Raw genomic sequence first — 44,803 nt, 5'->3', positions numbered from 1 at the left:
GCCGGTGGGTGTACCGGCTTATGCAGCCTCAAGGCGTAAGTTGTCGTGGGTATGTGAGGTTTGTACCGATTGGTACACAGATGTGTTCTCAGGTGCGGGGCAAACGGATGATTGCCGTCAGGCCGCCACCCGGTGTTTCTTCCAGGTTCAATTGCCCGCCCAAACGCTGCGCTGCCTCGCGGGCGATGGTCATGCCCAAGCCCACGCCACCGGAATTGCGGTTGCGCGAACCTTCCAGGCGATAGAACGGTTCGAACACCGCCTCGCGCTTGTCCTCGGCAATCCCCGGCCCGTGGTCGATCACGCGGATCAGCAGTTGCTCGCGCTGATCCTGCAATTCGATGCGCGCCTGCCCGGCATAGCGCAGGGCATTGTCCATCAGGTTGTTGATACACGAACGCAGCGCCATCGGCTGCACCTGCATCGGTGCGCAATGGCCGCTGACTTGCACGTCAGCGCCTTGATCCTGAGCGTTTTCGCACAACGATTCGACCAGCGCCTGCACGTCCATCAGTTGCAGCGCTTCGCTGGTACGTTGTTCGTGCAGGTAGGTGAGGGTGGCGTCGAGCATGCCGATCATGTCGTTCAGATCCTGACGCATCTGGCTTTGCAACTTGTCGTCGCTGATGTTTTCCAGACGCAGTTTCAGGCGTGACAGCGGTGTGCGCAGATCGTGGGAGACGGCGCCGAGCATGCGTGCGCGCTGTTGAACCTGTTCGCGAATGCGATGCTGCATCAGGTTGAAGGTGTGCGCCGCTTGCCTGGCTTCGCGCGGCCCGGATTCGTCGAGCGGTGGGCTGTCGAGGTCTTCGCTGAGGCGTTCGGCCGCGTCGCTCAGGCGCTGGATCGGCCGACTCAGCAGTTTGGCGCCGTACCACGCGGCAATTATCAGCGAGACAAACTGAAACGTCAGCGGCACGATCGGCCCGCCAAACCACGGGCGAGGCAGGCGTGGCGGGTATCGCGGTTCCTGGGGCGGACGTTGCCCCTCGGCTTTCTGGGAAAATTCCGGTGGCGGCGGAGGCGGTGGCGGGCCGTAGAGGCGAAACCAGGTGAACGCCAACAGGTGCGCCAGGACGATCGCCGCGAACAGCATGCCAAACAGGCGGCCGAACAGCGTGTCGAAGCGCGCCCGCATCAGCCGATGTCCCTGGCGTCGAACAGGTAGCCCTCACCGCGAACGGTCTTGATCAACTGCGGGGCTTTTGGATCGTCGCCGAGTTTTTGCCGCAGGCGCGAGACCAGCAGGTCGATACTGCGGTCGAACGCTTCGATCGAGCGCCCGCGGGCGGCGTCAAGCAATTGTTCGCGGCTGAGCACTCGGCGCGGGCGTTCGATGAAAACCCAAAGCAAACGGAATTCGGCGTTGGACAGGGGCACCACAAGGCCGTTGTCGGCGATCAGTTGGCGCAGGACGCTGTTCAGGCGCCAGTTGTCGAAGCGGATGTTCGCTCGCTGTTCGGTGCGATCATCGCGTACGCGGCGCAGAATGGTCTGGATCCGCGCCACCAGTTCGCGCGGTTCAAACGGTTTGGCCATGTAGTCATCAGCGCCCAATTCCAGGCCGATGATGCGGTCAGTGGGCTCGCAGCGGGCGGTGAGCATCAGGATCGGGATGTCCGATTCGGCGCGCAGCCAGCGGCACAGCGACAAGCCGTCTTCGCCTGGCAGCATCAGATCCAGCACCACCACATCGAAATGCTCGGCCTGCATCGCCTGGCGCATCGCCGCGCCGTCGGTGACGCCGCTGGCGTGAATGTTGAAACGGGCGAGGTAGTCGATCATCAACTCGCGGATCGGCACGTCATCGTCGACGATCAGGGCCCGGATGCTCCAGCGCTTGTCGTCTTTTTGCTCATCATTCACGGTGGTTTGGTTGTTGTGCATGGGGCTGTTTATCTGCCAGTAGGCCGCCAACCACAAAGATGGGCTGCGAGGTGGTGGTTTCAGCATAGGCGTCCGGCCGTGGGGCGGGAAGTGCTGATGTAAGGACGTGTTGCGGCTGGCGAGGCTAGCGCGGGTGCTTGTTGGTGGCGTGTCGGCTGTGTATCGGAGTCGACACAATAGCAGCGAGCGCTATGCTGATCACGGTTGGCGCGACGATTTACCGATCATCGGGTGCCGCGCCGCCGCCGGTTCCGCTACAATGCGCGCCGATTTCGACCTGCCTGAGAGCCCATCCATGTCCGTCTGCCAGACTCCTATCATCGTCGCCCTGGATTTCCCCACCCGTGACGCCGCACTGAAGCTGGCCGACCAGTTGGACCCGAAACTGTGCCGGGTCAAAGTGGGCAAGGAACTGTTCACCAGTTGCGCCGCGGAAATCGTCGGCACCCTGCGTGACAAGGGTTTTGAAGTGTTTCTTGACCTGAAATTCCACGACATCCCAAACACCACTGCGATGGCCGTCAAAGCCGCTGCCGAGATGGGCGTGTGGATGGTCAACGTGCATTGCTCCGGTGGCATGCGCATGATGGCAGCCTGCCGTGAAGAGCTGGACAAGCGCAGTGGCCCACAACCGCTGCTGATCGGCGTGACGGTGCTGACCAGCATGGAGCGCGAGGATCTGGCCGGTATCGGTCTGGATATCGAACCGCAGGAGCAGGTATTGCGTCTGGCGGCACTGGCCGAGAAGGCCGGGATGGACGGACTGGTGTGCTCGGCACTGGAAGCCCAGGCCCTGAAAACCGCACATCCTTCGCTGCAACTGGTGACCCCGGGGATTCGTCCGGCGGGCAGCGCGCAGGACGACCAGCGTCGCATTCTGACCCCGCGTCAGGCGCTGGATGCCGGTTCCGATTACCTGGTGATCGGCCGCCCGATCAGCCAGGCGGCGGATCCGGCCAAGGCGTTGGCCTCCGTAGTGGCCGAAATCGCCTGAAAGCCCGAACGCAAAACCCTGTAGGAGCTGGCGCAGCCTGCGATCTTTTGATCTTGCCCGTGTTTTTTGAATAGGCCGGTATCGCCAAAAGATCGCAGCCTTCGGCAGCTCCTACAGTGGTTGTGAGTTAGACCTTCAACACCAACTTGCCAAAGTTCTCACCGCTGAACAGTTTCATCAGCGTCTCCGGGAATGTCTCCAGTCCTTCGACGATGTCTTCCTTGCTCTTGAGCTGCCCCTTGGCCATCCACCCGGCCATTTCCTGCGCGGCACTCGCGTACTGCGCCGCATAGTCCATCACCACAAAACCTTCCATGCGCGCACGATTGACCAACAACGACAAATAGTTGGCCGGGCCTTTTACCGCCTCTTTATTGTTGTACTGGCTGATGGCGCCGCAGATCACCACCCGCGCTTTCGGGGCTAGGCGACTCAGCACCGCATCGAGAATGTCGCCGCCGACGTTATCGAAATACACGTCCACACCTTTCGGACATTCACGCTTGAGCCCGGCCAGCACGTCTTCGTTTTTGTAATCGATGGCGCCGTCAAAGCCCAGTTCATCTATCAGGTATTTGCTCTTGTCGGCACCGCCGGCAATGCCGATCACCCGGCAGCCTTTGATCTTGGCGATCTGTCCGGCAATGCTGCCCACCGCACCGGCCGCGCCGGAAAGCACCACGGTGTCACCAGCCTTCGGTGCACCGACGTCGAGTAAGGCGAAGTACGCGGTCATGCCGGTCATGCCCAGCGCAGATAAATACACCGGTAACGGTGCCAGTTTCGGATCGACCTTGTAGAAACCTCGCGGCTCGCCGAGGAAATAATCCTGCACGCCGATCGCGCCGTTGACGTAGTCCCCGACCGCGAACCCCGGATTGTTCGAAGCGATGACTTTGCCGACGCCCAAGGCGCGCATGACTTCACCGATGCCGACCGGCGGGATGTAGGACTTGCCCTCATTCATCCAGCCACGCATGGCCGGGTCGAGGGACAGGTATTCGTTCTTCACCAGTATCTGTCCCGCCGCCGGTTCGCCCACCGGTACTTCCTGATAAGTGAAAGTCTCGCGAGTCGCAGCGCCCACCGGGCGTTTGGCGAGCAGGAACTGGCGATTGGTCTGGTTGGTCATGGCAGGCACTCGAGCTGAATGAAGCCTTGTTGATAGACCTTCAGCGGCGATGTCGCAAGGTTGGCTGATGCGGCGAATGCATTCCAATCCAGTGCAGTGATAGTTATTGGTGGGGTTCTATCACTGCGGCGCATGGGGGCATAAACAGCCTTCTGATAGTACTGACGTCCGTCCACCCCCAATGGCTATGCTGCAAATCTCAAACTCTCTCCCTGCATCATACCCTTCGAGGACATAACAATGAGCATGACGTTTTCCGGTCAGGTTGCTGTAGTCACCGGAGCCGGCAACGGCATCGGCCGAGCGACCGCCCAGGCATTCGCCGCCGAAGGCTTGAAAGTGGTGGTGGCCGATCTGGACGCGGCCGGGGGCGAGGGCACGGTTGCGCTGATTCGTACAGCCGGTGGCGAAGCGACTTTCGTGCGTTGCAACGTTACCGTCGAAAGCGAAGTAAAAAATCTGATGGACGAGGTGATCAATACCTACGGCCGTCTCGACTATGCCTTCAATAATGCCGGTATCGAAATCGAGAAAGGCAAACTGGCCGACAGCTCGATGGATGAGTTCGACGCCATCATGGGCGTCAATGTCAAAGGCGTCTGGCTGTGCATGAAGTATCAATTGCCGCTGTTGCTGGCGCAGGGCGGCGGAGCGATCGTCAACACCGCATCGGTGGCGGGGCTCGGGGCGGCGCCGAAGATGAGCATTTACGCGGCGTCGAAACACGCGGTGATCGGTCTGACCAAGTCGGCCGCCATCGAGTACGCGAAAAAGAAAATCCGCGTCAATGCGGTGTGCCCGGCGGTAATCGACACTGACATGTTTCGCCGTGCCTACGAGGCCGATCCGAAGAAGGGCGAGTTCGCCAACGCGATGCACCCGGTAGGCCGCATCGGCAAGGTCGAGGAAATTGCCAGTGCAGTGTTGTACCTGTGCAGCGACGGCGCGGCATTCACCACCGGACATTCGCTGGCCGTGGATGGCGGCGTGACCGCGTTCTGAAAGGTTGCTGCTGAACAAAGCCCGCATTCGTGCGGGCTTTTTTTTGCGCCACTTTCAGTTCCCTTAAACGGCTAAACAATGTGTATCAAAGGATTAGATCGGTCGCTTTTGGCGGCGTTGTCGCACAGCCTGTGCGACGTGGCTGTGATTTACTGCCGCCAGCAAAACGGACAGGAGTTTGCTTGCTCATGGAATTGAGAATTGATCGACAGGCAATGGTGCCGGTCGTGCAGCAGATTGTTGACGGACTGACTGACTGGATACTGCAAAGCGGAGTACCACCGGCCACCCGTTTGCCCTCCGTTCGGCAAATCGCCCGGGGCAATCTGCTCAGCCAGTCGTGTGTTGTCGAGGCTTGTGAGCGGTTGGTGTCGCAGGGCGTTCTGAGCACGCGTCAGGGTGCTGGCTTTATCGTGGCAGCGTCGCCTTCCAGGGAGGGCGCGGAGGACGAGTTGCTGTCAATCGAGGGACGATATGCCTGGTGCGATGCTGTGTGCGGCGCAACAAGCGGCTTGAAACTCGGCGGTGGTGGTTTGCCGGAGAGCTGGCGCGAGCCCGACGATCTCAGCTACGCATTGCGTGAAGTGGCGCGTACCGACATGGCCAGTCTGTTCAACTACAGCACGCCACTGGGCCTCGCGGCGTTGCGCGAGCAGATCGTCAAACGCCTCAAACTATTCAGTATCGAGGCCCGCAGCACGCAGTTGTTGAGCACATGTGGTGCCAGCCACGCGCTGGATCTGATCGTCCGTACGTTGTTCAAGGCCGGCGACTGCGTGGTGGTCGAGACGCCCGGTTATGCGCCGCTGTTCGACCTTTTGCGCCTGCATGGCGTGCGCATGCTCGAGGTGCGTCGCACGCCCAGCGGGCCGGATCTCGAGGCGCTCGAGGTTTTGCTGCAACAGTTTCAGCCCGGCGCATTCTTCATCAACAGCCATCATCACAATCCCACCGGCAGTTGCCTGACGCCGGCGGTGGCTCAGCGGGTCATGCAACTGAGCAAACTCTACGATGTGCGCCTGATCGAAGACGATGTCTACGCTGACTTGCACACGGGTAACGGTGCGCGTCTGGCCGCACTGGATGACGATGGGCGTGTCATCTATGTGGGCAGTTTTTCCAAGACACTGAGTAGTTCGTTGCGGGTCGGTTTTGTGAAGGCCGACAGTAAGCTGATTGAGCGGCTGGCTCAGGTGAAGATGATCAGTGGCCTGGGAGGCTCGAGGTTTTCCGAGGCGGTGTTGACCAGCCTGTTGGCGACGGGTGCTTACCGCAAACTCGTAAACCGTCAGCGGCAGCGCCTGAATGCCGATCGCGCCGCCGCGCTGCAGGCGCTGGAGGACGCCGACTGGGAAGTATTCGGCAAGCCGACTGGCGGGTTGTTCATCTGGGCTCGTTCACGAATGACCGATCAGGCACAGGTGTATCAGCTGGCTCAACGTTGCGGCGTATTGCTGTCGACCCCTGATGCCTTCAGTCCCAATGGCGAGGCCGGCGATTGGCTGCGCATCAACGTGGCTTACGCCTGCGATCCGCGTGCCCGACAGTTTTTTCGCAATGCCCGTTCGGATCGACCTCAAGTGTTCTGAAAACGACGCAGGCGTAGCTTTTTGCCATTATTCCGACGCCAGAGACTTGTGCTGGTTCATGGCCATTGCGACTCTTCGTCAACAGACTTTGGCAGGGGACTACGCGCAATGATTTCAGCCGTGCAAGGACGTTTTGCCAACCTCGGTATGGCGAAAAAACTGGGTATCGGGTTTGTGCTGGTTTTGCTGCTGACCGCGCTGGTGGCGGCCATTGGCGTCTGGTCCCTGCAAACCATCAGTCTGCGCTTCGACGGGCTGAAACAGATGTCCTCGCTCAATAGCAGCCTGCTCAAGGTTCGCCTGCTTGAGCAGGAATACGCCTTGCGCGGTAACCCGAAAACGGCCGATGCCTTGCGCGAAGGCGTGGATGGTTTGATGGCTCAGGCCAACGCGCTCAAGGCGCAATCGCCGGCCAACGTGCCGGTAATGACCGATGTCGAGCAATCGCTGGGGGCCTATCGCAAGTCGTTCGATGAGTTCGTCTCGTTGACCCAGGCCAAGGATCTGGCTTTGGAAATGGCCAGTTGGTCGGTCTCCAGTGTGGCCAACAACCTCGACGTGTTGCAGGCCGGGTTGGCCGATGACGGTGCGTATACCTTGAAGGACAGCGAGGGTAAGGACGGTGCGCAGTTCATCGAGCAGGCCAATCAGGTCAGTCAGGTGTCGAGGCTGATGCTGCAAGCAATGAATGAGGCGCGGATTCGTCTGGATCAAAGCCGCAAGGGCGATACCGACAGTGCGGGCAAGGGCAATATCGAACAGGCCGCCCAGGCACAGACTCAAGCCGAAGAGTTGAAATCCATGGTCAAGGATGAGGGTTATCTGACGGTGCTTAATGAGGTCTCCGGACATATCGCCGGCTTCAACGACAAGCTGGCCGAGTACACCGGGTTGCTTGATCAGGAAAAGACGGTGTACGAACAATTGCACCAGCGTGCTGCGCAAGTGGTGAAGAGGGTGGATCAGGCTTACGTTGCCGAAGACGCAGCCATGCAGGCGGAACTGAAAAAGAATTCGGTGTTGATTGTGGGCTCTTCGGCGCTGGCACTGCTGGTCGGGTTGATTGCGGCGTGGGTGATTACTCGACTGATCGTCGCACCGTTACGCAGTGTGATCACTGTTGCGCAGCGGATTGCGGCCGGGGATCTGAGCGCGACTGTCGAGGTGACCCGGCGTGACGAGATTGGCCAGTTGATGTTGGCGATGCAGCAGATGGGCGCAGGCCTCAGCACTATTGTCAGCGGCTTGCAGGCCGGTATCGAGCAACTGGCCAGTTCTGCGCAATCACTGTCGGCAGTGACCGAACAGACCAATCTTGAGGTCAGCAGTCAGAAGGAGGAAACCGAGCAGGTGGCCACGGCGATGAATCAGATGACCGCCACCGTCCACGATGTTGCGCGCAACGCTGAAGAGGCGGCGTTGGCGGCGCAGACTGCGGACGACAAGGTCGAGAGCGGTCAGCAGGTGGTGCGCCAGAGCATGGCACGGATCGAACAGCTGGCGGATTCGGCGACGTCGGCCAGTTCCAGCATCGAGAGCCTCAGTGCTGAAATCCAGAATATCGGTACGGTGCTGGAGGTGATCAAAAGCGTGGCCGAGCAGACCAATCTGTTGGCGTTGAATGCGGCGATCGAGGCGGCGCGGGCGGGGGAGCAGGGCAGGGGCTTTGCGGTGGTGGCGGATGAGGTTCGTGCGCTGGCCAGACGCACGCAGCAATCGACCGAGGAGATCGAGCGGTTGGTCAGTGCGTTGCGCTCAGCGGCGCATTCGTCGGTGCAGCAGATTCAGAGCAGTGGTGAGTTGGTGAAGTTGGCGGTGAGTGATGCGTTGCAGACGGAAAGTGCGTTGGGGAGTATTGCGGCGGCGGTTTCGTTGATTCAGCAGATGAATCAGCAGATTGCGGCGGCTGCCGAGGAGCAGAGTTCGGTGGCCGAGGAGATTAATCGCAGTGTGACGAGTATTCGCGCGAGTGCGGATCAGTCTTCGATTGCGATGCGCGGGAATGCGGCTTCGAGTATTGAGCTGGCGCAGTTGGGGGGGGAGTTGCGGGGGATGGTTGGGCATTTTCGGCTTTGAGCCTTGGCGGCCTTAGGGCCGACCAGGTTCATGGTTTTTTGTGAATATCCGTTTTTTGTGGTGTTGCGGATTACGGTTCCGCCCTTACGGCGGGTCACCTTTTCCAAACGCCGAAAAGGTAACCAAAAAGGCTTTACCCTGACGTTCGGCCCTCGCTGTGGCTCGGGTTCCTTCGCTACGGGATTGATCCGGGCGCATCGCCTCCGGTTTGCTGCGCTGCACCTCCTCTCGATGTGTTTGGCTTCGCCAAACGGTCGCTGCGCTCCCACCCCCGGATCAATCCCTCCACTCAGCCTTCCGACGGGCTTTAAGATCAAAAGCTGCACTCGAGCTAACGCTCATTGTGTTGAGTGGGGCGGCTTTGCCGCATGGGGCGCACACAAATTGAAACTGTAGGAGCCAGCCTGCTGGCGATGGCGGCCTTACAGCCGACCGGTCTCTGGCAGGGGGCATGCAGTTAACTGTGGGAGCGAGCCTGCTCGCGAACGCGGTTTATCAAACAACCCATCTCTTTCAGTCTTCCCCAATCAAGAGCCACAAAAAAGCCACCTCTCGGTGGCTTCTCTTTCAGCATCTTTGATCAGTCGTAGATCGCTTTCTTCTTCCAGTCTGCATCGGCTTCAACATCTTTGAGCCCTGCAGTCAGTTGGTTTTCTTCACCTTCAACCGGTGCAATCTTGTCCATGACCTGGGCGTTGGCGCGGGCCAGCAGTTTCTCCAGGTATTGAAGTTGTTCGGAGTAAATTTGCGGGTCCTGCTGTTTGCGCAGGTATTGCACGCCGCGTTCGAAAGCGAGGCGGGCCTGGCCGGGCTGGTTTTGTTGCAGGGACTGCTGGCCGAGGTTGTTGAAGAACTCGATGTGCAGCAGGACCAGAATGTGGCGGACTTCACGCACCCAGTGTTTGGCTTCGTTCGGCGGCAGGAAGCCGTCATGCGCGGCGCGGGTGATCTGGCCGTGGAGGGCTTCGAGCAGGAAGCGTACATCTTTGGCTTTGGCTTCGGTCAGGATCGGCGCCGGCGGATTGTTGACCGGGATCGATTCGCCCTGGGCCACCAGCGCGTTGAGTTCGGTGATGCGTGCTTTGGTTGTAGCGCTGGTTTTTTCCAGGTTCAGCAGACGCTGGCAGACGTTCAGTTCCAGTCGGGTCAGCAGCAGCTTGAGTGCCGGGGTCATGAACTGGCCGGGGAAGGTCTCGGTCAGTTCGCCGCAGCGGCGCAGGCGGTCGTTGAGTTCGACCTTGGTACGGATCTTCTCTACCTTGTTGTTTTCCACCACATGGTTCATGTAGCCAATGGCGATCAGAATTGCGATCCCGGCTATGACAAGCAGGGTGATCATGAGTGGTGTCACCGGTAAGACCTCTTTATAGGATTCGCATGCGAGTGTAGTGGCTGGGCATTTGTGCGCCTAGCGCCGCTCGACGAGTTGGATCGGTTGGTTCAATCTGTATCGGCCGCGCACTGCTTATATGAATGCTGGCGCTTAATGTTCAAAATGCCATCACTGTGTTGCGGACTATAGCGTCTTGGCGAGTGTCGGAATATAGGCGTCAAACCTCAAGCGACGGAAAAGCTTGCGGGGGCCCTTAAAGCAGGTCGAAGTCATTGATTTAAATAAATTTATATCAGGGGGTTGACGACCTCCCAATCCATCCATAGAATGCGCGCCACTTACAGCGTAAAGCACACAGCGAAACGCGGTAGGGAGTGAATGTTGTAGCGTGTCCCCTTCGTCTAGTGGCCTAGGACACCGCCCTTTCACGGCGGTAACAGGGGTTCGAGTCCCCTAGGGGACGCCAATGCGGGAATAGCTCAGTTGGTAGAGCACGACCTTGCCAAGGTCGGGGTCGCGAGTTCGAGTCTCGTTTCCCGCTCCATTTTTAAACGGCACTGCTTTCGGGCGGGGCTGAGTGAAACCAGAACCAAGTCTTCGGACGCGGATCTGGACACCGAAACACACACACCATGTGTTCCGGGTAGCGTGTCCCCTTCGTCTAGTGGCCTAGGACACCGCCCTTTCACGGCGGTAACAGGGGTTCGAGTCCCCTAGGGGACGCCATTTGCGGGAATAGCTCAGTTGGTAGAGCACGACCTTGCCAAGGTCGGGGTCGCGAGTTCGAGTCTCGTTTCCCGCTCCAATTTCACAAAAACGCCGCTCATGAATGAGCGGCGTTTTTGTTTGTGCGTTTTTTGTATTTTCCCTGCCCGTTACAAATCTCCTACAGCGAAACCGAGAAATCCGGAAGCGTCTGACAGCCAGCGCAAGGTTGATTCTGGGATAACGATCCGGTCTTCGGCTCCGGTAGCCGATCCTGTCTATCGACTCTCGGGATCCCCCTCTAATGTCATTTATATCTGCATCTCGTGGCGCTCTGCCCGAGGTTCGTGCAACGGCGGTTCTGGCGCTGCCGTTGGTCGTTGGCCATGTGTGTGCCGGATTGATTGCCTTCGTCGACAATCTCATCGCCGGCAATCACGGCACGGACACTTTGGCAGCGGTGACGCTGGGCACAGCGCTGCTGTGGCTGCCGATGTTGGTGCCGATCGGCACGTTGATCGCGCTGACTGCATCAGTGGCGCGTTTGTCTGGTGCTGGTCGCCTGTCCGAGATCGGGCCGGTTTTTCGCCAGGCTTTGTGGTTGGCGCTGTTAATGGGCCTTCTGATGTTTGTCTTCTTGAGTCTCGCACCCATGCTGCTTGCGCCCGCCGGCATCGCAGCGGAGATGATCCCTGGTGCTCAGGCCTTTTTGTATGCAGTGCGCTGGGGCAGTCCGGCGCTGACGTTGTTTTTTTGCATGCGCTATTTGTGCGAAGGGATGCACTGGATGCGTCCGACCATGATTTTCAGTTTTGGCGGACTGTTGATTCTCGCGCCGCTTGGGTATGTGCTGACCAACGGCCGGCTCGGATTTCCCGAGTTGGGCGCGCAAGGCCTCGGCATCGCTTCGGCGGTGATGATGTGGCTACAGGCGCTGCTATTTGCCGGTTATCTCTGGTTCGGCAAACGCCTGGCGCATCTGCAACTGTTTTGCCGATTCGATCCGCCGCGCCGTGAGGCCATCGCTGATTTATTGAAGACAGGGATGCCAATCGGCATCGCCATTCTGATGCAGGGCAGACTCTTTATCGTCACTTCGTTGTTGATCGGGCGGCTGGGGTCGACCTTTCTGGCGGCGCACCAGATTGCGGTCAACCTGGCGCAGTTGTGTTTCATGATCCCGGTGGCTGTGGCGGAGGCGACCACCGTGCGCGTCGGGCATGCGCTGGGTCGTGGAGATTTCAAGGGTGTCAGGCAGGCCGCTTGGGCCGGGTGTGTCATCGTCCTCGCGGCACAGAGTGTATCGGTGATGATTCTGTTGCTGGGCAATGAGGCGATTGCCGGTTTGTACAGCCCGGATCTTGCCGTTACCGCGCTGGCTTCGACGTTGCTCCTGTATACCGCGGCATTGCAGTTCCCGGATGGTTTGCAGATGTTGTCCGCCGGGGCGTTGCGCGGTTTGCAGGACACTCGCGTACCCATGTGGATCGCGGTTTTTTGCTATTGGGGGGTGGGTGTACCGCTTGGCGTCGGGTTGGCCTTCGGCCTGGAATGGGGCCCGCAAGGCATCTGGTCGGGGCTGATCACCGCTTTGACGCTGGCCACGGTTTTGATGGGTGCCCGTTTCATCCATAGCAGTCGGGTCAGGTTCGTGGCTGTCAGTTGAAACAAAAAAGGCCCGCCGATGAAAATCGGCGGGCTTTTTGCTTTGTGGGGAAAATTACCAGGACATCATCAATCGACCGGCAAACAGAATCAGCACGACGCCCATGGTGCGCTCGAACCAATGGCCCATGCGCATGAACAGCAAGCGCACTTTGTTGCTGGAGAAAAACAGCGCGACGATCACGAACCACAACGCGTTTACAAAACACATCCACAAGCCGTATAGCGCCTGGATTTGCAGCGGCGTACTGGCGCTGATGATCGTGGTGAAGATAGCCAGAAAGAACAGCGTGGCTTTAGGGTTGGTGGCATTGGTCAGAAAACCGGTACTGAAGGCTTTAAACAGGGTTTGCTCAACGACCGGTTCGTCCTTGGTTTTGTCGCCCTCGATCGTCGATTTCGGTTTGCTGCGCAGCAGGCTGACACCCAGGTACAAGATGTAAGCGCCACCAATCACCTTGGCGACAGTCAACAACCACGGCGTTGTATGCATCAAGGCGCCGACGCCAAGCAGGGTGTAGAGCACGTGCACGGAAATGCCCGCGCCGATGCCCAGCGCTGTGCAAATACCCACAATTCGGCCAAAACGCACACTCTGGCGAATGGTCACGGCGAAGTCAGGGCCAGGAGCGACCACAGCCAAAAAGTGAATGGTAGCCAGCGCCAGAAACTCGCCCAGGTAATTCGATAACATCTCAGCTCCAGAAGGTCAGGGGTGAAGCATTGCCGCGATAGCCGACAAAGAAGGAAAGGCTCAAGCGCGGATCCGCCACACCTGGCGTCACCGAGTGCATGCAGCGCGAATTGAACATGATGAAATCGCCGGGATCAGGCCGCACTTCAAGGGTCGGCGGGCCAAGCAGTGCGGGGTCGATGCCGTAACTGTCGCCGCGCATTTCGTCGAACTGATCGGGAGAAATGTCGTCGTCCCACATTTGCAACGCGCCGCCCTCGGTCGGCATGTTCAAGTAAACGTTGCAGGCAAATTGCGCTTCGAGGCTGCGGGCCTGAAAGCTCTCCGGTGCGTCCTTGGCGAAAATGTCGTGATGGGCAAGGAAGCACACGCCCGGCTTCACCACCCGCGACAGGCCGACATACATCTTGCGACCGTAGAGGTTTTCCAGATGGGCACCGGCCGGCCAGGATTCATCGAGCATGCAGCGCAAAGTGTCGACCGGCGAGGAATAGGGCGCACAGCGATTACGCAATTCAGCGATGTTGCTGGTGGCGCGTTCGAAGTAATCCTCGATCAGCAGCGGTTGGTTTTCTGCCTCGTAAAACGCCATGCCAATGCGGCCGATACTCGGTGCGTTGATGTAGCCCTCAAAGCCTGGAGCAAGAATCTTGTCGCCAATCTGGATCGCCAGCGGCTCGGGCAAAAAGCCTTTGACGCGGATGGCGAGGACTTCTTCGTTGGCCAGTTTTTTTATGCACGTCTCATCGAGACGCTTGACGTCTAGCATCATTTTTTTAGGTCCATCTATCGATAGTCAACGGAACCGGCGAGTGCGGTTCCCCGGCGCCGGACGATGCGCAGGGCAGCGTCCGAAATGCTCAATCCACGCTGTAGTGGACGGACAACGTGCCTTTCTTCTGCGAAAGGGACGCGATCGTGACTGTGCCCAGATCCTTCAGGCTGCGTACGTGGGTGCCACCGCAGCCATAGGCCGGCAGTTCACCAAAACCGATTTCCCGCGCGCCTTCGCGCAGCGAGGTCAGGCGTGGCAGATCGTGCTCGATCCACTGGTCGATGCCGTGTTGAACGGTTTGTGCATCAACTTCTTGAGCCGCATCGCCCGGCTTGAATTGCACCCGACCCTCATCCGGCCAGTGGTGCGCCTTGATTGGCATCCAGCCCATGGCCTGGACGAAATGCCCGATCAGGTGCCCGGCCGAATGCATGCGCGTGTTGAAGCAGCGGCGTTGTTCATCGACCCGGATACAAGTCATGCCGAGTTTTACCGGTCGGTCGACAAAATGAATGATCTGGTCCGGTTCCTGTACGACGCGCAGCACCTGGCTTTCGCCAATCCAGCCGGTGTCGCAGGGTTGGCCGCCACCTTGCGGGTGAAACAGAGTGGCGCGCAGCACTACGGCAAATTCGTTCTCGTAGGGCGTGCAGTCGAGGACTTCCACATTGGCCTTGAGGTCATCACTATGGAAAAAGAGGCGAAGCGTCATATTCCATGCCCTTATTAAAGTTTCTATTTTTATTATATGAATCGTGCAATAACGTGATAATCCGTTCAAACATCAAAGGACTTGTGCGCTGTGAGCATCAATCTTCCCTTGCCATTGCTCGGCGAAATGGCGATTTTCGTCAAGGTCGTGGAGACCGGCAGCTTTTCTGAAGCGGCTCGCCAACTGGGTTCGTCGCCGTCGGCGATCAGTCGCAGTATTTCGCGACTGGAAAAGGCCTTGGCCACTCGCTTGTTGCAGCGCACTACGCGCAAGTTGCGCCTGAGTGATGGCGGGGAAGAGGTATTCAAACGCTGTCAGGAGATGGTCAGCGCTGCCAAGTCAGTGATGGAAATCAGCGGCCAATTCACTCATGAAGCCGAGGGCCTGGTGCGGGTCAGCGTACCGAAGGCGGTGGGGCGTTTTGTCATTCATCCACACATGCCCGAGTTTTTGCGGCGTTATCCCAAGGTCGATGTGGAGTTGCTGCTGGAGGATAGGCAGGTCGATCTGATTGACGACCATGTCGACCTGGCAATTCGAATTACTGATCGGCCGCCAGCCGGGTTGGTCGGGCGGCAATTGCTGACCATCGATCATTTGCTCTGCGCCACTCCGCAATATCTGGCCGAACACGGCACGCCGAAGCATCCTCACGATTTGCTCAATCACAGCTGCATTTATCTGGGCGAAACCCCGAGTGATGCGCGCTGGAAATTCAAGAAAGGCAGCAAAGCGGTGACGGTTGGTGTGCGTGGTCGATATGCCGCCAACCACACTGGCGTGCGCCTGGGGGCGGTGTTACAGCACATCGGCATTGGCAGCCTGCCGTATTTCACTGCGCGTTATGCGCTGGAGCAAAAGTTGGTGGTGCAGGTGCTGCCGGACTGGACGTTCCTGGCTTCCTACCACGGTGGTCTGTGGCTGCTGCATTCGCCTACGCGCTACTTGCCGCCAAAACTGCGGGTGTTTATCGATTATCTGGTGGAGTGTCTGGACAAAGAGCCGACCTTGAGCAAACCGGGAAAGGCAGGCAATACCAGTAATGCAGCGATGGCCTACGAGCTGCCGGAGAGCGAGGGATTGCTTTAAAAGCTGAAGATCAAAAAAAGGCCCGCATGAATAGTCATGCGGGCCTTTTCATTACTCGATGAGTATCAGTGCTTGCTGTCCTGAGCGGACATCGCCAACAGCTGCTTTTCCTGGTTCCAGTCGAACGGCTTATCGTTCTGTTCAGCTTCAAAGCGACGTTCTTCCAGCGCCTGATACATGTCGATTTCTTCATCGGCCAGATAGTGCAGGCAGTCGCCGGCGAAGAACCACAGCAGATCCCGCGGGATCAAGTGGGCAATTTGCGGGTAACGGGTAATCACTTGAGTCAGGATGTCCTGGCCCAGGTATTGGCTTTCGATCGGATCGATCGGCAATAACGCCAGCAGTTCGTCGAAGCGCTCCAGGAACAAGGCATGGCTTTCTTCGGGAACCTGTTCGGCCTCACCTACGGCGACCAGGATACTGCGCAGGTGGTCGAGCAAAACAAGATGATCGGCAACGACGTTGGACACGAGATAAGTCCTCAAGAGCAAAACGGGCGCGGGAGTATAAAGCGCCCGCGCCCATTTTTCACAAATAAACAGCTATACGTTGGAAGGGATCAGCGGACTTTTCCCTCAGCCAGCGTCAGCTCCTCTTTGTCGAAGTCATCGACGTCGATCACCTTGCGCCGCGCCGCTTCGGCATCGCGCAAGCTCTGCGCTTCTACCGGTTGCAACACGCCGGCCTCCAAAGCCGCATCGATAGCGTGTTCGCCTGCGGCCGGTTTGACCTGACCGCTTTTCAGCGACGCGTGCAGCTTTTTGTGCAGCGGTTGCGCGGTGTGCAGCAAGTCGCTGGCGTGTTGCAGCGCACCCACCGCATCGTCTGCCGATTGCGGGCGATAGCAGCCGGCAAGCAGTTCTTCCAGTGCCGGATCACCCTTGGCACGGCCAATGACACCCGCGACCTCGGCGCCGAGTTTGTCCGACGGACCTTTGTGACGACGACCGAACGGGAACACGATGACCCGCAATACACAGCCGAAGACTTTGTTCGGGAAGTTTCTCAGCAGTTCATCCAGTGCGCGTTCCGACTGGCCGAGGCTTTCTTCCATCGCCCAGCGGAACAGCGGCTCCATGTAAGCCGGCGAATCCAGATCGTGATATCGCTTGAGCGCGGCGGAGGCCAGATACAGGTTGCTCAATACATCGCCCAGACGTGCCGACAAGCGTTCGCGACGTTTCAGTTCGCCACCCAACAACATCATGCTGAAGTCGGCCAGCATGGCGAACGCCGCGGCCTGACGATTGAGTGCGCGGAAGTAGCCTTGGCTGATTTTGTCCCCCGGCGCGTGTTCGAAGTGGCCGATACCCAGGTTCAGCACCAGCGTGCTGGCGGCGTTGCTCACGGCGAACCCGATGTGTTTGAGCAGCAGGCCGTCGAACTCTTTCAGCGCCTGATCCTTGTCCTCGCGACCGGCGAGGGCCATTTCCTTGAGCACGAACGGATGGCAGCGAATCGCGCCCTGACCGAAGATCATCAGGTTGCGCGACAGAATGTTCGCACCTTCCACGGTGATGAAAATCGGCGCACCGTTCCAGCTGCGCCCAAGGTAGTTGTTCGGGCCCATGATGATCGCCTTGCCACCGTGCACATCCATGGCGTGGCTGATGCACTCGCGACCGCGTTCGGTGAGGTGGTACTTGAGGATCGCCGACAGCACCGACGGTTTCTCGCCCAGATCCACCGCGTTGGCGGTGAGCATGCGTGCGGCGTCCATCATCCAGGCGTTGCCGCCGATACGCGCCATCGCCTCTTGAATACCTTCGAAGGCCGACAGCGGCACATTGAACTGCTCGCGAATCTGCGCATATTGCCCGGTCACCAGACTGGTGAACTTGGCCGCGCCGGTGCCGACCGCCGGGAGCGAGATCGAACGCCCGACCGACAGGCAGTTCATCAGCATCATCCAGCCTTTGCCGAGCATCTCCTGACCACCGATGAGGAAGTCCAGCGGGATGAACACGTCTTTGCCCGAGTTCGGGCCGTTCATGAACGCAGCGCCCAGCGGCAGGTGCCGACGGCCGATTTCCACGCCCGCGGTATCGGTCGGAATCAGCGCCAGACTGATACCGAGGTCTTCCTTGTCGCCCAGCAGATGATCCGGGTCATACGCTTTGAAGGCCAGGCCGAGCAGGGTGGCCACCGGGCCGAGGGTGATGTAGCGCTTTTCCCAGTTCAGACGCAGGCCAAGGACTTCCTGACCCTCCCACTGACCTTTGCAGATGATCCCGGTGTCGGGCATTGCGCCGGCGTCCGAACCAGCGAGCGGGCCGGTGAGGGCGAAGCACGGGATGTCATCGCCACGGGCGAGCCGCGGCAGATAGTGATTGCGTTGCTCGTCAGTGCCGTAATGCAGCAGCAATTCGGCTGGGCCTAGCGAGTTGGGCACCATGACTGTGGAAGCGAGATCGCCGCTGCGGGTGGCGAGTTTCATCGCTACTTGGGAGTGAGCGTAGGCGGAGAAGCCTTTACCGCCGAATTCCTTGGGAATGATCAGGGCGAAGAAACCGTGTTCCTTGATGTGCGTCCACGCTTCTGGGGGCAGATCCATCGACTGGCCGATCTGCCAGTCAGTGACCATCGCACAGAGCTCTTCGGTCGGGCCGTCGATAAAGGCCTGCTCTTCTTCGCTCAATTGCACCTTGGGATAGGACAGCAGTTTGTCCCAGTCCGGACGGCCGCTGAACAGTTCACCGTCCCACCAGACCGTGCCGGCATCGATCGCGTCGCGTTCGGTCTGCGACATCGGCGGCAGGGTTTTCTGGAACCAGTTGAACAGCGGCGCAGTGAAGTGTTTACGACGCAGGTCGGGCAGCAGCAGCGGCGCGGCAACCACCGCCAGGACGACCCAGAACACCAGCAGCAGCCAGCCCGGCGCGTGACTGAAAATCCCCATTGCCAGCAGGTAGACGGCAACGATGCCCAACGCGGGCAGCGGGGCGATGCGCCGGTGGGCGAGATACGCCACGCCAACGATCAAAACCAGTATCCACAACAACAGCATATTTCAGTCCTCCGTGAACCAAGGCAAATCGACCCTCCAGAGCTTAGACGGCATCTGCAAAAGCGGGTGGTCAGAGCAAGGTGATTGAAATCGTGGGAAACCCCGGACGGTTTTCGTAGGTTCGGTGGGCAACGCGTGTGGGAAATCGTTCGCCAGTCCCGCGTCTTTGCGTCCAAGTTTGGCCGAAACGTCGTTATCTCTGTGCTTGAGCTGTCGCTAGACTCGGGGCTCACCCAGGAGATCTGTCGTCATGCACGAGTATCTGAGTCCCGGCCGCTTCATCGATAGTGACCACCCGGCGGTGGTGGAGTTCGCCGAAATGCATCGTGGTGCCAGCCGCGATCCACTCGCGCAGGCGGTCAGTCTGTATTACGCGGTGCGTGAGGCGGTGCGCTACAACCCTTACACCTTCAGTCGCGATCCGCAAACGTTGCGCGGCAGCTATGCGCTGGCGACAGGGGAAAGCTACTGCGTGCCGAAAGCCACGCTGCTCGCCGGGTGTGCTCGACATTGTGGAATCCCGGCGCGCATCGGTCTGGCCGATGTCCGTAATCATCTGTCGACCCCGCGTCTGCTTGAGCTTCTGAAAAGCGATATGTTCGCCATGCATGGCTATACCGAGTTGTTTCTCAATGGTCGCTGGGTCAAGGCAACACCGGCGTTCAACCAGAAACTCTGCGAATTGTTCAATGTGGCACCGCTGGAGTTCGACGGCATCAACGACAGCGTTTTCCACCCGTTCAATCGTGACGGCGCGCAACTGATGGAGTATCTGGTCGATCACGGCCAGTTCGCCGATGTGCCGGAAACCTTCTTCTTTGAACACCTGGAGAAGTGCTATCCACACCTGTTCGGTGATCATCAGCCGCAACTGTTGGGTGACATGCACAGTGATGTCAGGCTCGTCTGATCCGGCGTATGCTGCCTGCCCACTCATTTGCAAAGAGGCGGTCATGCTGAAGATCTGGGGACGGAAAAACTCATCGAATGTCAGGAAGCCACTGTGGGCTGCCGAGGAATTGGGCCTGGCTTTCGAGGCGATTGATGCCGGTGGTGCGTTCGGCGTGGTCGACACGCCCGAGTACCGCGCGATGAACCCGAACGGTCGGGTGCCGGTGATTGAGGATGACGGCTTCGTGCTGTGGGAATCCAACGCCATTGTCCGCTATCTGCTGGCCAAACATGCGCCCGATAGCGCGTGGTATCCGGCGGATGCGCAGGCCCGGGCCATCGCCGACAAGTGGATGGACTGGGCCACGTCGAGTTTTGCCGGGCCGTTCCGCACAGTGTTCTGGGGCGTGTTGCGTACCCCGGCGGACAAACAGGACTGGCCCGCCATCAACGCGGCGATTAAAGAATGTAATGAGTTGTTGAGCATGGCTGATCAGGCACTTGCCAGCCAACCGTACTTGTCCGGCAACGAAATCGGTATGGGCGATATTCCGCTCGGCAGTTTCATTTATGCCTGGTTCGAGATGCCTATCGAACGCGCGGCACAACCGAATCTGCAAGCCTGGTACGAGCGCCTGAAACAGCGTCCGGCGTATCAGAAAGCAGTTATGACCGCGTTGACTTAATACCTACTATCGACACACTTGACTGTACTTGTGCGGCGACGGCAAGCACCATTGCGCTCGTGCGCCGCGGTTGTATCCCTCGCCGCCCACCCTTATTTATGTCTTTCTTCCCTTCACCATGGTGCGTAAATCAGATATGAGTTCCGCTCTGTCCATCCGGCAGCTAACCAAAACCTACGGCAACGGGTTCCAGGCCTTGAGTGGTATCGATCTGGACGTCGCCGAAGGTGACTTCTTCGCCTTGCTCGGCCCCAACGGTGCCGGCAAATCCACGACCATCGGCATTCTCTCGACCCTGGTGAACAAGACCAGCGGCACGGTGAATATCTTTGGCAATGACCTGGACAAGAACCCGGCAGCGCTCAAGCGCTCGATCGGCGTGGTGCCCCAGGAATTCAACTTCAACCAGTTCGAAAAAACGTTCGATATCGTCGTGACCCAGGCCGGTTACTACGGCATTCCGGCGAAGATCGCCAAGGAACGCGCCGAGCAGTACCTGACCCAACTCGGCCTGTGGGACAAGCGCGATGTGCCGTCGCGTTCGCTGTCCGGCGGCATGAAGCGTCGTTTGATGATCGCCCGTGCGTTGGTGCATGAACCGCGCCTGCTGATCCTCGACGAACCGACTGCCGGGGTCGACATCGAGCTGCGCCGTTCGATGTGGACGTTCCTCACCGAACTGAACCAGAAAGGCATCACCATCATCCTCACCACGCACTACCTGGAAGAGGCTGAGCAGTTGTGCCGCAACATCGGCATCATCGACCACGGCACGATCGTCGAAAATACCAGCATGAAACAACTGTTGGGCCAGTTGCACGTTGAAACCTTCCTGCTGGACCTGAAAAACGACTTGAATGCCGCGCCGCAATTGATCGGCTATCCCGCCCGGTTGATCGACAGCCATACCCTGGAAGTTCAGGTCGACAAGTCCATGGGCATCACCGCGCTGTTTGGCCAACTGGCCCTGCAGAACATCGAGGTGCTGAGCCTGCGTAATAAAACCAATCGCCTCGAGGAGCTGTTCGTGTCCCTGGTGGAGAAAAATCTGTCGAAGGTGGCGGTATGAGTTCCGAGTTCCGTCCCAACCTCGTCGCGCTCCAGACCATCGTTTACCGCGAGGTCAAACGCTTTACCCGGATCTGGCCGCAGACGTTGCTGCCGCCGGCGATCACCATGGTTCTGTACTTCGTGATCTTCGGCAACCTGATCGGCCGGCAGATCGGCGACATGGGTGGCTTCACCTACATGGAGTACATCGTGCCGGGGCTGATCATGATGTCGGTGATCACCAACTCCTACGGCAACGTGGTGTCGAGTTTCTTCGGCAGCAAATTCCAGCGTTCCATCGAAGAGTTGATGGTCTCGCCGGTGTCGCCGCACACGATCCTGATTGGCTACACCTGTGGTGGCGTGCTGCGCGGGTTGATGGTCGGCGTCATCGTGACCATCCTGTCGCTGTTCTTCACCCATTTGCAGGTGCATCACCTGGGTGTGACCATACTGGTGGTGGTACTGACGGCAACAATCTTCTCGTTGCTGGGTTTCATCAACGCCGTGTTTGCACGCAACTTCGATGACATTTCGATCATCCCGACGTTCGTGCTGACGCCGCTGACCTACCTGGGGGGCGTGTTCTACTCGATCACTCTGCTGCCGCCGTTCTGGCAGACCGTATCGCTGGCCAACCCGGTGCTGCACATGGTTAACGCCTTCCGCTACGGCATTCTCGGGGTGTCGGATATCCGCATCGGCATTGCGATCACCTTCATGCTGGTAGCGACCGTGGTGCTGTATTTCGGTTGCGCGCGGTTGCTGGTGAGTGGGCGCGGGATGCGTACTTAAGAGCGCACAATATCCCTGTAGGATTGATGGCGTCAGTCCAGGCAGCACAAAAAAACGGCCTCCCATTGCGGAGGCCGTTTGCATTCACGACATTCGTTTCTTCTTGCGCCGCGCCCATTGCCGCGCTACCCACCAGCGCCAATACATCATCACCGCGCAATAGGCGAGGGCACCAAGCACCAGCCCTACCACCACCGAACCCAGCAAAAACGGTTGCCACAACGTCGACAGCTCACCGCTGATCCATTCCCACGTCAACTCATCCGGCAGATGCCGTGCCGGCACATCCATCAACCACGCACCGGCCTGATAGGTACAGAAAAACACCGCGGGCATGGTGATCGGATTAGTCAGCCAGACCAGGCTGACGGCGATTGGCATGTTGCCACGCACGATGATGGCCAGCGCTGCTGCGACCAGCATCTGCGCCGGAATCGGCAGAAACGCAGCAAACAGCCCGACCGCCATCGCGCGAGCCACCGAGTGACGATTGAGGTGCCAGAGGTTCGGGTCATGCAGCAACTTGCCGAGAAAGCGTAAGGATTTGTGTTCCCTGATGCTCGTCGGGTCGGGCATGTAACGTTTGAATAAGCGCCGGGGCATAAGGCTTCTCGGTCGGTTAAGGCGGCAAGTATGTCTGGATTCTACGAAGCCCCCATTCAGACTTTGTGACAATTGTTGACGACGGTCGTGCGAAAGAGCCGCTATGCCTAAGAGCGGGACTCTCAAGGACGGGCTTATGCGCACAGGGATGATGGCGCTGGCAGTCGGTCTGCTTGCCTCTGTTTTTATGCCGGCGTTACCGCCGGTCTGGTTGATGCTGTTGTTACCGATCGCCGGTTTGATGTTGCTGCCGTTTCGCAGCTATCCATTGGCTTTTTTGCTGTTTGGTTTCACTTGGGCCTGTGTTGGCGCGCAATGGGCATTGAATGATCGATTGCCGGTCAAACTCGACGGTGAGACCCGTTGGCTTGAAGGGCGAGTGGTCGGCTTGCCGCAAATCAGCGAAGGTGTGGTGCGTTTCGAATTGGCTGATGCGCGCTCGCGTCACGGCAAACTGCCGCCGCTGATGCGTCTGGCGTGGTACGCCGGGCCGCCGGTCAACAGTGGCGAACGCTGGCGCCTGGCGGTCAAGCTCAAGCGTCCTGGCGGTTTACTCAATGCTGATACCTTCGATTACGAAGCCTGGTTGCTGGCGCAACGCATCGGCGCGACGGGAACGATCAAGGATGGCCAGCGCCTGAGCGAAGCGCGATGGGCGTGGCGCGACAGCATTCGTCAGCGTTTGCTTGAGGTGGACGCCCAGGGGCGGGCCGGCGCGTTGGCGGCCTTGGTACTGGGCGATGGCTCCGGGCTCAGTCGCGAAGATTGGCAGATCCTGCAGGACACCGGCACCGTGCATTTGCTGGTGATCTCCGGCCAGCACATCGGCATGTTGGCGGCGGTGATGTACTTGCTGGTCGCCGGGTTGGCCCGATATGGGCTGTGGCCGTTGCGTTGGCCTTGGCTGCCGTGGGCCTGTGGTCTGGCATTCGCTGCCGCGCTCGGTTACGGGCTGCTCGCCGGATTTGATGTGCCAGTGCGCCGGGCCTGCGTGATGGTCGGGCTGGTCTTGTTGTGGCGTCTGCGCTTTCGCCATCTCGGTGCGTGGTGGCCGCTGTTGTTGGCGTTCAACTGCGTGCTGTTGCTCGATCCGCTGGCCAGTTTACGGCCCGGTTTTTGGCTGTCCTTCGCGGCGGTGGCGGTGCTTGTCTTCACTTTTGGCGGTCGCCTCGGGGCGTGGCGCTGGTGGCAGACGTGGACGCGGGCGCAATGGCTGATTGCGATCGGTTTGTGCCCGGTGCTGATGGCGCTGAACCTGCCGATCAGTCTCAGTGGGCCGTTGGCGAATTTGCTCGCAGTGCCCTGGGTCAGCCTGGTGGTGTTGCCACCGGCACTGCTCGGAACGTTGTTGCTGCCGGTGCCGTATGTCGGTGAGGGGCTGTTGTGGCTGTCCGGCGGTTTGATCGACTGGCTATTTCAAGGTCTGGCGTTAATCGCCGGGCACTGGCCCGCGTGGATTGCGCCGTCGATTCCCATGTGGGCGTTGGCCATCGGCAGTCTCGGTGCCGTGCTGCTGCTATTGCCCCGTGGGGTACCGCTGCGTCCTCTGGGTTGGCCCTTGCTGCTAGTCCTTGTGGTACCGCCAAGAGAGCGACTGGACGCAGGATTGGCCGATATCTGGCAGCTCGATGTTGGTCAGGGGTTGGCGATTCTGATCCGCACCCGGCATCACACCTTGCTTTACGACGCCGGGCCGCGTTTCGGTGATTTCGATCTCGGTGAGCGTGTTGTGCTGCCGGCCTTGCGCAAATTGAGCGTCGAAAAGCTTGATTTGATGCTGCTCAGCCACGCCGATGCCGATCATGCCGGTGGGGCGCTGGCAGTGGCGCGCAGCTTGAAGGTGGATCGAGTCATCAGTGGTGACCCACCGGGATTGCCCGCCGAACTGAATGCCGAAGCCTGCGAAAGCGCACGCCAGTGGCACTGGGATGGCGTCAGTTTTCAGCTCTGGCAATGGTCGGATGCCCACGACAGTAATCAGCGCTCCTGCGTATTGCAGATTGAGGCTAATGGTGAGCGCCTGCTGTTGACCGGTGATATCGACACCCATGCCGAGCGCGTCTTGCTGGAAAGTCCATTGGCGGTGCCTACGCAATGGCTGCAAGCGCCGCACCACGGCAGTCGCAGTTCCTCTTCAATGGCCTTGCTCAAAGCCTTGAACCCCGACGCTGTGCTGATTTCTCGAGGCCACGGCAATTCCTTCGGGCATCCGCACCCTACCGTGCTCGCCCGCTATCGCAAACAGGGTCTGCGCATCTACGACAGCGCCGTGCATGGCGCCATTCATCTGCAACTCGGTACCTTCAAACCGCCCAGGACAATGCGCCAACAGCGACGCTTCTGGCGTGATCCGCCCGCTTTTGCCCGTTGATCGGGGGGCGCACGAATGCGGCATCACGGTCGTCGGAGGGGCGGGTCTTAATCGCGAACCGGTATGGTAAAGTGGCGCACTTTTTCGAGGGGACTGTCACTGTGTGGGAATTGGTCAAATCCGGCGGCTGGATGATGTTGCCGATCATTCTTAGTTCCATCGCGGCCATGGCGATTGTCGCCGAGCGCCTGTGGACCCTGCGCGCCAGCCGCGTTACCCCCGAGCATCTGCTGGGCCAGGTCTGGGTCTGGATCAAGGACAAACAGCTCAATAAAGAAAAACTCAAGGAATTGCGCGCCAATTCGCCGCTGGGTGAAATCCTCGCGGCGGGCCTGGCCAACTCCAAGCATGGTCGTGAGATCATGAAAGAGTGCATCGAAGAAGCCGCAGGCCGGGTGATCCATGAGCTCGAGCGCTACGTCAATGCACTCGGCACCATCGCTGCCATGGCGCCGTTGTTGGGGCTGTTGGGTACAGTGTTGGGCATGATCGATATTTTCAGTGCTTTTACCGGTTCAGGCATGACCACTAATGCTTCGGTGCTGGCCGGCGGTATTTCCAAAGCGCTGATCACCACTGCGGCAGGCCTGATGGTTGGTATTCCAGCGGTGTTCTTCCACCGTTTCCTGCAGCGTCGCATCGATGAGTTGGTGGTGGGCATGGAGCAGGAAGCAATCAAACTGGTTGAAGTGGTGCAGGGCGACCGTGACGTCGACCTGGCCGAGGGCCGCGCGTGAAATTCCGTCGCAAGCCCCGGGAAACCGTGGACATCAACCTCGCGTCGCTGATCGACGTGGTGTTCATCCTGCTGCTGTTTTTCGTCGTGACCACCACGTTTACCCGCGAGACCCAGTTGCGAGTCGATCTGCCCGAAGCGGTCAGTGGTTCGCCGGCCGAAGATCAGCAGGTCAAGCAGATCGACGTCGCCATCAGCGCCGAGGGCGTGTTTTCGGTGAACAACAAGATTCTGGCGAAAAACGATCTGCCGACTTTGATGGAAGCCATGCAGAAGGAATCCAACGGTGACACCAATATGCCGTTGTCGATCAGCGCTGATGGCAAGACTCAGCATCAATCGGTGATCACCGCCATGGACGCGGCCGGCAAGCTCGGTTTCAGCCATCTGCGCATGACCACGGTCGAGGCGGCGCCCAAATCCTGATGAGCCTGTCCGATCGTTTGCTCGCCGCGTGGTATCAGGGGCACCCGGCCCTGACGCTGTTGCGGCCGCTGGAAATGCTCTATCGCCGCGTCGTCGTCGGCAAGCGTCAGCGCTTTCTCGATGGCGAGGGCGAAATCTATCAGCCGCCAGTGCCGTTGATCGTGGTGGGCAATATCACTGTCGGCGGCACCGGCAAGACGCCAATGATCCTCTGGCTCATCGAACATTGCCGGCGCCGTGGTTTGCGCGTCGGCGTGGTCAGCCGTGGCTACGGCGCCAAACCGCCGCAACTGCCGTGGCGGGTCGAAGCGGAGCAAAGCGCTGACATTGCAGGCGACGAGCCATTGCTGATCGTCCAGCGTACCGGCGTGCCGCTGATGATTGATCCTGATCGCAGTGCGGCGGTCAAAGCCTTGCTCGCCAGCGAAACGCTGGACCTGATCCTGTCCGACGACGGTATGCAACATTATCGTCTGGGCCGGGATCTGGAACTGGTGTTGATTGACGCCGCTCGTGGTCTGGGCAATAAGCGTTGCCTGCCCGCCGGGCCTTTGCGCGAGCCGATCGAACGTCTGCAAAGCGTCGACGGCGTGCTGTTCAACGGCGCGACGGCCGATCGCGATGACGGGTTCGCCTTCCGCCTGCAACCCACCGCGCTGGTCAATCTGCGCAGTGGCGAGCGCAAGCCGCTCGATCATTTTTCTGCCGGTCAAAGCGTGCATGCGGTCGCCGGGATTGGCAATCCGCAACGTTTCTTCAATACCCTCGAAGCGCTAGACTGGCGCCCAGTCCCCCATGCGTTTGCCGACCACGCCGAGTACAGCGTGCAGGCCTTGAATTTCACGCCGTCATTGCCGTTGGTGATGACCGAAAAGGACGCGGTGAAGTGCCGTGCCTTCGCTGCTGCCGATTGGTGGTATCTGGCGGTCGATGCGGTGCCGTCGCCGGCCTTTGTGGCCTGGTTCGACATCCAACTGATGCGTCTGTTACCGGATCGGCTTTTGCCTTAACTCTTTATTCCAGGGAATGTTCATGGACACCAAATTGCTCGATATCCTCGCGTGCCCTATCTGCAAAGGCCCGCTCAAGCTCAGCGCCGACAAGACCGAGCTGATCAGTAAAGGTGCCGGTCTGGCATATCCGATCCGCGACGGCATCCCGGTGATGCTCGAAACCGAAGCGCGTACCCTGACCACTGACGAGCGCCTGGATAAATGACCACAGCCTTCACCGTTGTCATCCCGTCGCGGTACGCCTCCACTCGGCTGCCGGGCAAACCGTTGCTGTTGATTGCCGGCAAGCCGATGATCCAGCACGTCTGGGAACAGGCGAGCAAAAGCAGCGCCAGCCGCGTGGTCGTCGCGACCGACGATGCGCGTATCGTCGAGGCCTGCAAGGGCTTTGGTGCCGAAGTGGTGCTGACCCGTGAAGATCACAATTCCGGCACCGATCGTCTGGCCGAAGTCGCGGCGAAACTGGGCCTTGAGGCCGACGCGATCGTGGTCAACGTGCAGGGCGACGAGCCGTTGATCCCGCCGAGCGTGATCGATCAGGTCGCCGCCAACCTTGCCGCCCACACCGAAGCGCGCATGGCCACCCTGGCCGAGCCTATCGAAGACGTGGAAACCCTGTTCAATCCGAACGTGGTCAAAGTTGTCAGCGACGTTAATGGTCTGGCGCTGACCTTCAGCCGTGCAACCTTGCCGTGGGCGCGCGATGCGTTCGCCAAGAATCGCGAGCAATTGCCAGAAGGCGTGCCGTACCGTCGCCACATCGGCATTTATGCCTACCGCGCCGGTTTCCTCCAGGATTTCGTGAGCTGGGGCCCTTGCTGGCTGGAAAACACTGAATCCCTGGAGCAACTGCGTGCCCTGTGGCACGGCGTGCGGATTCATGTCGCCGACGCGCTGATCGCACCGCCAACCGGTGTCGACACCGTCGAAGACCTCGAACGCGTTCGTCGCCTGCTGGAGGCCTGATGCGCGTTTTGTTTGTGTGCCTGGGCAACATCTGCCGGTCACCCACAGCGGAAGGCGTGTTGCGCCAAAAACTGCGTGAAGCGGGGCTGGCGGATCAGGTCGAAGTGGCCTCCGCCGGCACGGGTGACTGGCACGTCGGCAATCCGCCGGACAAACGCAGCCAGGCCGCAGCCAAAGTGCGCGGTTATGACCTGTCGGCGCAACGCGCGCAGCAGGTCAGCCGTGCCGACTTCGCCAGTTATGATCTGATCCTGGCCATGGACAACAGCAACCTGCGCAATCTCAAGGCGTTGCAACCGTTCACTGGCAAGGCCGAACTGGATCTGTTCCTGCGCCGTTATGCCGGGCTGGTCGATGAAGTGCCGGATCCGTATTACGACGGCGATCAGGGGTTCGAGCAGGTCCTGGACCTGATCGAAGCGGCCTGTGACCAACTGTTGATCGAAGTGAAGGGGCGGCTATGAGTTTGTTGGTACAACCGCAGGTTTCCCTGAAACCGTTCAACAGTTTTGGTGTGGAGGTTCGCGCGCAACTGTTTGCCGAAGCCCGCAGCGATGATGATGTACGCGAAGCCTTGGTGTATGCCGAGTCCCACGATGTGCCATTGCTGGTGATCGGTGGTGGCAGCAACCTGCTGCTGACCGCTGATATCCCGGCGCTGGTACTGCGCATGGCCACTCGCGGTATTCGCGTGATCAGTGATGACGGCAACCGCGTGGTGATCGAAGCCGAAGCCGGCGAGCCGTGGCACCCATTTGTGCAACACACTTTGGCGCAGGGCTTTTCGGGTTTGGAAAACCTCAGTCTGATTCCCGGCACCGTCGGCGCTGCGCCGATGCAGAACATCGGTGCCTACGGTGTCGAGATCAAGGATGTGTTCGCCGGGCTCACGGCGCTGGATCGCCAGACCGGCGAGCTGCGCGATTTCAGCCTGGAGGAATGCAACTTCGCCTACCGCGACAGCCTGTTCAAGCAGGAGCCGGGACGTTGGTTGATTCTGCGGGTGCGCTTCAAGCTCAATCGCGTCGCTCATTTGCATCTGGAATACGGTCCGGTGCGTCAGCGTCTGAACGAGCAGGGCATCGAGCAACCGACGCCTACTGACGTCAGCCGCGCAATTTGCAGCATCCGCAGCGAAAAACTCCCGGACCCGGCGGTGCTCGGCAATGCCGGCAGCTTCTTCAAGAACCCGCTGGTGTCGGCGGCGCTGGTTGAGCAGATCAAGGCTCAACACCCGGATCTGGTGGCCTATGCGCAGCCGGATGGGCAGATGAAATTGGCCGCCGGTTGGCTGATCGAGCGCGCAGGCTGGAAAGGTTTCCGTGAGGCCGATGCCGGCGTGCATAAATTGCAGGCGCTGGTGCTGGTCAATTACGGCGCGGCGACCGGGCTGCAATTGCTCGATCTGGCGCAGCGTATCCAGAAAGATATTTCCGAGCGTTTCAATGTCGAACTGGAAATGGAGCCCAATCGTTATTGAGGCTAAGCTTTCAAGGCGCCATCCAAAGCCCTGCACTGATAAAAAGTGCAGGGCTTTTTTGTTAATGCTGGGTTAACTTAGCGAGCTAACGATACCAACCATTTGCTCCACCAAAGGCCCGGTGCAGACGTTTTCGTCGGCGCAAGAGAGCCTGACTAGCCTGAGTCGATCTGCGAACCCACCGCTGATGTTTCCGGCGGCAGATTGCTCGACCCCATAACCTCCAAAAATATGCGGGCGTGCCCATGATTACCCTGAAACTCAACGGTCAAGACCATCCCCTCGATGTCACTGAAGACATGCCGCTGCTCTGGGCAATTCGTGATGTCGCCGGTTATAACGGCACCAAATTCGGTTGCGGCATGGGCCTGTGCGGCGCCTGCACCATTCATATCGACGGCTTGCCCGCGCGCAGTTGCATCACGCCGATCGGCTCGGTGGTCGGGCAGAACGTGACCACCATCGACAACCTTCATGCTGACCCAGTCGGGCAAGTCGTCCAGCAGGCCTGGCTCGACAGCGCCGTGGCCCAGTGCGGTTTCTGTCAGGGTGGCCAGATCATGTCTGCCACCGCGCTACTGAAAACCAATCCGAACCCTAGCGACGAGCAGATCGAAGAAGCGATGGTCGGCAACATTTGCCGCTGCGGCACCTACAACCGGATCAAAACCGCGATCCGTCAGGCTTCCACTCATCTGAAGGAGGCCAAGGCATGAGTCGCCTACCGAATGATTTCGCCCTGAGCAACCTCAGCCGCCGTGGGTTTCTCAAAGGCGTCAGCGCCACCGGCGCGCTGGTGCTGGCGGCAAGTTGGGGCTGGCAGGATGCGTTGGCCGAAGACAAACCGAAGAAATTTGGTGCCGATGGCATGCCCAACGGCTGGATCGATGATCCGAAGGTCTACGTCAGCATCGCTGCTGACGGCACGGTAACCGTGGTGTGCAACCGTTCCGAGATGGGCCAGGGCGTGCGTACCAGCCTGACCATGGTCGTCGCTGATGAGCTGGAAGCCGATTGGGCCAAGGTCAAAGTGCAGCAGGCGCCGGGCGATGAAGTGCGCTTCGGCAACCAGGACACTGACGGTTCGCGCAGCATGCGCCACTGGTACGAGCCGATGCGTCGTTGCGGCGCGGCGGCCCGGACCATGCTTGAGCAAGCGGCGGCTGAGCAGTGGAAAGTGCCGGTCGGCGAGTGCCACGCACAGTTGCATAAAGTCCTGCACAAACCGTCCGGCCGCGAGCTGGGCTATGGCGAACTTGCCGCTGCCGCCAGTGCCTTGGCAGTACCGGCGCGCGACAGCTTGCGCCTCAAGCAGCCGTCGGAGTTTCGCTACATCGGCAAGGAAGGCACCAAAGCCATCGACGGCGACGACATCGTCAACGGGCGTGCGGTGTACGGCGCTGATGTGCATTTCGACGGCATGTTGTACGCCACCATCGCCCGTCCGGCGGTTTACGGCGGCAAGGTCAAATCGGTCGATGACAGCGCTGCGCTGAAAGTCCCTGGTGTGCTTAAAGTCATTCAGATCGAAAGCCGCCCGCTACCTTCAGAGTTTCAGCCATTGGGCGGTGTGGCAGTTATCGCCAGTAACACCTGGGCGGCCATCAAGGGCCGCGAAGCGCTGAAAATCGAGTGGGACGATGGCCCGAACGCCAGTTACGACTCGATTGCCTATCGCAAAGAGCTGGAAGCCGCTTCGCTGAAGCCCGGAAAAGTGGTGCGCAATACCGGTGATATCGATAAAGCCCTGAGCGGTGCTGCCAGCACCCTCGAAGCTTCTTATTATTTGCCGCACCTGGCGCAGGCACCGATGGAGCCGATGGTTGCCATCGCCCGTTTCAAGGACGGTGTCTGCGAAGCCTGGGCGCCGAGTCAGGCGCCGCAGGTGACTCGCGAACGAATCGCTGAGCGCCTCGGTCTGCCGTTCGATAGCGTCACGTTCAATGTGACGCTGCTGGGTGGTGGTTTCGGTCGTAAATCAAAACCGGACTTCGTCGTTGAAGCCGCGATTCTCGCCAAAGAATTCCCTGGCAAAGCTGTGCGGGTGCAATGGACGCGCGAGGACGATATCCACAACTCGTATTTCCACACCGTGTCCGCCGAATACCTGAAGGCCGGTGTTGGCAAGGACGGCATGCCGTCCGGCTGGCTGCATCGCACCGTGGCGCCGAGCATCACTGCGCTGTTCGCTCCCGGTATGAACCATGAAGCGGCATTCGAACTGGGCATGGGGTTCACCAACATGGCCTATGCCATTCCCAACGTGCGCCTGGAAAACCCCGAAGCCACGGTGCATACGCGGGTCGGCTGGTATCGCTCGGTGTCGAACATTCCCCATGGGTTCGCGATCCAGAGCTTTGTCGATGAACTGGCGCACAAGGCCGGTGTTGATCCGCTCAAGTACCAGGTCAAATTGCTTGGCCCGGATCGACAGATCGACCCGCGCACCTTGAGCGAAGAGTGGAACTACGGCGAATCCCCAGAGCGCTATCCGATCGACACCGGGCGCATGCGCACCGTACTGGAAACCGCGGCAAAGGCTGCCGGTTGGGGACGCAAGTTACCCAAGGGGCGTGGCCTGGGGCTGGCGGTGCATTACAGCTTCGTCACCTATGTGGCCGCAGTGATCGAAGTCGAGGTCAAGGACGATGGCACGCTGATCGTGCACAAGGCTGACATCGCCGTCGATTGCGGGCCGCAGATCAACCCTGAGCGCATCCGTTCACAGTTCGAGGGCGCCTGCGTCATGGGCCTTGGTAACGCGGTGCTGGGTGAGATCAGCTTCAAGGACGGCAAGGTGCAGCAGGACAACTTCCATATGTACGAGGTCGCGCGCATGTCGCTGGCGCCGAAGGAAGTCGCGGTGCATCTGGTGACGCCACCGGGCGACGTACCGTTGGGTGGTGTCGGTGAACCGGGTGTGCCGCCGATTGCGCCGGCGCTGTGCAATGCGATTTTCGCGGCCACCGGCCAACGCATCCGCAACCTGCCAGTGCGTTATCAGTTGCAGGGCTGGCATAAGGCGCAGGCGTAATGGACAGCGTCGACCTCAACGTCCTGCGCAGCGTGCTCGAATGGCGCCGCGCCGGGCAGCGGGTGGTGCTGTTCAGCGTGGTGCAGACCTGGGGCACCGCGCCTCGGTCACCCGGCGCCATGCTGGCATTGCGTGAGGATGGCGTGGTGATCGGCTCGGTGTCGGGCGGGTGTGTCGAGGATGACTTGATCGCCCGCCTGCACGACGGGCGCATCGCTACAGATGGGCCACCGGTGCAATTGATCACCTACGGCGTTACCCGCGAAGAGGCGGCGCGGTTTGGCCTGCCTTGCGGCGGTACGCTGCGTCTGACCGAGGAGCGTGTCGGTGATCCATCATGGGTTGCCGAACTGCTCGCGCGTTGCGAAGCCCATGAAATTGTTGCCCGTGAACTGGACATTGAAACCGGTGAAGTGGTTTTGACTGGTGCCAGCAAGTCCGATTCGCTGGCGTTCGACGGCAAGACCTTGCGTGCCATCTATGGCCCGCGCTGGCGTCTGCTGTTGATCGGCGCCGGGCAGCTGTCGCGGTACGTGGCGGACATGGCGCGGTTGCTGGATTTCGAAGTGCTGATTTGCGATCCGCGCACCGAATTCGTCTACGGTTGGGAAGAGCATCACGGTCGTTTCGTCCCAGGGATGCCGGATGACGCGGTATTGAGCATTCAGACCGATGAGCGCACGGCAATTGTCGCGCTGACTCACGATCCGCGCCTGGATGACATGGCCTTGCTGACCGCCCTCGATTCGCCGGCCTTTTATGTCGGCGCGCTGGGTTCGCGGGTCAACAGTCAGAAGCGTCGGGAGAATCTGGCTCAGCTAGGTTTGTCGGAACAGGCCATCGCTCGGTTGCACGGGCCGATCGGTTTGCATATCGGCAGTCATTCGCCGGCGGAAATCGCTCTGTCCCTTTTGGCGGAAATTGTCGCGATCAAGAACGGCGTTGAATTGAAGCAGAAGAAGTCACTGGAGGGCGCATGAGTCGATCCATCGGTGTGATTGTGCTGGCGGCGGGCGAGGGCAGTCGCTTTCGCCAAGTGGCGGGTGCGGACAAGGACAAATTGCTGGCCGATTGCACCGGGCGTGATGGCGCTGTGCGCTCGGTGATCGAGCAGGTGTTGGTGAACCTCCCGGCTAGCCTCGACAAGCGCGTGCTGGTGACCACTGAGGCTCGACCGCAGGCAATGCGCATGGCGCAGGCCTATGGCTGTGATGTGGTTTCGATTGAATCGACAGGCATGGGCGACAGTATTGCTGCGGGTGTGGCGGCTTGCCCGGATGTGGATGGCTGGTTGATCGTGTTGGGAGATATGCCGTTTATCTTGCCGTCGAGCATCGAGCGGGTGGTCGCGGCGATGGCTGACGATGCGGTGAGCGTGCCGGTGCAGGATGGCGAGTTTGGGCATCCAGTGGGGTTTGGTCATTCGTTTGGTTTGGAGTTGTTGGCGTTGTCCGGTGATCGCGGGGCCAGGCCTTTGTTCAAGCAGGGAAGGGTGGTGGAAGTGGTGGTCGATGATCCAGGGGTGTTGTGGGATATCGATGTGCCTGAGGCGTTGGTGTTCAAGTAACAGCAAGATCAAAAGGCATAAAAAAGCCCCGCCTGAATCATCAGGCGGGGCTTTTTATTGGCTTAAGGAATCAGACGAGAGGTTTAGGCTCGTGTTCTTTTTCCTGGGCCTCTTCGTTGTGCTCGACCGCGTCCTGAACGGAGCGTGGTGCTTCAGCGATCACCGATTCAACCACGGCTTCTTCAGCAACCGGTGCAGGCGCTGCCTCGACCACTTCAGCAACCACTGGCTCGGCAACAACCGGAGCAGAAGCGGCGGCCAGTTCGGCTTCCTTCGCCAGACGCTCTTCTTCACGCTTGCGACGACGCACTTCACGTGGATCGTTTGGCGCGCGACCGTTTGGCGCCAGAGCGCTGACCGGAGCCGCTTCAACGACCGGAGCAGGTGCTTCGGCAACCACTGGCGCTTCGACGACCGGTGCTTCAACGACTGGCGCTGGAGCAGGTTCGGCAGCCTTGGCTTCTTCAACCACTGGCGCTTCGAATGCAGGCGCTGGTGTTTCAGCGGCGGCAGGCTCGGCAACCCAGTTGAATGCGGTCTGCTCTTCGCGAACTTCACGCACGGTTTCGGTCACGGTTTCAGCGACGGTTTCGACAACCGGCTCTGCAACAACGATTGGCGCTTCGGCGACTACTGCAGGTTCAGCAGCAGCGTCAGCAAAAGCTTCGAACTGCGGCTGAGCTTCGCGAACCGGTGCTACTTCGACTTCCGGAGCAACAGTCACTTCTACCGGAGTCGTTGCTTCAACAACCGGTGCTTCGACTGGAGCGGTTTCCAGAGTAGCGGCGGTGGCGCGTTCGGCTTGCTCGTGAGCCTGTGCTTCGGCCGGAGCGCTGATCACAGTGCTGGCGACAGCGGCGGTTACAACCAGGCCGGCAGCCAGATCGGCAGTGTCCGGCGCTTCAGCGTTTTCGCCGGACTCGGACTCTTCCGAACCTTCGATCACGTTGCCGTTGGCATCACGCTGACGCTCACGACGGTTGCTGCGACGACGCTGGCCGCGGGAGCGACGACGTGGGCGATCGCCTTCGGCGTTCTCCGAACCGTCTTCCGGCAGTTGCTCTTCGTTGCTGATCACTTCTTCTTCAGCGACGGCAGCAGCGGCCTGTTCGGCGCGCGGTTGACGCTCTTCACGCGGTGGACGCGGAGCACGTTCTTCACGTGGCTGACGGGCCGGACGCTCTTCAGCGGTCACGTCGGCAGCGGCCGCAGCAACGGGAGCGGCGTCCAGAGGCTCGCGCAGTTCACGCACACGTTCTTCACGCTCGCCACGTGGCTTGCGGTCTTCGCGCGGAGCACGTGGTGCACGTTCTTCACGAGGGGCGCGTGGTGCGCGTTCTTCGCGGGCGGCTGGGGCTTCAGTGCGGGCTTCACGCGGCTCGCGGACTTCACGGGCTTCACGGGCTTCACGTGGCTGACGCTCTTCACGCGGCTCGCGTGGGGCGCGCTCTTCACGCGGAGCACGTTCTTCGCGCGGCTTGCGTTCTTCATCGCGGCGACCGTTACGGTTGCGGCTCTGCTGACGGCCGTTGCGACGCTCTTCGTTGCGGGCCGGACGTTCGGTAGCCGGTTTTTCAACCACGACCGGAGCGGCAGGCTCTTCTTTAGTAGCGAACAGGCTGACCAGCGACTTCACCAAGCCTTTGAACAGGCTAGGCTCTGGTACGGCAACTGGAGCAGGTGCTGGTGCGGCAGGGGCGGCAGCTTCGGTCGGAACCGGAGCATTGGCGCGTGCCGGAGCAGTCTTGACCGCGGCTTCCTGGCGAACCAGGGTGCGGGTCGCAGCGGCTGGCTGGACTTCTTCGACTTCTGCAGCGGCAGCAGCGATTTCGTAGCTGGACTGGTTGGTCGCGGCTTCAGGGCTGTCGTCACGCAGGCGCTGAACTTCGAAGTGCGGCGTTTCGAGGTGATCGTTCGGCAGGATGATGATACGGGCACGGGTGCGCAGTTCGATCTTGGTGATCGAGTTGCGTTTTTCGTTGAGCAGGAACGCGGCCACCGGGATCGGCACTTGTGCGCGAACTTCAGCGGTGCGGTCTTTCAGGGCTTCTTCTTCGATCAGGCGCAGGATCGCCAGCGACAGCGATTCGACGTCACGGATGATGCCGGTGCCGTTGCAACGCGGGCAGACGATGCCGCTGCTTTCGCCCAGCGATGGACGCAGGCGCTGACGGGACATTTCCAGCAGGCCGAAGCGCGAGATGCGGCCGATCTGCACGCGAGCGCGGTCGGCTTCCAGGCATTCGCGGACTTTCTCTTCCACGGCGCGCTGGTTCTTGGCAGGGGTCATGTCGATGAAGTCGATGACGATCAGGCCGCCGATGTCGCGCAGGCGCAACTGACGGGCGATTTCTTCGGCGGCTTCAAGGTTGGTCTGCAGGGCGGTTTCTTCGATGTCGCTGCCTTTGGTGGCGCGCGCCGAGTTGATGTCGATGGACACCAGGGCTTCGGTCGGATCGATAACGATGGAGCCGCCGGAAGGCAGTTCAACGACGCGCTGGAAAGCGGTCTCGATCTGGCTTTCGATCTGGAAGCGGTTGAACAGCGGAACGCTGTCTTCGTACAGCTTGATCTTGCTGGCGTACTGCGGCATCACCTGGCGGATGAACGTCAGGGCTTCGTCCTGTGCTTCAACGCTGTCGATCAGCACTTCGCCGATGTCCTGGCGCAGGTAATCACGGATGGCGCGGATGATCACGTTGCTTTCCTGATAGATCAGGAATGGCGCGGAGCGATCCAGCGAGGCTTCTTTGATGGCGGTCCACAGTTGCAGCAGGTAGTCGAGGTCCCACTGCATTTCTTCGCTGCTGCGGCCCAGGCCGGCAGTACGCACGATCAGACCCATGTCGGCTGGTGCAACCAGGCCGTTCAGCGCTTCACGCAGTTCGTTGCGCTCTTCGCCTTCGATGCGACGGGAGATACCGCCGGCACGCGGGTTGTTCGGCATCAGTACGAGGTAGCGACCGGCCAGGCTGATGAAGGTGGTCAGGGCTGCGCCCTTGTTGCCACGTTCTTCTTTTTCGACCTGAACGATGACTTCCTGGCCTTCGCTCAGGACGTCCTTGATGTTGACGCGGCCTTCAGGAGCTTTCTTGAAGTATTCGCGGGAGATTTCTTTGAGGGGCAGGAAGCCGTGGCGCTCGGAGCCGAAATCGACAAAGGCAGCCTCAAGGCTTGGTTCGATGCGAGTGATGCGGCCTTTATAGATATTGGCCTTCTTCTGCTCGCGTGCACCGGATTCGATGTCCAGGTCGTAGAGGCGTTGGCCATCTACCAGTGCAACACGCAACTCTTCGGGTTGAGTTGCGTTAATCAGCATTCTTTTCATGTAGTACCGTCGGTTTCCGGGCTGCCGGAAACGGCGTTCGGCACACACGACTTCTCACGGTCGGTGTCAGGTGCGTCGGGAGTGGTTGGCCATTCCCGTGTCCAGCGATGTGCGACCAATTGGGCCGATACCGCGACGTACGCGTCCTGCTTGCTGTGGCTACTTAAGCACTCAGTCAGGAGGAGGAATCAACCAGCGGCTGTGGACGAGATGAAGCGTCTTGATAAAGCCTATTGCTACACAGTCCAGCGGTTGTGCATCTCCACCCTACACGTATCCCTGATAATTCGGGTGCTGCCGCGCGCAGAATCCGCAGCGGGTTGGCATTTACCGTGAGCTCCGAAAGGGGAGGTCACGCATCATGGCTAATTTAGGCAGTGTTTCCGAAGCGTTCGCTCGAGGTCATTCGCAGTTGACTGCACTTTGTGAACTGGCCTTGAATGTTTGCCTGCCAGGCGAGTTAAAACTCTGCTCGGCGGTGTGATTCAGGCCTCATGTCACCTGCGCTTGTTACAACTGCAAACTCCACCGTTACGTAGCGAAAGCCCCGTAGGACGGCCTCGCGTCCTGGTGAATTGCGTTGGTCAGGGCCGGTTTTTGACCGTGGTGCCGCTGTCCAGGCCGCTTTTGGCGGCGTTCGCGAATATAGCAGCAATGATTAAGTGCTTCAATTCCATAAAAATTGTTATCATCCGCGCCATGACAACTACTGCCCCTTCGACTCCAGGCGTTCAACTGCTTGAAGTCTCGCCGGAGTATGCCGGCCAACGAATCGACAATTTCCTCCTCGCCCGGCTCAAAGGCGTGCCCAAGACCTTGATTTACCGCATTTTGCGCAAAGGCGAAGTGCGTGTGAACAAAGGTCGGATCAAGCCCGAATACAAGCTGCAGGCCGGCGATATCGTGCGTGTGCCGCCAGTTCGCGTGCCGGAGCGTGACGAGCCGGTGCCTCTGGCCCAAGGCCTTTTGCAGCGTCTGGAAGCCTCGATTGTCTACGAAGACAAAGCGCTGATCGTGATCAACAAGCCCGCCGGCATTGCGGTTCACGGCGGCAGCGGTTTGAATTTCGGCGTAATCGAAGCCTTTCGTCAGTTGCGTCCGGATGCCAAGGAGCTGGAACTGGTTCACCGTCTCGATCGCGACACCTCCGGCCTGCTGATGATCGCCAAGAAGCGCAGCATGCTGCGTCACTTGCACGAAAAACTGCGTGGCGATGGCGTCGATAAACGCTACATGGCGCTGGTTCGCGGTAACTGGGCGACCTCGATCAAGCAGGTCAGTGCGCCGTTGCTCAAGAGCAATCTGCGCTCCGGCGAGCGCATGGTCGAAGTCAACGATGAAGGCAAAGAAGCCCTGACCGTGTTCAAGGTGCTGCGCCGCTTCGGCGATTTCGCCACTATGGTCGAGGCCAAGCCTGTTACCGGGCGTACCCACCAGATTCGCGTCCATACCTTGCACGCCGGGCATTGCATTGCCGGTGACAGCAAGTACGGCGATGACGACTTCACCAAGGAAATCCGTGATCTGGGCGGCAAGCGCCTGTTCCTGCACGCTTACATGCTGACCGTGCCCCTGCCCGATGGCGGCAAGCTGACCTTGCAGGCCCCGGTCGATGAGATGTGGGCCAAAACTGTGGAGCGCCTGAGTGCAGCACCCTGATTACAAATTGCTGATTTTTGATTGGGACGGCACGCTGGCTGATTCCATTGGTCGGATTGTCGAGGCGATGCACGTTGCGTCCGAACGTTCCGGTTTTCAGTTGCGTGACGATTTTGCCGTCAAAGGCATTATTGGTTTGGGCTTGCCGGAGGCGATACGCACGCTGTATCCCGAGATCGGCGATGCCGAGCTGATTGCATTCCGTGAGTTTTACGCTGAGCACTACATCGCCGCGGAGGCCGTACCTTCGCCGTTGTTCGAAGGTGTTGTCGAGTCGATGGCCTCGTTTCGCGATGATGGCTATCACTTGGCTGTCGCGACTGGTAAGGCCCGTCGCGGGCTGGATCGCGTACTCAAGGCGCACGGCTGGGAAGATTATTTCGATATCACCCGCGCTGCCGATGAAACTGCCAGCAAGCCGCACCCTCTGATGCTTGAGCAGATTCTCGCCCATTGCGGCGTACGTCCCGAGGAGGCGCTAATGGTCGGGGATTCGTCCTTCGATCTCGAAATGGCGCGCAACGCAGGGATGGGCTCGGTAGCGGTCAGCTATGGCGCGCAATCGATCGAGGCGTTGAAGCTATTTGAACCGCGCCTGTCGATCGACCGTTTTTCCGAATTGCATGCCTGGCTGGGGAAGCAGGCTTAATACGTTTTTGCTGGGGTGGATGGCATGACCGACGAATGGAAAGCACCGGCCAAGGCAAGTGTCGACGGCGGTGACGAGAAAAGCTGGAAGCTGTTGGAGAAGACCCTTCTGGCAGGTGTGCAGGAGCAGCGGCGCTCGCGGCGTTGGGGAATTTTCTTCAAGCTGCTGACGTTTGTTTATCTGTTTGTTGCGCTGATCCTGTTCACGCCGCTGATGGACATGGAAAAAAGCGCGACTCGCGGCGAGAACTACACCGCGCTGATCGACGTCACCGGCGTGATCGCCGACAAGGAGCCGGCCAGTGCCGACAATATTGTCGGTAGCCTGCGTGCTGCATTCGAAGACAAGAAGGTCAAGGGTGTCATCCTGCGGATCAACAGCCCGGGCGGCAGTCCGGTGCAGTCGGGTTATGTGTATGACGAGATCAAACGCCTGCGAGCGCTGCATCCGGATACCAAGTTGTATGCGGTGATCTCCGATCTCGGCGCGTCGGGTGCGTATTACATCGCCAGCGCGGCGGATCAGATCTATGCCGACAAAGCGAGTCTGGTTGGCTCCATTGGTGTGACGGCGGCGGGTTATGGCTTTGTCGGGACCATGGAGAAGCTGGGTGTCGAGCGTCGTACGTACACGTCCGGCGAGCACAAGTCGTTCCTTGATCCGTTCCAGCCACAGAAGCCTGAAGAAACTGCGTTCTGGCAAAGCGTGCTGGACACTACGCACAAGCAGTTCATCAATAGCGTCAAGCAAGGCCGTGGCGACCGTCTGAAGGACAAAGAGCATCCGGAGCTATTCTCAGGGCTGGTCTGGTCGGGCGAGCAAGCACTGCCGCTTGGGCTGATTGATGGCTTGGGTAATGCCAGTTCCGTGGCGCGTGACGTGATCGGCGAGAAAGAGCTGGTGGATTTCACTGTTCAGGAATCACCGTTCGACCGTTTCTCGAAGAAGCTTGGTGCCAGCGTGGCTGAGCAGTTGGCGATGTGGATGGGTTTCCACGGGCCTTCGTTGCGCTGAGTTGTCGATGCATAAAAAAACCGGCCTTGATGGCCGGTTTTTTGTGGTCATGGGATTTGCACGCCCTCGACCAGCAGCATGTCGATCAGGCGAATCAGCGGCAGGCCGATCAGGCTGGTGGCGTCCGGGCCTTCAGTGGACTGGAACAGGCTCACGCCGAGGCCTTCGGCCTTGAAGCTGCCTGCGCAGTCGTAAGGCTGTTCGATGCGCAGGTAGCGCTCGATGCGAGCCATGTCGAGTTGGCGCATGTGTACGGTGAATGGCACGCAATCGACCTGACATTGGCCGGTCTGGCTATTGAGAAGGGCCAGGCCGGTCAGGAAGGTCACGCTGGCGCCGCTGGCAGCCAACAGTTGATCGCGGGCCTTCTCGAAGGTGTGCGGCTTGCCGATGATCTGAGCGCCGAGGACGGCCACCTGGTCTGAGCCGATAATCAGATGAGCGGGATGGCGGTCGGCAAGTGCGCGGGCTTTTTGTTCGGCGAGGCGTTTGACCAGGTCGATTGCCGATTCGCCGGGGCGGTGACTTTCATCGATGTCTGGCGAACTGCAGGCGAACGGCAGGTGCAGGCGGGCGAGTAATTCGCGGCGATAAGTCGAGCTTGAAGCGAGTAATAAAGGCAGCATTCGCGTCTCCTGAGGCAGGTGCGGATTCTAGCGGAGGCACGCAAGTGACGGACAGGGCACAATTTCCTTTGACATGGGTGGGTGCATCCCTATAATGCTGCGCCTATGTTGAATGACCCGATTCCACCTCACGTTGACCCGCGCAAATTGGCTGACCGTGGCACCACCCTTCAAGGTGAACTGCTGCTGGCCGATTTGAAGAGACTCTGCGACCCGCTTTCCGACAATGTCGGTACGGTGCAGGCGAAATTCGTTTTTGAACGAGATGAACGTAAATCTGTGGTAATCCACAGCTTTATCGACACCGAAGTCAAAATGGTTTGCCAGCGTTGTCTTGAGCTGGTCACCCTGCCGATCCACAGCGAATGCAGTTACGCTGTAGTGAAGGAGGGTGCGAATACCCAGTCGTTACCGAAAGGTTATGACGTGCTGGAACTGGGCGAAGATCCATTGGATCTGCAGTCACTGGTCGAGGAAGAGCTTTTGCTCGCTTTGCCCATTGTGCCTGCTCATCATCCGGAAGAATGCCAGCAGCCGGCGGGAGCAGATGAGCCCGAACCGAGCGAGGACGAGGTAACGCGGTCCAACCCGTTCAGTGTATTGGCGCAGTTAAAGCGTGACCCAAACGTTTAGGAGTTAATCAATTATGGCTGTTCAGCAGAACAAAAAATCCCGCTCTGCCCGTGACATGCGCCGTTCGCACGACGCTCTCGAGGCTAGCACCCTGTCTGTAGAAAAAACCACTGGTGAAGTTCACCTGCGTCACCACGTATCGCCAGAAGGCGTATACCGTGGCCGTAAAGTGATCGACAAGGGCGCTGACGAGTAATCACTTGTCCGCTCAAGTCATCGCGATTGACGCAATGGGCGGGGACTTCGGTCCCCGCAGCATTGTTCAGGCCAGCCTTGCTTGCCTGTCTGCTACGCCCTCGCTGCACCTGACCCTCGTCGGTCAACCCTCCCTTCTTGAAGAATTGATCAACGGCCAATCGGCTGCCGATCGCGCGCGCCTGACGATTTTTCCGGCGTCCGAGGTCATCACGATGGACGAAAAGCCGACTCAGGCCTTGCGTGGCAAGCCCGATTCGTCGATGCGTGTCGCCCTTGAGCTGGTGCGCGATGGCAAGGCCCAGGCCTGCGTCAGTGCCGGCAATACCGGTGCGCTGATGGCTTTGTCACGATTTGTACTCAAGACGTTGCCCGGCATCGACCGGCCGGCGATGGTTGCTGCTATCCCCACTCAGAAAGGTTATTGCCAGTTACTCGACCTGGGCGCCAACGTAGATTGCAGCGCAGAGCACCTTTTGCAGTTTGCGGTGATGGGGTCGGTGGCCGCGCAGACGCTCGGTATTGCCCGTCCACGCGTGGCGTTGCTGAATATCGGCACCGAGGACATCAAAGGCAATCAGCAAGTCAAGCTGGCTGCGACTCTGCTCCAGGCTGCCCGAGGCATCAATTACATCGGTTTCGTCGAAGGTGACGGGTTGTATCGTGGCGAAGCGGACGTCGTGGTCTGCGATGGATTTGTCGGGAATATCCTGCTCAAGTCCAGTGAAGGCCTGGCGACGATGATTGCTGCGCGCATCGAGGCGCTGTTCAAAAAGAATCTTGCCTCCCGCGCTGTCGGTGCCCTGGCGTTGCCGCTGATGAAGCGGTTGCAGGCTGATCTGGCGCCGGCGCGACATAATGGCGCAAGCTTCCTCGGCTTGCAGGGTATCGTGGTGAAAAGTCACGGTTCGGCTGGGGTTCAGGGCTTTCAGAGTGCGATTTCCCGTGCCCTGATCGAGATTCAGGAGAATCTTCCCGAGCGCCTCCACGGTCGTCTGGAGGATTTGTTGTCTTAGGCGTTTTCGTCGGACAATGCTTAAATGTGACCGCTCGGTTCAAAGGGCCATCCAACTGTCAGTTTCTTGCGTCCCCAAGCGGGGCGTCATTCTCCGACGACAAGATCATTAGGGGCTTGTTACATGTCTGCTTCCCTCGCATTCGTCTTTCCAGGACAGGGTTCGCAGTCCCTCGGCATGCTGGCCGAGCTGGGCGCGCAACATCCGCTGATCCTCGAAACTTTCAAAGAAGCATCCGATGCTCTGGGCTATGACCTGTGGGCACTGACCCAGCAGGGTCCGGAAGAGCTGCTCAATCAAACCGATAAAACCCAACCGGCCATTCTGACCGCCTCGATCGCCCTGTGGCGTCTGTGGCTGGCTGAAGGTGGTGCGCGTCCGGCCTTTGTTGCCGGTCACAGCCTGGGTGAATACAGCGCCCTGGTTGCTGCTGGCAGTCTGACGCTGGCTGACGCGGTGAAACTCGTCGAGCGCCGTGGTCAACTGATGCAGGAAGCTGTTCCGGCCGGGCAGGGCGGCATGGCTGCCATTCTCGGTCTGGAAGATGCCGATGTGCTGGCTGCCTGCGCCGAAGCGGCACAAGGCGAAGTCGTCAGTGCCGTCAACTTCAACTCGCCTGGCCAGGTCGTGATTGCCGGTGCCAAGGCTGCCGTTGAGCGTGCCATCGAAGGTTGCAAGGCCCGTGGCGCCAAGCGCGCCATGCCGCTGCCGGTGAGCGTGCCGTCGCACTGCGAACTGATGCGTCCGGCTGCCGAGCGCTTTGCCGAATCCATCGCCGCCATCGACTGGCAGGTGCCGCAGATCCCGGTGGTGCAGAACGTCAGCGCGCAAGTGCCGGCCGATCTGGAAACCCTCAAGCGTGATCTGCTCGAACAACTGTACAAGCCGGTTCGCTGGGTCGAGTCGGTACAGACTCTGGCCGCGAAGGGCGCGACCAATCTGGTCGAATGCGGTCCGGGCAAAGTGCTGGCCGGTCTGAACAAACGTTGCGCCGAAGGCGTTGCGACTTCCAACCTCAATACCCCAGACGCTTTCGCTGCCGCTCGCGCAGCGCAAGCCTGAATCAGGAGAAGCTTGCATGAGTCTGCAAGGTAAAGTTGCACTGGTAACCGGTGCAAGCCGCGGTATCGGCCAGGCTATCGCACTGGAACTGGGTCGTCAGGGCGCCATCGTTGTTGGCACCGCGACCTCTGCCAAGGGTGCCGAGGCGATTGCCGCCACTCTGAAAGAGCACGGCATTCAGGGCACCGGTCTGGAACTGAACGTGACCAGTGACGAGTCGGTCAGCAAGGTGATCGCGAGCATTCAGGAACAGTTCGGTGCGCCGGCGATTCTGGTCAATAATGCCGGTATCACCCGCGATAACCTGATGATGCGCATGAAAGACGATGAATGGTACGAC

At 59.6% G+C, this 44,803-nt stretch carries 42 protein-coding genes, 4 tRNA genes and 1 pseudogene (1 of these 47 running past the window's edge); 35 read left to right on the top strand and 12 right to left on the bottom strand.

What is annotated here, in order from left to right; genetic code table 11:
* Window positions 1-88: 88 nt before the first annotated feature.
* A complete protein-coding gene (locus IAI51_RS07135) occupies window positions 89-1,138 on the bottom strand; it encodes a sensor histidine kinase (protein ID WP_187677830.1) in 1,050 nt (349 codons plus the stop codon).
* Window positions 1,138-1,887 (bottom strand): response regulator, encoded by a 750-nt coding sequence (locus tag IAI51_RS07130; protein WP_187677829.1) that lies wholly within the window; start codon window positions 1,885-1,887, stop codon window positions 1,138-1,140. Before IAI51_RS07130 ends, IAI51_RS07135 begins: the two co-directional genes overlap by 1 nt.
* 295 nt (window positions 1,888-2,182) lie before the next feature.
* Here IAI51_RS07130 and pyrF point away from each other — a divergent pair, with 295 nt between their 5' ends.
* Complete coding sequence (gene pyrF, locus IAI51_RS07125; protein ID WP_187677828.1) at window positions 2,183-2,881, top strand: orotidine-5'-phosphate decarboxylase; 699 nt, start codon at window positions 2,183-2,185, stop codon at window positions 2,879-2,881.
* Between the two features lie 127 nt (window positions 2,882-3,008).
* On the opposite strand, the gene IAI51_RS07120 is transcribed toward pyrF, so the two are convergent.
* Window positions 3,009-4,013: an NADP-dependent oxidoreductase gene (locus IAI51_RS07120; RefSeq protein WP_187677827.1), complete on the bottom strand. Its 1,005-nt coding sequence runs from the start codon at window positions 4,011-4,013 to the stop codon at window positions 3,009-3,011.
* 240 nt (window positions 4,014-4,253) lie between these two features.
* Between IAI51_RS07120 and IAI51_RS07115 the strand changes: the two genes are divergently transcribed.
* From IAI51_RS07115 to IAI51_RS28160, 4 genes and pseudogenes are all read left to right on the top strand, one after another.
* Window positions 4,254-5,015: an SDR family oxidoreductase gene (locus tag IAI51_RS07115; protein WP_187677826.1), complete on the top strand. Its 762-nt coding sequence runs from the start codon at window positions 4,254-4,256 to the stop codon at window positions 5,013-5,015.
* Window positions 5,016-5,203: 188 nt separating this feature from the next.
* Window positions 5,204-6,604, top strand: a complete 1,401-nt coding sequence (locus IAI51_RS07110; RefSeq protein WP_187677825.1) for a PLP-dependent aminotransferase family protein — start codon at window positions 5,204-5,206, stop codon at window positions 6,602-6,604.
* 108 nt (window positions 6,605-6,712) lie between these two features.
* Window positions 6,713-7,819, top strand: a pseudogene (locus IAI51_RS28165) (HAMP domain-containing protein); the annotation flags it as partial.
* Window positions 7,799-8,680, top strand: coding sequence for a methyl-accepting chemotaxis protein (locus IAI51_RS28160; protein ID WP_401270200.1), 882 nt, complete (start codon window positions 7,799-7,801; stop codon window positions 8,678-8,680). The pseudogene IAI51_RS28165 and the gene IAI51_RS28160, both read left to right, overlap by 21 nt.
* 580 nt (window positions 8,681-9,260) lie before the next feature.
* Here the strand turns inward: IAI51_RS28160 and IAI51_RS07100 are convergent.
* Window positions 9,261-10,019, bottom strand: coding sequence for a hypothetical protein (locus IAI51_RS07100; protein WP_187677823.1), 759 nt, complete (start codon window positions 10,017-10,019; stop codon window positions 9,261-9,263).
* A gap of 384 nt (window positions 10,020-10,403) precedes the next feature.
* On the opposite strand from IAI51_RS07100, the gene IAI51_RS07095 reads away from it, so the two are divergent.
* The 5 genes from IAI51_RS07095 to IAI51_RS07075 all read left to right on the top strand — a co-directional run bounded on the left by IAI51_RS07095 (window position 10,404) and on the right by IAI51_RS07075 (window position 12,384).
* Window positions 10,404-10,479 (top strand) — tRNA-Glu (locus tag IAI51_RS07095).
* A gap of 2 nt (window positions 10,480-10,481) precedes the next feature.
* Window positions 10,482-10,557, top strand: a tRNA-Gly gene (locus tag IAI51_RS07090).
* A gap of 106 nt (window positions 10,558-10,663) precedes the next feature.
* Window positions 10,664-10,739: transfer RNA gene (locus IAI51_RS07085), tRNA-Glu, on the top strand.
* Between the two features lie 3 nt (window positions 10,740-10,742).
* Window positions 10,743-10,818 (top strand) — tRNA-Gly (locus tag IAI51_RS07080).
* Between the two features lie 204 nt (window positions 10,819-11,022).
* Window positions 11,023-12,384 (top strand): MATE family efflux transporter, encoded by a 1,362-nt coding sequence (locus tag IAI51_RS07075; RefSeq protein ID WP_187677822.1) that lies wholly within the window; start codon window positions 11,023-11,025, stop codon window positions 12,382-12,384.
* Window positions 12,385-12,438: 54 nt separating this feature from the next.
* Here the strand turns inward: IAI51_RS07075 and IAI51_RS07070 are convergent, their stop codons facing one another.
* From IAI51_RS07070 to IAI51_RS07060, 3 genes are all read right to left on the bottom strand, one after another.
* Window positions 12,439-13,077 (bottom strand): LysE family translocator, encoded by a 639-nt coding sequence (locus IAI51_RS07070; protein ID WP_187677821.1) that lies wholly within the window; start codon window positions 13,075-13,077, stop codon window positions 12,439-12,441.
* 1 nt (window position 13,078) lies between these two features.
* Window positions 13,079-13,849 carry a 2OG-Fe(II) oxygenase gene (locus IAI51_RS07065; protein WP_187677820.1) on the bottom strand — a complete coding sequence of 257 codons (771 nt, stop codon included), beginning with the start codon at window positions 13,847-13,849 and terminating at the stop codon, window positions 13,079-13,081.
* Window positions 13,850-13,937: 88 nt separating this feature from the next.
* Complete coding sequence (locus tag IAI51_RS07060) at window positions 13,938-14,564, bottom strand: alanyl-tRNA editing protein (RefSeq protein WP_187677819.1); 627 nt, start codon at window positions 14,562-14,564, stop codon at window positions 13,938-13,940.
* Window positions 14,565-14,654: 90 nt separating this feature from the next.
* Here IAI51_RS07060 and IAI51_RS07055 point away from each other — a divergent pair, with 90 nt between their 5' ends.
* A complete protein-coding gene (locus IAI51_RS07055; protein ID WP_187677818.1) occupies window positions 14,655-15,653 on the top strand; it encodes a LysR family transcriptional regulator in 999 nt (332 codons plus the stop codon).
* Window positions 15,654-15,718: 65 nt separating this feature from the next.
* On the opposite strand, the gene IAI51_RS07050 is transcribed toward IAI51_RS07055, so the two are convergent.
* Window positions 15,719-16,126 (bottom strand): PA2817 family protein, encoded by a 408-nt coding sequence (locus tag IAI51_RS07050; RefSeq protein ID WP_187677817.1) that lies wholly within the window; start codon window positions 16,124-16,126, stop codon window positions 15,719-15,721.
* Between the two features lie 89 nt (window positions 16,127-16,215).
* On the bottom strand, window positions 16,216-18,663 hold the full coding sequence (locus IAI51_RS07045; RefSeq protein WP_187677816.1) for an acyl-CoA dehydrogenase: 2,448 nt from the start codon (window positions 18,661-18,663) through the stop codon (window positions 16,216-16,218).
* A 250-nt stretch (window positions 18,664-18,913) separates the two neighbouring features.
* On the opposite strand from IAI51_RS07045, the gene IAI51_RS07040 reads away from it, so the two are divergent.
* The 4 genes from IAI51_RS07040 (at window position 18,914) to IAI51_RS07025 (ending at window position 22,085) form a co-directional block, all read left to right on the top strand.
* Window positions 18,914-19,573 carry a transglutaminase-like domain-containing protein gene (locus IAI51_RS07040; protein ID WP_187677815.1) on the top strand — a complete coding sequence of 220 codons (660 nt, stop codon included), beginning with the start codon at window positions 18,914-18,916 and terminating at the stop codon, window positions 19,571-19,573.
* A 43-nt stretch (window positions 19,574-19,616) separates the two neighbouring features.
* A complete protein-coding gene (locus IAI51_RS07035; RefSeq protein WP_187677814.1) occupies window positions 19,617-20,240 on the top strand; it encodes a glutathione S-transferase family protein in 624 nt (207 codons plus the stop codon).
* A 136-nt stretch (window positions 20,241-20,376) separates the two neighbouring features.
* Window positions 20,377-21,309, top strand: coding sequence for an ABC transporter ATP-binding protein (locus IAI51_RS07030; protein ID WP_187677813.1), 933 nt, complete (start codon window positions 20,377-20,379; stop codon window positions 21,307-21,309).
* Window positions 21,306-22,085, top strand: coding sequence for an ABC transporter permease (locus IAI51_RS07025; RefSeq protein ID WP_187677812.1), 780 nt, complete (start codon window positions 21,306-21,308; stop codon window positions 22,083-22,085). The genes IAI51_RS07030 and IAI51_RS07025 overlap by 4 nt, the downstream gene beginning before the upstream one ends.
* Window positions 22,086-22,169: 84 nt before the next feature.
* Here IAI51_RS07025 and IAI51_RS07020 read toward each other — a convergent pair whose 3' ends face one another.
* Window positions 22,170-22,688, bottom strand: coding sequence for a DUF2062 domain-containing protein (locus tag IAI51_RS07020; RefSeq protein ID WP_187677811.1), 519 nt, complete (start codon window positions 22,686-22,688; stop codon window positions 22,170-22,172).
* Window positions 22,689-22,824: 136 nt separating this feature from the next.
* Between IAI51_RS07020 and IAI51_RS07015 the strand changes: the two genes are divergently transcribed.
* The 12 genes from IAI51_RS07015 to IAI51_RS06960 all read left to right on the top strand — a co-directional run bounded on the left by IAI51_RS07015 (window position 22,825) and on the right by IAI51_RS06960 (window position 34,281).
* Window positions 22,825-25,059 carry a DNA internalization-related competence protein ComEC/Rec2 gene (locus IAI51_RS07015; RefSeq protein ID WP_187677810.1) on the top strand — a complete coding sequence of 745 codons (2,235 nt, stop codon included), beginning with the start codon at window positions 22,825-22,827 and terminating at the stop codon, window positions 25,057-25,059.
* Between the two features lie 101 nt (window positions 25,060-25,160).
* Window positions 25,161-25,796: a MotA/TolQ/ExbB proton channel family protein gene (locus tag IAI51_RS07010; RefSeq protein WP_167394894.1), complete on the top strand. Its 636-nt coding sequence runs from the start codon at window positions 25,161-25,163 to the stop codon at window positions 25,794-25,796.
* The gene (locus IAI51_RS07005) at window positions 25,793-26,221 is read left to right on the top strand and encodes an ExbD/TolR family protein (protein ID WP_187677809.1); all 429 of its coding nucleotides are present in this window, start codon (window positions 25,793-25,795) and stop codon (window positions 26,219-26,221) included. Before IAI51_RS07010 ends, IAI51_RS07005 begins: the two co-directional genes overlap by 4 nt.
* Window positions 26,221-27,231 (top strand): tetraacyldisaccharide 4'-kinase, encoded by a 1,011-nt coding sequence (gene lpxK, locus IAI51_RS07000; RefSeq protein WP_187677808.1) that lies wholly within the window; start codon window positions 26,221-26,223, stop codon window positions 27,229-27,231. Before IAI51_RS07005 ends, lpxK begins: the two co-directional genes overlap by 1 nt.
* A 22-nt stretch (window positions 27,232-27,253) precedes the next feature.
* Window positions 27,254-27,439, top strand: a complete 186-nt coding sequence (locus tag IAI51_RS06995; RefSeq protein ID WP_187677807.1) for a Trm112 family protein — start codon at window positions 27,254-27,256, stop codon at window positions 27,437-27,439.
* Window positions 27,436-28,200 carry a 3-deoxy-manno-octulosonate cytidylyltransferase gene (kdsB, locus tag IAI51_RS06990; protein ID WP_187677806.1) on the top strand — a complete coding sequence of 255 codons (765 nt, stop codon included), beginning with the start codon at window positions 27,436-27,438 and terminating at the stop codon, window positions 28,198-28,200. Before IAI51_RS06995 ends, kdsB begins: the two co-directional genes overlap by 4 nt.
* Entirely contained in the window at window positions 28,200-28,664 is a 465-nt protein-coding gene (locus tag IAI51_RS06985; RefSeq protein ID WP_187677805.1) for a low molecular weight protein-tyrosine-phosphatase, read from the top strand. Before kdsB ends, IAI51_RS06985 begins: the two co-directional genes overlap by 1 nt.
* On the top strand, window positions 28,661-29,680 hold the full coding sequence (gene murB / locus IAI51_RS06980) for a UDP-N-acetylmuramate dehydrogenase (RefSeq protein WP_187677804.1): 1,020 nt from the start codon (window positions 28,661-28,663) through the stop codon (window positions 29,678-29,680). Before IAI51_RS06985 ends, murB begins: the two co-directional genes overlap by 4 nt.
* A gap of 245 nt (window positions 29,681-29,925) precedes the next feature.
* Entirely contained in the window at window positions 29,926-30,396 is a 471-nt protein-coding gene (locus IAI51_RS06975; protein WP_123466814.1) for a (2Fe-2S)-binding protein, read from the top strand.
* On the top strand, window positions 30,393-32,714 hold the full coding sequence (locus IAI51_RS06970) for a xanthine dehydrogenase family protein molybdopterin-binding subunit (RefSeq protein ID WP_187677803.1): 2,322 nt from the start codon (window positions 30,393-30,395) through the stop codon (window positions 32,712-32,714). The genes IAI51_RS06975 and IAI51_RS06970 overlap by 4 nt, the downstream gene beginning before the upstream one ends.
* Entirely contained in the window at window positions 32,714-33,694 is a 981-nt protein-coding gene (locus tag IAI51_RS06965) for an XdhC family protein (protein WP_187677802.1), read from the top strand. Before IAI51_RS06970 ends, IAI51_RS06965 begins: the two co-directional genes overlap by 1 nt.
* Entirely contained in the window at window positions 33,691-34,281 is a 591-nt protein-coding gene (locus tag IAI51_RS06960; protein WP_187677801.1) for a nucleotidyltransferase family protein, read from the top strand. Before IAI51_RS06965 ends, IAI51_RS06960 begins: the two co-directional genes overlap by 4 nt.
* 70 nt (window positions 34,282-34,351) lie before the next feature.
* On the opposite strand, the gene rne is transcribed toward IAI51_RS06960, so the two are convergent.
* Complete coding sequence (gene rne, locus IAI51_RS06955) at window positions 34,352-37,609, bottom strand: ribonuclease E (RefSeq protein WP_187677800.1); 3,258 nt, start codon at window positions 37,607-37,609, stop codon at window positions 34,352-34,354.
* A 699-nt stretch (window positions 37,610-38,308) separates the two neighbouring features.
* On the opposite strand from rne, the gene rluC reads away from it, so the two are divergent.
* From rluC to sppA, 3 genes are read left to right on the top strand one after another with little or no spacing between them, the layout of a single operon-like run.
* The gene (gene rluC, locus IAI51_RS06950; RefSeq protein ID WP_187677799.1) at window positions 38,309-39,268 is read left to right on the top strand and encodes a 23S rRNA pseudouridine(955/2504/2580) synthase RluC; all 960 of its coding nucleotides are present in this window, start codon (window positions 38,309-38,311) and stop codon (window positions 39,266-39,268) included.
* Window positions 39,255-39,917: an HAD-IA family hydrolase gene (locus IAI51_RS06945; RefSeq protein WP_187677798.1), complete on the top strand. Its 663-nt coding sequence runs from the start codon at window positions 39,255-39,257 to the stop codon at window positions 39,915-39,917. Before rluC ends, IAI51_RS06945 begins: the two co-directional genes overlap by 14 nt.
* 24 nt (window positions 39,918-39,941) lie before the next feature.
* Entirely contained in the window at window positions 39,942-40,931 is a 990-nt protein-coding gene (gene sppA / locus IAI51_RS06940) for a signal peptide peptidase SppA (protein WP_187677797.1), read from the top strand.
* A gap of 47 nt (window positions 40,932-40,978) precedes the next feature.
* Here sppA and IAI51_RS06935 read toward each other — a convergent pair whose 3' ends face one another.
* Window positions 40,979-41,557 (bottom strand): Maf family protein, encoded by a 579-nt coding sequence (locus tag IAI51_RS06935; protein ID WP_187677796.1) that lies wholly within the window; start codon window positions 41,555-41,557, stop codon window positions 40,979-40,981.
* Window positions 41,558-41,662: 105 nt separating this feature from the next.
* On the opposite strand from IAI51_RS06935, the gene IAI51_RS06930 reads away from it, so the two are divergent.
* The 5 genes from IAI51_RS06930 to fabG form a co-directional block, all read left to right on the top strand.
* Entirely contained in the window at window positions 41,663-42,190 is a 528-nt protein-coding gene (locus IAI51_RS06930) for a YceD family protein (RefSeq protein ID WP_095188591.1), read from the top strand.
* A gap of 13 nt (window positions 42,191-42,203) precedes the next feature.
* Window positions 42,204-42,386, top strand: a complete 183-nt coding sequence (gene rpmF, locus IAI51_RS06925) for a 50S ribosomal protein L32 (RefSeq protein ID WP_003179396.1) — start codon at window positions 42,204-42,206, stop codon at window positions 42,384-42,386.
* A 4-nt stretch (window positions 42,387-42,390) separates the two neighbouring features.
* Entirely contained in the window at window positions 42,391-43,401 is a 1,011-nt protein-coding gene (plsX, locus tag IAI51_RS06920) for a phosphate acyltransferase PlsX (RefSeq protein ID WP_187677795.1), read from the top strand.
* A 123-nt stretch (window positions 43,402-43,524) separates the two neighbouring features.
* Window positions 43,525-44,463 carry an ACP S-malonyltransferase gene (fabD, locus tag IAI51_RS06915; protein WP_187677794.1) on the top strand — a complete coding sequence of 313 codons (939 nt, stop codon included), beginning with the start codon at window positions 43,525-43,527 and terminating at the stop codon, window positions 44,461-44,463.
* 16 nt (window positions 44,464-44,479) lie between these two features.
* A protein-coding gene (gene fabG, locus IAI51_RS06910) for a 3-oxoacyl-ACP reductase FabG (protein WP_025113014.1) crosses the window boundary here: on the top strand, window positions 44,480-44,803 show its 5' end (the start). 417 nt of this gene lie beyond the right edge of the window; only the first 324 of its 741 coding nucleotides appear in the window; it begins with the start codon at window positions 44,480-44,482; its stop codon lies beyond the right edge, outside the window.

Origin of the sequence: Pseudomonas sp. N40(2020), assembly GCF_014472415.1 — a bacterium.
Classification (GTDB): domain Bacteria; phylum Pseudomonadota; class Gammaproteobacteria; order Pseudomonadales; family Pseudomonadaceae; genus Aquipseudomonas.
Note: the sequence above shows the minus strand (reverse complement) of the source record. Positions and strands in the feature narration are given on the sequence as shown.

What these genes read in the sequence shown, in the direction of transcription:
- IAI51_RS07075 (WP_187677822.1), top strand. Translation starts at nt 11,023, where the DNA reads ATGTCATTTATATCTGCATCTCGTGGCGCTCTGCCCGAGGTTCGTGCA.
- IAI51_RS28160 (WP_401270200.1), top strand. Translation starts at nt 7,799, where the DNA reads ATGTTGGCGATGCAGCAGATGGGCGCAGGCCTCAGCACTATTGTCAGC.
- IAI51_RS07130 (WP_187677829.1), bottom strand. Translation starts at nt 1,887, where the DNA reads ATGCACAACAACCAAACCACCGTGAATGATGAGCAAAAAGACGACAAG.
- IAI51_RS06965 (WP_187677802.1), top strand. Translation starts at nt 32,714, where the DNA reads ATGGACAGCGTCGACCTCAACGTCCTGCGCAGCGTGCTCGAATGGCGC.
- rne (WP_187677800.1), bottom strand. Translation starts at nt 37,609, where the DNA reads ATGAAAAGAATGCTGATTAACGCAACTCAACCCGAAGAGTTGCGTGTT.
- IAI51_RS07045 (WP_187677816.1), bottom strand. Translation starts at nt 18,663, where the DNA reads ATGCTGTTGTTGTGGATACTGGTTTTGATCGTTGGCGTGGCGTATCTC.
- IAI51_RS07110 (WP_187677825.1), top strand. Translation starts at nt 5,204, where the DNA reads ATGGAATTGAGAATTGATCGACAGGCAATGGTGCCGGTCGTGCAGCAG.
- IAI51_RS07015 (WP_187677810.1), top strand. Translation starts at nt 22,825, where the DNA reads ATGCGCACAGGGATGATGGCGCTGGCAGTCGGTCTGCTTGCCTCTGTT.
- rpmF (WP_003179396.1), top strand. Translation starts at nt 42,204, where the DNA reads ATGGCTGTTCAGCAGAACAAAAAATCCCGCTCTGCCCGTGACATGCGC.
- fabD (WP_187677794.1), top strand. Translation starts at nt 43,525, where the DNA reads ATGTCTGCTTCCCTCGCATTCGTCTTTCCAGGACAGGGTTCGCAGTCC.
- kdsB (WP_187677806.1), top strand. Translation starts at nt 27,436, where the DNA reads ATGACCACAGCCTTCACCGTTGTCATCCCGTCGCGGTACGCCTCCACT.
- lpxK (WP_187677808.1), top strand. Translation starts at nt 26,221, where the DNA reads ATGAGCCTGTCCGATCGTTTGCTCGCCGCGTGGTATCAGGGGCACCCG.
- rluC (WP_187677799.1), top strand. Translation starts at nt 38,309, where the DNA reads ATGACAACTACTGCCCCTTCGACTCCAGGCGTTCAACTGCTTGAAGTC.
- IAI51_RS07070 (WP_187677821.1), bottom strand. Translation starts at nt 13,077, where the DNA reads ATGTTATCGAATTACCTGGGCGAGTTTCTGGCGCTGGCTACCATTCAC.
- IAI51_RS06975 (WP_123466814.1), top strand. Translation starts at nt 29,926, where the DNA reads ATGATTACCCTGAAACTCAACGGTCAAGACCATCCCCTCGATGTCACT.
- sppA (WP_187677797.1), top strand. Translation starts at nt 39,942, where the DNA reads ATGACCGACGAATGGAAAGCACCGGCCAAGGCAAGTGTCGACGGCGGT.
- IAI51_RS07115 (WP_187677826.1), top strand. Translation starts at nt 4,254, where the DNA reads ATGAGCATGACGTTTTCCGGTCAGGTTGCTGTAGTCACCGGAGCCGGC.
- IAI51_RS07060 (WP_187677819.1), bottom strand. Translation starts at nt 14,564, where the DNA reads ATGACGCTTCGCCTCTTTTTCCATAGTGATGACCTCAAGGCCAATGTG.
- IAI51_RS06995 (WP_187677807.1), top strand. Translation starts at nt 27,254, where the DNA reads ATGGACACCAAATTGCTCGATATCCTCGCGTGCCCTATCTGCAAAGGC.
- IAI51_RS07035 (WP_187677814.1), top strand. Translation starts at nt 19,617, where the DNA reads ATGCTGAAGATCTGGGGACGGAAAAACTCATCGAATGTCAGGAAGCCA.
- IAI51_RS07100 (WP_187677823.1), bottom strand. Translation starts at nt 10,019, where the DNA reads ATGATCACCCTGCTTGTCATAGCCGGGATCGCAATTCTGATCGCCATT.
- IAI51_RS07065 (WP_187677820.1), bottom strand. Translation starts at nt 13,849, where the DNA reads ATGATGCTAGACGTCAAGCGTCTCGATGAGACGTGCATAAAAAAACTG.
- IAI51_RS06960 (WP_187677801.1), top strand. Translation starts at nt 33,691, where the DNA reads ATGAGTCGATCCATCGGTGTGATTGTGCTGGCGGCGGGCGAGGGCAGT.
- IAI51_RS07025 (WP_187677812.1), top strand. Translation starts at nt 21,306, where the DNA reads ATGAGTTCCGAGTTCCGTCCCAACCTCGTCGCGCTCCAGACCATCGTT.
- IAI51_RS06970 (WP_187677803.1), top strand. Translation starts at nt 30,393, where the DNA reads ATGAGTCGCCTACCGAATGATTTCGCCCTGAGCAACCTCAGCCGCCGT.
- IAI51_RS07120 (WP_187677827.1), bottom strand. Translation starts at nt 4,013, where the DNA reads ATGACCAACCAGACCAATCGCCAGTTCCTGCTCGCCAAACGCCCGGTG.
- murB (WP_187677804.1), top strand. Translation starts at nt 28,661, where the DNA reads ATGAGTTTGTTGGTACAACCGCAGGTTTCCCTGAAACCGTTCAACAGT.
- pyrF (WP_187677828.1), top strand. Translation starts at nt 2,183, where the DNA reads ATGTCCGTCTGCCAGACTCCTATCATCGTCGCCCTGGATTTCCCCACC.
- IAI51_RS06935 (WP_187677796.1), bottom strand. Translation starts at nt 41,557, where the DNA reads ATGCTGCCTTTATTACTCGCTTCAAGCTCGACTTATCGCCGCGAATTA.
- IAI51_RS07020 (WP_187677811.1), bottom strand. Translation starts at nt 22,688, where the DNA reads ATGCCCCGGCGCTTATTCAAACGTTACATGCCCGACCCGACGAGCATC.
- IAI51_RS07040 (WP_187677815.1), top strand. Translation starts at nt 18,914, where the DNA reads ATGCACGAGTATCTGAGTCCCGGCCGCTTCATCGATAGTGACCACCCG.
- IAI51_RS07135 (WP_187677830.1), bottom strand. Translation starts at nt 1,138, where the DNA reads ATGCGGGCGCGCTTCGACACGCTGTTCGGCCGCCTGTTTGGCATGCTG.
- IAI51_RS07030 (WP_187677813.1), top strand. Translation starts at nt 20,377, where the DNA reads ATGAGTTCCGCTCTGTCCATCCGGCAGCTAACCAAAACCTACGGCAAC.
- IAI51_RS06985 (WP_187677805.1), top strand. Translation starts at nt 28,200, where the DNA reads ATGCGCGTTTTGTTTGTGTGCCTGGGCAACATCTGCCGGTCACCCACA.
- IAI51_RS06930 (WP_095188591.1), top strand. Translation starts at nt 41,663, where the DNA reads ATGTTGAATGACCCGATTCCACCTCACGTTGACCCGCGCAAATTGGCT.